The organism is Leisingera sp. MMG026, assembly GCF_021654205.1.
Taxonomy (GTDB): domain Bacteria; phylum Pseudomonadota; class Alphaproteobacteria; order Rhodobacterales; family Rhodobacteraceae; genus Leisingera.
On record NZ_JAKFZM010000002.1, the window covers coordinates 55,624 to 111,692 of the forward strand.

Below are 56,069 nucleotides of genomic sequence, written 5' to 3' on the forward strand. Positions count from 1 at the left end.
GGGATCGGTACCCTGATGCTGCAGCACCAGTCGGCTGGTGTCCACCAAGCGGCTGCGCAGTTTTTCGTGGTTCAGATAGGCGATGGCCTCGGCCTGGTCCTCGATCCCGTAAAGCTGCGCCATGTGGGATTGGCCTAGTTCGGCCAATTGGGGAAAGACGAACCACATCCAGTGGCTCGCCTTTTTTCCTGCAGAGAGTTCAGCCAGGACAGCCGCCCAAACGGTGTCCTGAGCTTCGACGAACATTTCCAGTTCTTCCGCGAAATCGTCCTCGAAATCGCCGTCTATGCCGCCGTAGTCACTCACTTTTTAATCCGTCGCTCGCGGGCGGCCAGCAGTTTGAGGCGCAGGGCATTCAGCTGAATGAAACCTGCAGCATCCGTCTGGTCATAGGCGCCGGCGTCTTCCTCAAAAGTCACATGCGCTTCGGAGTAGAGCGAGTGATCCGACCAGCGGCCCACGCAGGCTGCGGAGCCTTTGTAAAGCTTCAGGCGCACGGTTCCGGTGACATGTTCCTGGCTCTTGTCGATAGCAGCCTGCAGCATTTCGCGCTCGGGCGAATACCAGAAGCCATTGTAGATCAGCTCTGCGTATTTCGGCATCAGCTCATCTTTGAGATGCATTGCGCCGCGGTCCATGGTGATCGATTCAATGCCGCGGTGGGCTTCCAGCAGCAGGGTGCCGCCCGGGGTTTCATAAATGCCGCGGGATTTCATGCCGACAAAACGGCCTTCGACCAGATCAAGACGGCCGCAGCCATGCTTGCCGCCCAATTCGTTCAGTTTGGTCAGCAGGTCTGCCGGGCTCAGCGTCTCACCATTAATGCTGACAGCATCGCCCTTTTCAAAACCGACCTCGATGAACTCAGGTTCATTCGGCGCGTCCTCGGGGTGAACGGTGCGCTGGTAGACATAATCAGGCGCCATGACCGCCGGGTCTTCCAGAACCTTGCCCTCGGAGGACGTGTGCAGCAGGTTTGCGTCAACTGAGAAGGGAGCTTCGCCGCGTTTGTCCTTGGCCACCGGGATCTGGTTCGCTTCGGCAAATTCCAATAGACGGGTACGCGAAGTCAGATCCCATTCACGCCAGGGCGCGATTACCTTGATGTCCGGGTTCAATGCATAGGCTGCCAGCTCAAAGCGGACCTGATCGTTGCCCTTGCCGGTGGCGCCATGGGCAACCGCGTCGGCGCCGGTGGATTCGGCGATCTCGACCAGACGTTTGGAGATCAGCGGGCGGGCAATCGAGGTGCCCAGCAAATAGAGCCCCTCGTAAACTGCGTTGGCGCGGAACATCGGGAAGACGAAGTCGCGGACAAATTCCTCACGCACATCTTCGATGAAGATGTTTTCCGGCTTGATGCCCAGCATTTCTGCCTTTTTGCGGGCCGGCTCCAGTTCCTCACCCTGGCCGAGATCGGCGGTGAAGGTGACAACTTCGCAGCCGTATTCGGTCTGCAGCCATTTCAGGATGATCGAGGTGTCGAGGCCGCCGGAATAGGCGAGCACAACTTTCTTAGGCGCGGACATGGAATTCCCTCTCAGGTCAGAACGCCTGCGGCGTAGCGGGTTTTGCCCGGAAGGGCAAGGTTAACCGGGGTTTTCTAATCTGCCAGGCACGCATAACGTGCGCGGAGAAGCAGAACAATCTATTGGAGAATGCCCGCATGAAAGGCTGGTCGATTTTCACTCACTCGGTGAGCATGGTTCTTAGGAACTTCGAATGGGCGGTCAGAATTGCCCTTGTGCCCGTCTTGATCGGAATTGCTCTTATTTTCGTTGTACTCAGTGCAGGCGGGCAGCCGATCGCAATGTTTTGGGATGAGCAAGCTTTGTCAGATGCATTGCAATCCGGCAAGCTCGGCCTGTCATTTGTCACCGCCACACTGATATTTATAGCGGTTCAGTTTTGGGTCTTTGTAGCATGGCACCGACTCATTCTGTTGGAAGAGTATCCAACAAGCTGGCTTCCTGCTTTCAAGGGAGATCGGATATTATCCTATTTTGGGCACATGCTGCTCATAGGATTTCTTGTGTTTGTGCTTTTTATCCCGTTGATGCTCCTTGTGAATGGACTTATCGCGGCGATGGGATCGGGAGCATTGGTTCCTATGCTTCTAGTGATTGCTGGGTACTCTGTTTTTGTTTTGATCGCGATGTATCGTATGCTTCCTGTATTACCGGCAGTAGCCATTGGTCGACCGCTTTTGCTGCGCGAGTCATGGCAAGCGACTTCCGGTGCCTCTGGCACGGTCTTTCTCGTGCTTGTTCTGTTGGGCGTGCTGCAGCTTTTGATGCAGTTTGTTTCCGGCTTGTCTTTTGCAGTTTTTGCCCCTCTTGGTTTCGTCTTTTCTGCGTTTGCCATGCTGGCCATGTCTTTGGTGAGTGCCAGCGTTCTTACTACTTTCTATGGACACTATGTCGAAGGCCGCCCGATCTAACTTCCGGTATTCTTATGTATGCTTTGCACCTGCCCCTTGTCTTGGGGGCGGGCATGCGCCACTGAATGTTCCATGAGCGATTTCAAGTCCCAGGCCCGTGCCGCAGAACAGGCGATGCGCGATGTGTTTCCCGCAACTCCGTTGCAGCGCAATGTGCATCTGTCCGAGCGTTTCGGCGCGGATATTTATCTAAAGCGCGAGGATCTGAGCCCGGTCCGCTCCTACAAGATCCGCGGGGCGCTGAACGCGATGCGCAAGCAGCCGGATCAGGAGCTGTATGTTTGTGCCTCGGCCGGCAACCATGCGCAGGGCGTTGCTTTCATGTGCCGTCATCTAGGCAAGCGCGGCGTAATCTTCATGCCGGTGACAACGCCGCAGCAGAAAATCCAGAAGACCCGGATGTTCGGCGGTGACAATGTCGAAATACATCTGGTTGGCGACTATTTCGACATTTGCCTGGCTGCTGCGCAGGAGTGGTGTGCCAAGGAGGGCGGGCATTTCCTGTCGCCCTTTGATGATGCCGATGTGATTGAAGGTCAGGCCTCCATCGCCGTGGAGATCGAAGCGCAGCTGGGTGAAACACCGGATCACGTGCTGCTGCCGGTTGGCGGCGGCGGCATGTCGGCCGGTGTTTCCTCTTGGTTTGGTGACGGGGTGCATAGCCTGTTTGTTGAGCCTGAAGGCGGTGCGTGTCTGCGGGCAGCGCTTGCCGCAGGCAAGCCGGTTGCATTGGATCATGTCGACACTTTTGTCGATGGCGCTGCGGTGGGGCGGATCGGCGCGCTGCCGTTTGATATTCTAAAGGAGGTGCCGCTGCCGGATGTACTGGCCATCTCCGAGGACCGGATCTGCACCACCATTATCGAGATGCTGAACGTGGAAGGCATTGTGCTGGAGCCGGCAGGCGCGCTGTCGGTCGAGGCGCTGCAGGATGTGCGCTCCTGGATCCGCGGCAAGACGGTGGTTTGCGTCACATCCGGTGGCAACTTTGATTTTGAACGTCTGCCAGAGGTCAAAGAACGGGCGCAGCGCTATTCCGGAGTTAAGAAGTACTTCATCTTGCGCCTGCCGCAGCGTCCTGGAGCGCTGAAGGAGTTTCTTGGCATCTTAGGCCCGGAGGACGACATCGCCCGCTTTGAATACATGAAGAAGTCCGCCCGCAATTTCGGTTCGGTGCTGATCGGGATCGAAACCAAGCGGCCGGAAAATTTCGAGCAACTGTTTGCACGGCTTGATGCGGCCGGGATGACCTTTACGGACATCACCCAGGACGAGACTTTGGTGCAGTTTGTGATCTGACATCTGAAGCCTGGTCAGAATTTTTCGGACATCCCGGTCAGGAAAGCAGATCTGGACGCTTGGAAATTGGCGATGATGGCAGCGACATCGACATCTTCTGCGCCACCTTGTGCTGACTTTCGCTCGCCGTCCATGCACAGACCCGAAAATTCATCAAACCCGAGGTTCAGCGCGCTGCCTTTCAGGAAATGCAGGTCCTGCTCCAGCTGACTGCAATCACCGCCTTGCAGCCTGCCGATAACTTCCTCGACCTCTTCGAGAAAAATTTCAACAACTTCCTCGAAATCCTCGGCGCCAACTTCTTCGCGCAGCTCGGTCACTCGCGGCCAGTCAATCATGTCATATGTCCCTAAGATCAGTCGCCATGCGCAATTTCTTAAGTTGATTGCAGTAAAAATATAGTGAAATAAAGAGGGAAGCTCAAATTTTAGGTTTCACCGCCTGTTAAATTTCTGGACCGATAGTATCACAAGATCGTCTGATTTTGCCATTTGTGAGGTGCCTTCGGTGCTGCCAGAAAGTTCGATGGACAACGAGGACCACACAGTGGCCGGATCAATACGCCGTGTGCTGGTCGTTGATGACAGCCGCCTGCAAAGACGCATTCTAGTTGCTTCTCTCAAGAAATGGGGGTTTGAGGTCGTCGAGGCTGAGAGCGGCGAGGCCGCGATGGAAATTTGCCAGACAGAAACTCCTGACTTGATCCTCAGCGACTGGATGATGCCGGGCATGAACGGGCTGGAGTTTTGCCGCGCGTTCCGTACTCGCTCCAGCGAGGAGTATGCTTATTTCATCCTGCTGACCTCAAAGAGCGAAAAGAACGAGGTTGCAGAAGGGCTTGATGCAGGCGCCGACGATTTCCTGACCAAGCCGGTCAGCTCGGATGAACTGCGGGCGCGGATTTCTGCGGGTGAGCGGATCCTGAGAATGCAGCGGGAACTGTCCGAGAAGAACCGTATCGTGTCCGAAACTCTGGGGGAGTTGCAGCGGGTTTATGATGCGATCGACAAGGACCTGATCCAAGCCCGCAAGATTCAGGAATCACTGGTGCCGGAACTGTCCAAGGATTTCGGATCCTCCACCGTCAATCTGCTGCTGAAACCCTGCGGCCATATTGGCGGCGATCTGGTGGGAATGTTCTCTCCTGGCGTGAACCGAATCGGCTTTTATTCTATTGACGTGTCCGGTCACGGCATCACGTCGGCGATGATGACAGCGCGTCTCGGCGGCTATCTGTCCTCGAACTACTTCGATCAGAATGTCGGGATGGAAAAACGCTTCAACCGGTTTTACGCTCTGCGCCAGCCGGAGGAAGTCGCCAGTCTGCTGAATGCACGGCTGATCGCTGATACCGGGATCGAAGAGTACTTCACCATGGCTTATTGCATCGCCGATTTGCGCAGCGGTGTTGTTAAGATGGTGCAAGCAGGCCACCCGCATCCGCTGTTGCTGCGCAAAAACGGTGAACTGGAGTTCATCGGTAAGGGTGGTGTGCCGGTGGGACTGGTTCCCGATATCGGCTACAGCCAGGAAGAATTTGTCATGGAACGTGGCGACCGCCTGCTGCTGTTCTCTGACGGCTTTACAGAGGCGCGGCTGGAAGATGGGTCCATGCTGGAGCCGGAGGGTTTGCTGGAGCTGGTTGGAAAATGCGGGTCAGAGCAAAGCAGTAAGGAATTTCTGGATGATCTTTACTGGCATTTGACGCAAGTTATGAGCAAGGAACACGGGCTTGAGGATGACGTCTCGGCCACATTGTTTGAGTACCAGGGTCCGTAAACCAGTCAGGCTGGTTGTCTGATGTTGTCCTGGCTTCGGCTGGGATGTTGTCTTTTCGGTGGTTGGCGTCTCAAACCCTTACAACCGGGCTGCCAGTTGGGCTGCAAAATGCCGGTCGCCAGCATTGCCAAGCCGGAGGGCGGCTTCCTGCGGGGTGACCCACAGCGCTTCATGCCCTTCTTCTGCAGGCGGACCGATCCGGCGCAACGGGCGGGCAATGTAAATATGGCAAATTTTTTCGGCCCAAAGATCATACTCCGGCATATAGGCAAAGCGCCGGAACACACCCATCTTGTGCGGCGCGGCAATCTTCCAGCCGGTTTCCTCATAGACCTCTCTGTGCAGTGCGGGAATGGGTGACTCGCCTGGATCGATACCGCCTCCTGGCAGCTGCAGGTCCGGATGAGGCGCATATTGGCAGGTAATCAGCAGCTTGCCGCCCCGTGGCAGCAGAGCATAGGCGCCCGGACGCATCCGGTAACGCTGGCCGTTCTCCGGTGTTTTATCAAATCGCCTGATCACGGGCCGGCCCCTTCACTCCAGTATCAATTCTCCTATATAGCCCCGGTATGCCAATCCCCGGCGCGTAAGGAAACCCCATGACACTTGGTTCGAAAATCGCGTGGGACGACACCGTCCTGCCCTTCCAGCTTGATGCATCGGACATGCGCGGCCGCGTTGCGCGGCTGGACGGCGTGCTGGATGGCATCCTGAAACAGCATGATTACCCGCCGGTGGTTGAGGCGCTGGTCGCTGAGATGGCGCTGTTGACGGCACTGATCGGGCAGACGATTTCCCTGCGCTGGAAGCTGTCGTTGCAGGTGCAGTCCAAGGGCGCAGTGAGGATGATCGCGACCGACTATTACGCACCGCAAAAAGAAGGCGAAATCGGCCGGATCCGTGCCTACGCAAGCTTCGACCGCGACCGGATTACCGATAGCAACCCTTTTGATCAGGTCGGAGAAGGGTACTTTGCTATCATGATCGACCAAGGCCAAGGCACCAAGCCGTACCAGGGCATCACCCCATTGTCCGGCGGGTCGCTGCGTGCTTGTGCCGAGGCCTATTTCGCGCAATCCGAACAGCTGCCGACCATGTTCAAGATGAGCTTTGGAAAATCATCCGAGCCTGGAGTTGACGAGCATTGGCGCGCGGGCGGCATCATGCTGCAGAGCATGCCCAAAGCGTCGCCCTTTGCTGCGCAAAGCGAAGGATCGGGTGAAGTTCTGCAGGCCAGCGATCTGGTGTCCGGTGATCAGGAAGAAAATTGGAATCGGGCCACATTGCTGTTGGATACCGTGGAGGCATTGGAGCTGATCGGACCGTCAGTGTCCCCGGCTGATCTGTTGATCCGATTGTTTCACGAGGAACAACCGCGGGTCTTTGATGTTCAGGCCGTCCGTTTCGGCTGCACTTGCTCCGAAGAGCGGGTACGCCAAAGCCTGTCGATCTATTCGGCCAAGGACATTGGCACCATGACAAACGAAGATGGCCGGGTCACCGCGGATTGCCAGTTCTGCAGCGCGCATTACGATTTGGACCCGGCAAGCGTGGGGTTTGAAGCGGAAAACCCGTCCGGTGAGTGAGGCCGCGCAGAACCTCGCCAACAGAATTACCGCCGCGCTGAAACACCAGGGCGGCGGCTCTTCCGACTTTGATCTCAACCCCGGTACCGTGCTGCCAGAAGGGCGCAAGCTGCGGCCGGCCGGGGTGCTGGTGCCCATTTCCGTCGCCGGAAATACACCGCGGCTTATTTTGACCAAACGTTCTTCGGCGCTGAAGCATCATCCGGGCCAGATCGCTTTTCCCGGCGGCAAGGTGGATGCCGGCGACACGGACGCCTGCGCCGCGGCATTGCGCGAAGCCTGGGAGGAAATCGGCCTGCCGCAGGAGTTGCCGCAGATTGCCGGCTGCCTGCCGGAGCATGAGACGGTGACCGGATTTTCGGTGACGCCAGTTGTGGCACTGATCCAGGAGGAATTCACCGTGCGTCCGGAAACGGGGGAGGTGGCCGAGGTTTTTTCCGTCCCGCTGACCCATGTGCTGGACCCAAAAAACTACATCATTGAATCCCGCCGCTGGCGCGGCACCCGCCGCCGCTACTATACCGTTCCATACGGCTCCTATTACATATGGGGCGCCACAGCGCGGATGCTGCGCGGTTTTGCGGCACGGATGGAGATGTAATGCGGATTGACCAATCCTGGTTGAAGGATCCTGCGACGCAGGCTGTTTGCAAGGCGGTCAATGCAGATGGAGCGCAGGTATTGTTTGTCGGCGGCTGCGTTCGAAACGCGCTGCTGGGGGAGGCGGTCTCCGACATGGACATCGCCACCGATGCACTTCCGGACCAGGTGATGGCGCTGGCAGGCCGAGCCGGGATCAAGGTGGTTCCCACCGGTATTGATCATGGTACAGTGACGCTGATCAAGAACGGCATCCCGCATGAAATAACTACGTTCCGCAGGGATGTTGCGACTGATGGCCGCCGGGCAATTGTCGCATTTTCAACAGATATCACTGAGGATGCCCGCCGCCGCGATTTCACTATGAACGCGATTTATGCGCGACCAGATGGCGAGATTGTCGACCCTTTGGACGGCATGGCAGATTTGCAGAAACGCCGTATCCGGTTCATCGGCACAGCAGAGAACCGCATACGCGAAGACTACTTGCGGTCCTTGCGCTATTTTCGCTTTCACGCTTGGTACGGCGATCACGCGCTGGGCTTTGACCCGGATGCGCTGGCAGCGATTGCAGCCAGTCTGGAGGGTCTGGCCACGCTGTCCAAGGAACGTGTCGGGGCTGAGATGCTGAAACTGCTGGCGGCACCTGATCCTGCGCCCTCGGCCGCGGCTATGCGGCAGGCTGGTGTTCTGGCACAGATTTTGCCTGGCGCCGATGACCGCGCCCTGGCGCCGCTGATTCACCTCGAGGCCGGGCGAGCTGCATCCAGCATCCGGCGGCTTGCCGCGCTCGGGGGGGAGGACCTTCAGGAGGCCTTGCGGCTCAGCAAGGCGCAGACCACTCATCTGCAGGCGATCCGCGAAGCTGCGGCCGGCACGGCCGGGGCAGGGGAGTTGGGCTACCGATTGGGTGCGGAACAGGCGCTGGATGCGCTGCTGTTGCGGTCTGCATTGCTGGAACAACCGGTTTCACCCGATTTGGAGAGCAAAATCGCGCAGGGTGCAAAGGCTGTTTTTCCGGTGAAAGCCCGGGATCTGCTGCCGGACTGCAAAGGCCCGGAACTGGGAGCGCAGCTGCGGAAGCTGGAGGCGGACTGGATTGCTTCGGGCTTCTTGCTCAGCCGGGAACAGCTGCTGGACTCCTTCCACTGACATAGGGTGTCAGCAGCGTCAGAACCTTTGGGGGTGACAAGAAAATATATCTTGCGTACGCATAGGGCAGCCACCACATGACGGATGAATGCTGATGTATTCTGGGATCTGGTTTCCTTAACGCCTGAGACCTAGCCCCGTTTGACATGGGAGCCATGGGCGGCCCGCTGTCCTCATCTGTATTCCAAATCAATGCTCGAACACCTGGAGCACCCGCATGTTTCGCTTCTTTGAAAACCTCATTGACCCTTATTGCGCCCACCCTGAGACCAACACGCCGCCAACGCGGTTGTGGCCGTTCCTGCGCGACTACGCAACGCCGTTCAAAACAGTCTTTATCCTGACCGCGCTGATGTCGGTCATTGTTGCCGCGATCGAGGTCGGGCTGATCTACTACATGGGCAGGATTGTCGACCTGATGTCCGGCAGGCCCGAGCAGGTTTGGGAGGCGCATGGAACCGAGCTGATCCTGGTTGCATTGTTCATCCTGTTGCTGCGGCCATTGATCCAGCTATTGGATGTGGTGCTGCTGAACAATGCGATCCTGCCGAACTTTGGCACGCTGATCCGCTGGCGGGCGCATAAACATGTGCTGCGCCAATCGGTGGGCTGGTTCGAGAACGACTTTGCAGGCCGGATTGCCAACCGGATCATGCAAACCCCGCCGGCCGCGGGGGAGGTGGTATTTCAAGTCTTTGACGCAATTACCTTTTCGCTGGCCTATCTGGCAGGCGCTGCGGTGCTGCTGTGGGTAGCAGACGTGCGGCTGATGCTGCCGCTGGGGATCTGGTTTGCGCTTTACGCTCTGTTGGTGATGTGGACGGTCAAGCGGGTCGGCCCGGCCAGCCAGGCGTCATCTGATGCGCGCTCTACCGTGACGGGGCGGGTCGTTGACAGTTACTCCAACATTCACTCGGTCAAGATGTTCGCGCATCACGACAACGAGCTGAGATATGCCCGTGATGCGATCGAGAACACCCGCAAAACCTTCCAGGCAGAGATGCGTATCTTCACCGTTATGGATGCGGCACTGGTCACGCTGAACGGGCTGCTGATTGTTGGCGTGGTCGGTTGGGCGATTATGCTGTGGTCGCAGGGGACTGCCTCGGTGGGCCTTGTGGCGGCGGCCACGGCGCTGACCCTGCGGCTCAATGCGATGACCGGCTGGATCATGTGGGCACTGACCTCGTTCTTCCGTCAGCTGGGTGTTGTGGCTGAAGGGATGGAGACCATAGCCCACCCCATCGATCTGGTGGATGCGGCCAATGCGGATCCGTTGCAGCTGACCAAGGGTGAGATCGAACTGCGAAGCCTCTCGCACCATTACGGGCGCGAGGCCGGCGGGCTCGACAAGATCAGCCTGACAATCCAGCCGGGCGAGAAGATCGGCTTGATTGGTCGCTCTGGTGCCGGCAAGTCGACACTGGTGAAGCTGCTTTTGCGGTTTTATGATGCCGAAAGCGGCCAGATCCTGATCGACGGTCAGGACATCCGCGCGGTGACGCAGGCCTCGTTGCGCAGCCGCATCGGTATGGTGCAGCAGGACAGCGCGCTGATGCACCGTTCGGTGCGGGACAATCTGCTGTATGGCCGTCCGGACGCCACCGAAGAGCAGATGATCGCCGCCGCCAAACAGGCGCAGGCGCATGAGTTCATCCTGGATTTGGAAGACCCCCAGGGCCGCAAGGGGTATAACGCCCATGTGGGTGAGCGCGGGGTGAAATTGTCGGGCGGCCAGCGCCAGCGCGTGACACTGGCCCGGGTGATCCTGAAGGACGCGCCGATCCTGATCCTGGACGAGGCCACCTCGGCGCTGGATTCCGAAGTCGAGGCGGCGATTCAGGAAACGCTTTACGGCATGATGCAAGGCAAGACGGTGATCGCCATCGCACATAGGCTGTCCACCATCGCGCAGATGGACCGTATCCTTGTGATGGATCAGGGCCGTATTGTTGAAGAAGGTTCGCATGAGATGCTTTTGCAGGCACAGGGACTTTATGCACAGCTCTGGGCGCGCCAGTCCGGAGGTTTCTTGAACATCGAGGCAGCAGAATGAAGATTGGCAATCTGATCGACGCCTTTCGCCCAGCCGATGGCCCGCCGCCGCAGCGGCTGGGGGCTTTTCTGCACTGGTGCTTGACCGGGGCCTGGCCAATGCTGCTGCTGGCGGCGGCATTCTCGGCGCTGGCCGGCGCGATGGAGGCGGGAACGGCCTATATCCTGGGAATTGTGATCGACACCGCAATAACCAGCGGGCCTGAGCAGTTCTTCTCGGCGGGCAATGCGGCGGTGATCGCGCTGGCATTGGGATTTTTCCTGTTCGTGCGACCGGTGCTGTTCGGATTGTCTGCAGCCTCAAATGCAATAATTGTCCAGCCTAACGTGAACCCGCTGGTGCTGTCGCGGCTGAATCGCTGGACGCTGGGCCAGCCGGTGCGGTTCTTCGACGATGATTTTGCCGGGCGGATTGCTCAGAAACAGATGCAAACGGCGACGGCTGTCACCTCGGTCACCACCGAGATGATCAGTGTTGTTGCGTTTGCATTGGCGTCTCTCGCCGGGTCATTGGCCTTGTTAGGCTCTATTAATTGGCGCGTTACCGGTGTGTTTCTGGTCTGGCTGGTTGGCTACTTCGGGCTGATCCATTGGTTCCTGCCGCGTATCCGCAAGCGCTCTGGCACGCGGGCAGGGGCGCGGGCGATGGTGACCGGGCAGGTTGTGGATTCCATTACCAACATCAAGACGGTTAAGCTGTTCGCGCATGCTGATCACGAAGAGCGGACTGCCCAGGATGCTATGGTCAGCTACCGTGAAAAGTCGCTGCAATTCGGTTATCTCTCGGCCAGCTTCCGGTTCTGTTTGATGTGCCTGGCGGGTATCCTGCCAGTACTGCTGATTGGCGCGACGCTGTTTCTATGGCAGGCGGGCAGCGCAACCGAAGGGGACATCGTGGCCGCTGGTGCAGTCTCAATCCGGATTGCGCAGATGACAGGCTGGGTCAGCTTCACGCTGATGGCGATCTATTCCAACATTGGTGAGATCGAAAACGGAATGAAGACCCTCTCGGCCCGCGAAAGAGTTGAGGATACATCCGATGCCAAGCCTCTGGTTGTCAGCAAAGGCGGCATCGAATTTGATCAGGTGGAATTCGCCTATGGCCGCGACGTGGGCGGGGTGCAGGGCATAAGCCTGGCCATCACCCCAGGTGAGAAGCTGGGTATTGTCGGTGCTTCCGGGGCAGGGAAGTCGACGCTCGTTTCACTTCTTCTTCGGCTCTATGATGGGGAAAACGGGCGCATTCTGATTGACGGACAGGACATTTCCGGTGTCACCCAGAATTCGCTGCGCAGCCAGATCGGTATGGTCACCCAGGAAACCGCCATGTTCAACCGCTCTGCCAGGGACAATATCTTGTATGGGCGGCCGGATGCGCCGGAGGAAGAATTGATCGCCGCTGCGGAGAAAGCTGAGGCGCATGAATTCATCACTGAGCTGGAAGACGGGCAGGGCAACAAAGGCTATGACGCTTTTCTGGGTGAGCGCGGCGTGAAGCTTTCGGGCGGGCAGCGGCAGCGGATTGCTCTGGCCCGGGCTATCCTGAAGGACGCGCCCATTTTGGTTTTGGACGAGGCAACCTCGGCGCTGGATTCCGAGGTTGAAGCCGCCATTCAGGCCGCCTTGCACCGGGTAATGGAGGGCAAGACGGTATTGGCGATCGCGCACCGGCTGTCGACGCTTAGCGAGATGGACCGGATTATTGTGATGGAGAAAGGACAGATCGCTGAAAGCGGTAGCCATGAAGAGCTGCTGGCCAAGGCGGGGCTCTATGCTGCTTTCTGGGCGCGCCAGTCCGGTGGATTTATCTGCACGGATGAGAACAAGGCGGCGGCTGAATAAAAATTCCGGCGCATTTTGCTTTTGCTGACCGGCTTGCCGCTGTAATGAGCGGCCATGACTGACGCAGCCAGAACTACAGCAACGATCAGCCGGCTAGGCCATCAAGGCGATGGCGTGGCCGATGGACCCTTGTTTGCCCCGCGCACACTGCCGGGAGAAACCGTTTCAGGTTTCGCAGAGAACAGCCGCCTGACCAGTATCCGGATCGAGACCCCGTCGGAGCACCGGGTGCAGCCAATCTGCCGCCACTACAAATCCTGCGGCGGTTGCCAGCTGCAGCACGCCAGTGACGGATTTGTGGCTGAGTGGAAAACGGACGTCGTACGCACCGCGTTGACGGCACAAGGGCTGGAGACAGAGTTTCGCCCGATCCACACTTCGCCGCCCGGCGCCCGCCGCCGTGCGACGCTGGCAGTACGGCGTACCAAAAAGGGTGCGATGGCCGGGTTTCATGGTCAGGCGTCGGATGTGATCACTGAAATTCCCGACTGCCAGCTGGTGGAACCTGCCTTAAAGGCTGCCATTCCCGTTGCAGAGGCGCTGGCGATGGCCGGAGCAAGCCGGAAGACACCGTTGGCGGTGACGGTTACCACCTCAGACGCTGGATTGGACATATTGGTCAGGAACGGCAAGCCGCTGGACGGGCCATTGCGGATCAAACTAGCGCAGCTGGCAGACCAGAACCGGATTGCCCGGTTGACCTGGGACGATGAACCGGTTGCGATGGAACAGCCGCCGGTACAACCCTTTGGCGCGGCGCGCGTTTGCCCGCCGCCGGGGGCTTTCCTGCAAGCCACCCGGGATGGTGAGGCGGCGTTGCTGGCGGCGGTTCAGGAAATAACAGGCGGAGCCAAGCGGATCGTCGATTTGTTTGCAGGCTGCGGCACATTCACCCTGCCTTTGGCGCAGACGGCCGAAGTACATGCGGTGGAGGGCGAACATTCAATGCTGGAAGCGTTGGATGCAGGCTGGCGCCGGGCGGCAGGGCTGAAGAAAGTCACCACCGAGGTCCGCGACCTGTTTCGCAATCCGTTGCTGCCCGAGGATTTGAACCCGTTTGGTGCAGCTTTTGAAGCTGCTGTGATTGATCCGCCGCGCGCAGGCGCTGAGACACAGACTGCGCAGCTGGCCAAAGCCCGAACACCTGTGATTGCCTATGTCTCCTGCAATCCGGTGAGCTTTGCCCGCGATGCCAAGGTTCTGGTTACGGCGGGTTACAGCCTTGACTGGGTGCAGGTTGTTGATCAGTTCCGCTGGTCCGCCCATACCGAGCTGGTTGCGCGATTTACTATGAAAGACTGAGATGACTGATACCCAAGCGTCCACCCCGACCCGCCGCCTGGCAGCCATTCTGGACAGTGACCGGTTCGGCCGGTTTATTACCGCTGTCATCATGGTCAATGCAGTCACTCTGGGGTTGGAGACTGCCCCATCTGTCATGGCCAAAATTGGCGGTATGATTCACCTGATCGACAACATTTGCTTGTCCATTTTTGTGGTGGAGATACTGGCCAAACTCTTTGTGCGCAGGTTGCGGTTTTTCCTGAGCGGCTGGAATGTGTTCGATTTCGTGATCGTCGGCATTGCGCTGGCGCCGGGGACACAAGGGCTGTCAGTGCTGCGGGCGCTGCGTATCCTGCGGGTGCTGCGGGTCATTTCAGTAGCACCGCGTCTGCGCCGGGTGGTCGAGGGGTTCATCACCGCACTGCCGGGGATGGGCTCGGTTTTCCTGCTGATGGCGATTATCTTCTACATCGGGTCCGTGATCGCGACCAAGCTGTTCGGCCAGGACTTCCCGGAATGGTTCGGAGATCTGGGCCGCAGCGCCTATTCGCTGTTCCAGATCATGACGCTGGAAAGCTGGTCGATGGGGATCGTGCGGCCGGTGATGGAAGTGCATCCGCACGCCTGGGCGTTCTTTGTGCCGTTCATCATGGTGACGACCTTTGCCGTGGTGAACCTTCTGGTCGGTCTGATCGTGAACTCCATGCAGGATGCCCATGGCGAAGAAGAGGTGGAACGCACCGATGCCTATAGGGACGAAGTGCTGAGCCGCCTGGAGGCGATTGAACAGAGGCTAAGCAGCCAATCGGACCCGGACAGGAAATTGTGAATTTCCTTAACAGGCAATTCGCGGTAAAGGCTGAATAGAGGCAAAAAAAGAAATACAGGCATTGAGAATGGACAGACGGGCATTTGGTTTCGGTGCGGCCGCGAGCCTTGCGCTGGCTGGTTGCAGCACCTCCGGCAGCGCAGTGAGCCGGTTTCACTCATATGACGGACCGCAAGTGACTTCGATCGTGATCAACAAGGGTGCGCGTAAGCTGTACCTGATGCACAACGAAGATATCCTGCGCGAGTATGAGGTCGACCTGGGGTTCGCACCATTGGGACACAAGGCGTTTGAGGGTGACGGAAAGACACCTGAGGGCACGTATGTGATTGACCGGCGCAATCCCAACAGCCGCTATCATCTGTCAGTTGGGATCTCTTATCCAAACGGGCAGGACCGGGCAAATGCGTATGCTCAAGGCAAGCGCCCGGGCGGTGAGATTTTTATCCACGGAGAGCCGAACAACGGCAAGGAGCGCAAACGCGCAGCCCGGGTTGACGACTGGACCGCCGGTTGTATCGCGGTGTCAAATGAAGAAATCGAAGAAATCTATGCCATGGTTCAGGACGGCACGGCCATCGCTTTGCGGCCCTGAACATCTGCCAGGGCCGCCGCGTCTGCAGTTGCGCCGGCGCCGTGCATCAGCACAGCGTTGCGGCTCAGCTGCCCATAACCATCGTCCACCAGATCTTGCCGTTCGGCTCCTGGAACCAGGAGAATCCCATATTCGTGGCTTTTGGGTCGAGAATCACTGCGCGTGTGGCTGGGCGTTCCAGCCACGCAGACAGGGTTTGCTGCTCATTCTCGTAGGTTTCAGAGATGTTCTCCCCCAAAAGCGAGCCGGTGTAACCAGCACGCGACACCCGGTCCAGCGGCGAGGAGCCGTCGGATCCGAAATGCCAGGGCCGGTTTTGCACTGACATGTCCCGGGAATGGGTCGCTGCGGCCGCAGTCAGCTCGGCATTCAGCTGTACGGTTTGTGCACCAGCCGCCTGACGCAGCGCATTGACTGAATCAAGCATCCGGATCTGCACTTTGTCTGCATTTCTAATACGGTAGGTGCTGCCGGATTCTGTTGCGGGCGTACATGCTGCCGCCAAAGTTACAAAGGCAGCAGCTATCAGCAGAAAAACACGTTTCATATTGCTCTCTCGCTCCGTCGGTTGCTGATGCACTTATCCTTCCTGTTGCAGAGGTGCAAATGGACCGGCAGAAATATGCAGACCTGCCGGTCGGATTGATTTGCGACTGCGGCTTTCCGGTCATAAAATGGCGCAGCCATTGATCCTGATTGCGCAAGTTGGAAAGAGTGATGCCCCAAAACCCCTTTGATACCTTCAGCAGGCGGCATTTTCTTGCCGGCAGCGCTGCTTTGATCTCCTCGCCATCCTTTGCGCAAGAGACCGGCGACGAGGCGCAGCAGGCCTTTGACCCGTTGCGTCCGCCGCCAGAGCCGGAACCGGCTGTCCAGCGCAACATCTCCGCATTCCGGGCCAAATCCTGGAGACCATACTTTGATACCCTGCGGAACGGGGCGATTCTGGTCGATATCGACAGCCGGGCTCTGCATTATTGGTCCCAGGATGAAAGCGTTTACAAACTGTTCCCGTCTTCTGTGCCGCTGTCCGACGATCTGACCCGCCGCGGCCGGACAAAGATTGTTCGCAAAGTTGACGGCCCAGGCTGGGCTCCAACCCCGAATATGCGCAAGCGCAATCCGGAATGGCCTGCGTTCATTCCGCCGGGGCCGGATAACCCGCTTGGCACCCACGCGCTGTATCTTAGCTGGAAGTATTACCGCATCCATGGAACCCATGATACGCGGAAAATCGGCCGCAAATCATCGAATGGCTGCATCGGGCTTTACAATGAACATATCGCCGATTTGTTCAGCTTGACCAAAGTCGGCACCCAGGTGTTGCTTATTTGACGACACGTGGCGGGGCGCTAAGCTGTTAACTATAACAAGCAATTGCAATCCCGCGGTTTTGCTGGTTAGAAAAAAATACGAGATAAGTCTTGGGTGCGTGGTTCAGTTGTATGATCCGTGCGAATTCTGGAGGTTAACATGAAAAAACTCGTTATCGCTGCTGCGCTGACTGCTGCTGCTTCGACTGCCACTGCTGGCAACCTGTCCGAGCCGGTTGTAGAACCGCCGGTCATCGTGGAAGAAGCTCAGGGTTCTTCCAGCGGCATTCTGCTGCCGCTGCTGCTGCTGGTTCTGGTCGGCGCAGCTGTTGCATCGAACTAAGTTTCGGTACACGGTTACAGAAAAGGCGGTGGGTTTCCACCGCCTTTTTTGTTGCCTGATCTGCGGGTCAGGAGGGGCTGTCAGGCCGCCTCCACTTCGCGCAGGATACTATCCAAGACATAGATGATCATGTCTGCGTCTTCTGCACCTATGGTCAGCGGCGGTCGGATCTTCAGAATGTTGTCCTTGGGACCTTCGCTGCCGATCAGGATCCGGTGATCACGCATCCTGTTTTTGACGTAGGAGCAAATACCGGTGGCCTCCGAGCCATCCGGGGTGATCAGTTCCAGTCCCAGGAACAGCCCCATTCCACGCACATCGCCAACGCAGGCGTATTTCTGCTCCAATCCCTGCAGCCCTTCGATCAGCCGGGCGCCTATAACCCGGGCGTTGTCCTGCAGGCCTTCATCGTCAACGATATCCAGCACCTCCTTGCCGGTCCGGCAAGACAGGGTAGACCCGCCGAAGGTCGAGAAAAACTCGATCCCGTTGTCAAAGCTTTTGGCAATCGCCTTGGTCGTTACAAGCACGCCCAGCGGGTGGCCGTTGCCGATAGGTTTGCCCATCACCACGATGTCGGGAACTGCGCCCTGGTGTTCGAAGCCGAAGTAGTATTTGCCAAGGCGGCCCAGGCCGGTTTGCACTTCGTCGGCGATGCAGACACCTCCTGCCGCACGGATCTTTTCGTAAACTGCAGGCAGATATCCCTGCGGCGGGACAATCTGACCGCCAACAGAGGGAAAGGTTTCAGCGATGAAGCCGGCGATGCCGTGGCCCTTGCCTTGCAGGTTCTTGATTGCCGGATCGACCAGGTCCGCGAACTTTTGCGCGCGCTTTGGATCATCTCGGCGGAAGGAACCGCGGTAGTCGTCTGCAACTTCGACCAACTCCACCCAGTCCGCCTGGCCTGCACCGCCTGGCTTGTTGAACTTGTAAGCGGAGATGTCGATCGCGCCTGTTGTGTTGCCGTGATAGCCGTGATCGGGTGTCACCATGCCCTTTGCCCCGGTGTGGGCGCGGGCCAGGCGCAGGGCCAGCTCATTGGCTTCGGTGCCCGAGTTTACGAAAAAGCAGACCTCAAAAGGATCTGGCAGCTTGGACAGCACCTTGTCTGCAAAGGCGGTTTGTGCCGGATGCAGATAGCGGGTGTTCGAATTCATCCGCTTCAGCTGATCCGCCGCCACCGCCTGGATGCGCGGATGGGCGTGGCCCACATGCGGCACGTTGTTGTAAGCGTCCAGATAGGGCCGCCCCCATTCGTCAAACAAGTGGTGCTTCCAGCCGCGCACCAGCATCACCGGGTCATTGTAGGTGAGGCTGAGGTTGCCGCCGAAATGGGTGCGGCGTCGGGCCAGAACCTCACCTTTGTCGGTTGGGTGATAGCGGACTTTTTCATCCGGCAGGTTGAGCAGGGCCGCGGGGTTGGGGCAGATTGCGCGCCACAGGTACATCTCATCCGGGTCGCCTGCGCCGGGCCAGCCGGCCTCGATTCCTTCGGTGGTCAGGGCCAGCTGGAAATGCACATGCGGTGCCCAGCCGCCGTTCTGGCCAGGGTCACCCAGGCGGCAGAATTCCTCGCCCTTTTCCACCATATCACCCGGTTTCAGGCGGCTCAGGAATTCCGGGTCCAAATGACCGTAGAGGGTAAAGAACGGATCGCCCATAGGCGTTTCATGGCGCAGGATGATCACCCCGCCGTAGTCCAGATGCCCGTCCCGGTACTCTGCCGCAAAGACTTCACCACGCATGGGCGCAAACACCGGCGTGCCAGCGCCGGTAAAGGCATCCACCGCCAAATGCACAGTGCGGCGGCCGCTGGCTTTCCAAGGGCCTTTGCGGAAAGCGGGCTCTGTATAGATCAGCCGCGGCTCATGATAATAGCCAAGCCAGATGCGGCCCTGGTCCTCGAACTCCTCGCCAACTCTGGCCGCTTCTTCCAGCGGCATGTGGAATGGGTTCTGCGGCCAGGTGGAGTGTTCCACCGACAGCGATCCCATCGGTGCATCTGCCAGGTCCTGGCCCATCAGCGGGGCGAATTTGCCGTGTTCCTGCTCCAGCCAGGCCATAACCCGGTCTGCACCATCAACAACCTGCAGGCCGCACGCCGCGCGCAGCCGGGCAGTCAGCAACCCGCCGTGCAGTGTGTTTCCCTCCAGGAATCGCCAGGCCGGAGCCTGCGAGATGGTCACATAGGGATCATCCGGATTGTCCGCTGCCATCATGGTGGAATTGACAACACTCACCGCCAGCCGCGCGCGCAGCAGCGGCCAGACCATGTCTACCTCGGCAGGCGTCAAAGGATAAGCCTCGTGATACCCCGCAACCAGTGCTGCCATTGCTGCCTCCGGCGCCGGGTGGTCCAGCACGATATAGGCCGCAGCAATTGCCAGGTCGCAGATCCGCGGTGCGGCGCACATGTCGCCCAGGTCGATGAGGCCTGACACCCTGCGGGCTTCACCCAGTTCTCCCGCCACCATGATGTTGTAGTCATTGGCGTCATTGTGGACGGCCTGCTTGGGAAGCTTTGCTAAAACAGGCTCTAACTTTGCGAAATCCGCGGAAATCCCTTCAATGATTGCACGGCGTGCCGGAGCGGTGATGCAGAACAGCTGATCCTTGATCCAGCCCGTGCGCATCAGGTCCCATTTGAAATCACGCTCCAGCCCATCGTGCCGGAAATCGGCCAGCGCCTTGGCCGAGCCGCCGAGAACCTGACCAATCTCATGGATCAGCGCATCGCTTTTGGGTTCTGCCTTGGCATAGCACCGCCCGGGTAGCTGGTTCAGCAGCCAGACCAGCCGGTTTTGCCCTTTTTCATCCGGGAGTGTCAGCAGCGATCGGCCATCCGCAGCGGCGATCACCCGCGGGCAGGGCAGATCCGGCTGGCGCGCGGCGATATGCTCAAACGCCTTTACCTGCATGTCGACCAGCCAGGTTTCGCAGCCGGGGCGCATCGCCTTGAGGATATAGCCCTGGTTCTCGGCACCTTTAGCCAGAAAGTTCAGGTCATATTCTCCATCCAGGCGGCTCAATTCCGCCTGGATGCCCCAATGCTGTTTCAGGGCTGCTGCCCAATGCGCAAGCGTCATCCAAAACTCTCCCCGGTCTGCCGGTCTGCCCGGCGATCCAATTTTGGATCCTATTTGAACCGGGAGAGCGCTTTAGTCCAGCCAGCCTTGCAGATTCTGCTCAATCACACCGGCCAGTGCCGCAACGTGATCGTCATCATCGTTGAGGCAAGGGATATAAAGGAAGTCCTCGCCGCCCGCGTGCTCAAAACTCTCGCGGATCTCTTCGTTGATCTCTTCCAGCGTCTCGATGCAGTCGGCCGAGAAGGCCGGCGCGATCACCGCGATGTTCTTTTTGCCTTCCTTGGCAAGCGTTGCGACGTGATCCACCGTGTAAGGTTTCAGCCATTCCTCGGGTCCAAACACAGATTGGAAAGTGGTTGTGATCCGGGTGTCGTCCCAGCCCAGCCGCTCCTTCAGCAGGCGTGTCGTTTTCTGGCACTGGCAGTGATAGGGATCGCCCTGCATTAAGTAGCGTTTCGGCATCCCGTGGTAGGACACCACCAGAATATCCGGGCGCTTTGCTGCCTTGGCATAGGCTTCTTCTACCGATCGCGCCAAAGCGTCGATATAGGCGGGCTGGTCGAAATAGGGTTCGATCGTGCGGGCGGCGGGCTGCCAGGGCTCATCCATCAGGGCGCGGAAGAACTGGTCGTTGGCAGTGCCGGAGGTGGCGCCGGCGTATTGCGGATACAGCGGCACAAACAGGATTTTCCGGCAGCCGGCCGCAACCATTTCCCGCACCTTGGATTTGGTCGAGGGATTGCCATAGCGCATGCAGAAATCGACCATCACCTGATCGCCATAGCGTGCCTTCATCGCCGCCGCCATCTTGGTTGTCTGGTCCTTGGTTATGGTCATCAAAGGGCTTTCACCCTTGTCGTGGTTCCAGATCGATTTGTAAGCGGCGCCCGAAGAGAACGGACGTTTGGTCAGGATGATCAACTGCAAGAGCGGCTGCCACTTCCACGATGGGTAGTCGATCACCCGCTTGTCAGACAGGAATTCGTTCAAGTAGCGGCGCATCGGCCAGTACGAATAATCATCCGGCGTGCCGAGGTTGGCCAGCAGGATGCCGACTTTCTCTGCCGGGATCTTTGGGTGATCGGCAGGGGAGTGGGCAGGGCATTTGACGGTCCGGGCGGCGTCCAGCATGGGCAGGTCCTGTGGGGCTTGGAATTCAGTTGTCGGCGGGAAGTTACTGTCTTTGCGCGCAGAAGGCCAATTGGATCGCATTGGCCCAGCCATAACGGAAATTTATCAGGGCTTGAGCTTGGATTCCGGCACCTTCAACGCATCGGCCAGGCGCATCCGGGCAGAGCCGGGGCGCAAGGGTTTCTGCTGGCTGTCCGACGGCGACCAGCCGGTAAGGCAGACCAGCTCAAATGTCGCTGGCAGCCGGCCATCAGCAGTTGCGAAATGCTCGTGGTAGATGTGATCAGCCAGCTGGAACAGGGTTCGCGGAGCCGGGTGCTTCAGGCGCTGGGCGAGGGCGTTGGTCTCTCCCATGCCGCGCAGATCGTGGATCAGGTGGGTCAGATCACGGTATTCGGCAGTCAGCGGCACCAGGTCCGCCACAGGCAGGGCAAAACCCGCCCGCTGCAGCAAACCGCCCAGATCCCGGATCTCTCCCATCGGGGCAACGCGGGGGGACAGTCCGCCCATCACAACGGTTTCGGCTTCTGCTATGGCGGCGCGCAGTTCGTGCAGGGTTTGGCCGCCCAGCAGGATGACCAGCAGCAGCCCGTCTTCCTTCAGAGCACGTCGGCATTGGATCAGCTGGCCAACCGGATCGTTGGCCCAATGCAGGCACATGGCATGGATCACCACATCATGCGCGCCTTGTTCCAGAGCCAGGACATCCGTGTCGGCCACAATCTTCGCGTCCGGCTGAAACCCTTCCCAGACCTCCGGAAAGGGGCAGACAATAGCGGGCGCGGTAAAGGTTCTGTTAACCAGGCTCAGGCGATCCTCGGCCTCATCCCGCGCCATTTGGTGCAGGAACAACGCATCCGCGCGCCGGCGTGCGCGGCGGGCTGCCAGGGTGCGGCGGTCGAATAGCTGTGCTGGTGCTTGTGTCATGAGGGCTATTTAGATGCTGCTGACCAGGATTCAAACCGCTGTTTCGCTGATCTATCCCCCGCAATGCATGGGCTGCGGGGGTCTGGTTGGCAGCGACTTTGGCCTGTGCGGTTCTTGCTGGGCCGATATGCATTTCATCAGCGGCACGGTCTGCGAGGGCTGCGGCGCTCCGCTGCCGGGGGAGGCGGACGGCTTTCGGCTGGAATGCGACAGCTGCCTGCGCCATCCGCGGCCTTGGAGCCAAGGGCGATCTGCGCTGCTCTATGAGGGGCGGGGCCGCAAGCTGGTTCTGGCTTTGAAGCACGGGGACCGGACGGAAATTGCACATATGGCCGCTGGATGGCTGGAGCGGGCCGTGCAGCCGATGCTGGCGGAGAATCCCCTGATATGCCCGGTACCGCTGCATTGGACCCGGCTGCTGAAGCGTAAGTATAATCAATCCGCTTTGCTTGCTGAAGCAGTGGCGGCCCGGATTGGCCTGGAGCATTGCCCGGATCTGCTGCGCAGGTTCCGGCGGACCCCTACACTGGAAGGCAAGACACGCGACCAGCGATTTCAGCATTTGGGTGCAGCAATTGCACCCCACCCGGGCCGGGAGGGGCGGATCAAAGGGCGCACGGTTCTGATCGTGGATGACGTGATGACCTCCGGCGCCACTCTCAGCGCTTGCACTGATGCCTGCCTGCAGGCCGGTGCGGCGGAGGTACGGGTGGCGGTGCTGGCCCGGGTCACGCAAGCGTGAGGCTGCCCGCCGGCCTCTGGCAATTGTTGCATTGAATCCCCAATTCCTCCACAACCTTCGAAACCAGACTATGGGGTCCTGAATGAAAACCGTTGAAATCTACACCTCGCCTCTGTGCGGATACTGCCACGCCGCCAAGCGTCTGCTGAATCAGAAGGGTGTTACCTTTTCGGAAATCAACGTGCTGGCGCAGCCGGACCGCAAGGCAGAGATGATCCAGCGCGCCAATGGCGGCCGCACGGTACCGCAGATCTTTATCGGCGAAACCCATGTCGGCGGCTGTGACGATCTTTTTGCGCTGGAACAGGCGGGCAAACTGGACCCGCTGCTGGCAGCCTGAACCCGGAGAGAAAAAATGCGCACAGCTCTGCTTCAGATGACATCCACCGACATCCCGGCCGAAAACCTGGAGACCGTGAAGGCGATGATGGCGGAGGCTGTGCGCGGCGGGGCGGGCTTTGTGCTGACGCCCGAAGTTACCAATTGCCTCTCCGGCAGCCGGACCCATCAGACCGGTGTCCTGTGTCACGAAGAGGATGACCCGACGCTGGCCGCCCTGCGTGACGAGGCGGCAAAACATGGCATCTGGCTGCTGTTGGGGTCGCTGGGCATCAAGACCCACGACAATGACGGGCGCTTTGCCAACCGGCAATTCCTGATCAGCCCGCAGGGTGAAATCAAGGCGCGCTACGACAAGATCCACATGTTCGATGTCGAGGTCACACCCGAGGAAACCTACCGCGAGTCCGATGGCTACCGCCCGGGCACCCAGGCGGTTGTGGCAGAGACGCCATTTGCCAGTATCGGCATGACCATCTGTTATGACGTGCGCTTTCCGCATTTGCACCGGGCGCTGGCCAATGGCGGGGCGCAGATCATCACTGCGCCGGCGGCGTTTTCTTATGTCACCGGCGCCGCACATTGGCATTCGCTGCTGCGCGCCCGTGCAATTGAAACCGGCTGCTTTGTGCTGGCGCCTGCGCAGACTGGCAAACACCCGGCCTCCCGCGGGCCCAGCCGCAAAACCTTTGGCCATTCTCTGGCCGTATCCCCCTGGGGCGAGGTGCTGGCCGATGCCGGTCAGGAACCGGGCGTGACTTACGTTGATCTCGACCTCGAATCAGTGGCAGAAGCGCGCAAACGCGTGCCTTCCCTGACCCACGACCGGGAGTTTGACGGACCCTGATGGATGAGACACATTCCCTGGCGGTATCGCTGTTCAGCGAGATTCTGATGGCTGACCAGCTGGCCCGGTCACGTCTCAGCAAAGTGCTGCCCAAAGGGATGGAGCTGTCGCATTTCTCGGTGCTGAACCACCTGGCCCGGGCTGGACTGGAACGCTCGCCCGCGCAGCTGGCCAAGGCGTTTCACGTAACCCGCGGCGCTATGACCAACACGCTGGGCAAGCTGGAAGTTGCCGGATACATCCATGTCCGCCCGGATTGGGACGATGCGCGGCGCAAGATGGTGGCGATCAGCCCGGCCGGCAAACAGGCCCGGGATGCGGCATTGGCCGGGATCATTCCGGTGATTTCAGAAGTTGTGGGGGAATTGGGCAGCGATCGGGTCCGGGCGACCTTGCCTATTCTGCGCGAACTGCGCGGCAAACTGGAAGAGAGCGGCTGAGGGGCCGGACCCAAACAGTCACCTGCTCGGGTTACAAAGGGACGCCTGCAAGCAGGCGCCCCTCTTCCCCATCAGTCCCCATCATGCCGTGAACGGCGATCGTTTAACCATTGGGCAGACCCCCCAGTCACAATGGCAAGCGATACTTGGTTCTTAGCTTGCGCCCAATCGCGGCTTGAAAAAAATACTCCAACCCCGCTTGTTAAAGATAGCAAGCGGCACGCGGTGGCCAAAGAGTGCAAAAGGATTACGACCTATCCTTTAGGATAGGCGGCAGAAAAAACTGGTCGGCGAGGGCACTCTTAGCCAGGTTTTATGCTGGCGGTCACATAGTTTACCGACAGATCCCGTTCGGATATCGACCAGTTCCAGGTGATCGGGTTGAACACGAACCCCTTCCGGTCAACAGGCTTCAGACCGGCATTGCGCAGCAGTTCGTAGAGTTCATCCGGGGTTACGAACTTGGACCACTCATGAGTGCCGCGCGGCAGCCAGCGCATGATCACCTCAGCTCCGACAATCGCCATTGCAAAGCTCTTTGGGTTGCGGTTGATGGTTGAGCATATTTCCAGACCGCCGGGCTTCAGCAGTGTACGGGTAGCGGTAAGGTAGCTCAGCGGATCGGCCACATGCTCGACCACTTCCATGTTCAGCACGACGTCGAATTGTTCACCGGCAGCAGCCAGTGCCTCGGCGGTGGTGTAGCGGTAGTCGATCTCCAGGTCCGATTGTTCGGCATGAATGCGGGCAACCGGCAGGTTGCCTTCTGCCGCATCGGCGCCCACAACTGTTGCACCCAACCGCGCCATCGGCTCGCTCAGCAGTCCGCCGCCGCAGCCGATATCCAGCAGCCGCAGCCCTTTGAAAGGGCACTGTGACGTCAGGTCGCGGCCAAATTCCCCGGCGATCTGACGGGTAATATAGTCCAGCCGGCACGGGTTCAGCATGTGTAAAGGCTTGAACTTGCCGTTCGGATCCCACCACTCCGCCGCCATCGCTTCGAATTTAGCAATTTCCGCAGGGTCGACCGTGGATTGAGGCGCTTGCATTCCTGTCTCCGTGTGCTCTTTTGTAGTCTGACGTTTCACTAAGGTCAGTAATGGATAGATACCCGGACCAAAAGCGCGCTGTGCATTATCTTTATCCGCCGGTCGAGCCTTTTGACCAGCGCATGATCGACGCAGGCCAGGGCCACAATATATATGCAGAACAAAGCGGCAATCCCAATGGCATTCCCGTGATTGTGTGCCATGGCGGCCCCGGCGGCGGCAGCAGCCCGGCGATGCGGCGGTATTTCGATCCGCATGTGTATCGAATCATCCTGTTCGATCAACGCGGCTGCGGCCGCTCGCGCCCCTATGCGTCATGCGAGAGCAACACCACCTGGCATCTGGTTGCCGATATGGAGCTGATCCGCCGCCAGCTGGGCATTGAGTCCTGGATCCTGTTCGGCGGCAGCTGGGGAGCGACACTGGCGTTGATTTACGCCCAGACCCACCCCGGCCGGGTCCAGCAGATTATCCTGCGCGGCGTGTTCCTGATGACCAAGGCTGAGCTGGATTGGTTCTATGGCGGCGGTGCCGGCAAGTTCTGGCCCGAAACCTGGGTCAAATTCGTCTCGCTGATCCCCGATGCAGAGCGCAGCGACATGATCGCCGCTTATCACAAGCGGCTGTTTTCCGGCGATCTGGATGAAGAAGTGCGTTATGGCCGGGCCTGGTCAGCCTGGGAAAACGCGTTGGCGTCGGTGCATTCCAACGGCCAGAGCGGCGAAAGCCCCGGCGATTATGCACGTGCCTTTGCCCGGTTGGAGAATCACTATTTCATCAATAGCGGTTTCCTCGATTACGACGGCCAGATCCTCGCCAATATGGACCGGATCTCTCATATCCCCGGCGTTATTGTGCAGGGGCGTTATGATATGATCTGCCCGCCGTCTTCGGCTTGGCGCTTGAATGAGCTGTGGCCAAATGCGGAGTTGAAGATGGTGCGCAATGCCGGCCATGCTTTGTCGGAGCCGGGAATCAGCGCTGAGCTGGTTCGGGCGATGGACCGGATTGCAGGAGAGCTTGTGCCATGACGCGCATTGACCGCCGCGCGCTGTTCACCTCGGGTGCTGCCGCAGCCCTGCTGGCGGCGGCTGGCGGGGCCGTAAATGCATCGCCCAAGGCCGGTGGCGCGCTGCGTCTTGCGGTTCCCCGCGACGGCGGGCTTTTGGAACAGGCCGCACGTTACGCGGTCTATGACACGCTGACAGAAATTGCCCCTGATGGTTTGCTGCGCGGAGAATTGGCTGCAGGCTGGCATTCGACGCCGGACGCCAAAACCTGGACCTTTGATTTGCGTGCGGGCGTGGATTTTCATGACGGCTCACTGCTCACAGCAGAGGATGCAGCCGCGTCGCTTTTGGCACAAGGCATTACCGGGGCTGAAGTGCGCGCGGTCACTGCTTTGGGAAACCTGCAATTGCTGGTGGAATTGTCGCAGCCCAATCCGCATTTGCCCTACCTTTTGGCTGGTGCTGATCTGATGATTGCACCCGCTGGTGAACTGCCGGCACCGCTGTCCGCTGCGATTGGCACGGGGTGCTACAAGGTGGAACGAGCCCGGGAAGGCCGCCATTTCCGCGCGTCCCGAGTTGCAAATCACTACAAATCCGGCATCGCGGGCTGGGTAGAGACGATAGAGATTATTGTGATTCCTGATGCCGCAGTCCGTGCCGAAGCGCTGCGTGACGGGTACGTTGATGTCGCGGCATTGCCGGAACCGCGCGGCCTGCTGAAGCGCGGGGAATTCCTGTATCATCCGTCTTCCAGCAATATGGCTTTGGCCGCCCGGCACAATGTCGGCATTCCGCGGAAAGTAGGTCAGCGCACACCGCTTGACGATGGCCGCATTGCCGAGCGCTGGTGGATGGCCTGAACGGCCATCCCCGGTTTTGACGCTTCAGCTTTCCTGACGGATGTAGGCAATAACGTTCTGGATATCGTCATCTTTCTTCAAACCTTTGAATCCCATGCGGTTGCCGGGCACCACACTCTTGGGATCTGAAAGAAAGGCCGCTAGCTGTGTCTCGCTCCAGGTCAGGTTGGCATCCTGAAAGGCGCCTGAGTATTTAAAGCCATCGGCCGCGGCGGAATCAGCACCGATGATACCGTGCAGGCTGGGGCCGGTGCCGTTTTTGCCTTCTTCAAAGCTGTGGCAGGCCTGGCACTTGCGGAATACTTTCTTGCCCTTGGCCGGATCGCCTGACAGCGCCACCTCAGTCTCCTGTGCTGCAGGGGACGCCTGGGCGGTGTCGCTTCCAGCTTCAAACACAAACCGGGCGGTAACCGGGACGGTGCGGGTAATGCCGGAGAGTTTCGCAAGCTCTTGCAGGATATCAACGCCTTTGGTCAGACCCGCGTCCTCGACACCCAGAAACAGCAGATCATTGGTGGTGACCATGACCTTCCGGTCTGACAGGCGGGCCACAAACATTTCCGTTTCCACAGGAATATCGCGCCCCAGCAGGCTCAGCTTTCCTTCCACATCCGAAACTATTGTGCCGCCTGCTGGCAACGCCTCCAGCGCGGCGATGTCGACCTTGGCCGTCAGCGTCGCCAGAGCCTCGCCATTGAACACATGATCAATCATCCGTTCATTGCGGATATCAATAAAGGTCTCCACCGATGGCAGCGAAATTGCCACAGTGACAGTGCCGTCATTGCTTACGCTGCCGGTCAGCTCTTCAAAGCTGTGCACCTCGCCCACTGTGTCTTTTTTAACTGAGCCAAAGACGAGCTTGGAGCTTGCGCCGTCCAGCACCCAGTCTGCCGACAGCGCGGCTTGACCCGCAAAAACCAGCGCTGCAACAGAAACGCCACGAAACAGTGAGTTGAGCATCCTATGTCCTTCCTATTATCAATGTTCTTGCGGCACGGTGTCTTGACCGGCCTTGAGATTAAAACACGGCAGGAGCGCGGATTATTCGCTGGTTTGGCAAAAAGACGGCTGAGGAAGAAGTCCGGGAGGGGATAATCCCCCTCTATCCCCGGTTGTGGCGCTTTTGCTTGATGCAGACCGGGCGGCGTGACCGGGCGGACGATCTGGCGCAAATGACTTGTCTGCGGGCGTTGGAAAAACACGCAGGATATCAGCCCGGCACGCATCTGGACCGCTGGATGTTCCGGATCGCGCACCGGCTGTGGCTGAACGAGCTGCGGGCAACGGCCGTGCGCACCGGCGGCGGGTTGGTGGCGCTGGAAGAAACCGAGATTCCGGATCAGCGCGTAAACACGGAAACGAATATTTTTGCCCGTCAGGTGTTTTCAAAGGTAGGGGAGCTGCCTGAAAGCCAAAGGGTCACGGTTCTGCTCGTCTATGTCGAAGGCTTTGCCTACAAGGAGGCAGCGGAAATCCTGAATATCCCCATCGGCACGGTGATGAGCAGACTGGCGGCCGCCCGCAAGAAGATTGCGGGAGAGTTGGCGGAAACGGAGACGGGAACATGAATGAAGCGCAAGCGGCATTCACCGATGAAGAGCTGACATCCTACCTGGATGGCGAGGCGGACGCAGACCTGCGCAGCCGGGTCGAGCTTGCGCTGAGCACGGATGCGGCTTTGGCGCAGCGTCTGCAGACATTGGATATGCCGGTGGCTGCATTGCGGGATGTCTTTTCTGCCGCGGCGCTGGGCGCCCCGCAGATGCCGGAGGGGCTGATTCCCGCATCCCGCCCCGCCCGTGCGCCGCTGCGGCTGGTTGCCGGAATGGCGATGGCTTTTGGACTAGGTGTTCTTTCCACCTACATGCTGCAGCCCGGGCCCCAGCCGCAAACTGCGCCGGGATGGAAGGCGGTGGTGGCATCTTATCAGTCGCTCTATATCACCGACACTGTGGCGAACGGTAGTCAGCCGACCAAAGTGACAGCCGAAGTGCTGGACGGTTTCAGCAGCCGCCAGGGCGTGGACTTGTCTCCTGCGCAAACTGTCGAAGGGCTGGAATTCAAACGCGCCCAGTTGCTGGGTTTCAAAGGCAAGCCTCTATTGCAAATGGCTTATCTTGGCCCGGACGGCGTGCCGGTGGCCTTCTGTATCATTCGGTCCTCTGGGGCCGATAAGGCGATCCAAAGCGAGGTTTTGGCTGGCATGGCCGCTGCCTCATGGGTCAGTGATGGCATCGGTTATCTGGTGATTGGCGGTCAGGATCAGGGCCTCGTGGATGGCGTTGCTGCGGATCTTCAAGGCAAGCTGGGGTAGCGGTCCGGCGGTCAGAAACTCCGCGCGCTGCACGACCCTCTTGCAGTTTCGCCAGAACCGTCCTATATGCCTTTGACAACAGCGGCGCGTTGAACCTCTGGTTTAAGGCTCCACCGGGAATTTCAACGGGCCGCGCGCCCGTTTTTTTGTGCCCGCAGGCTAGTGCCTGCAAGCCCCAAGTGGAGGTCTGATGACCAACGACCTGATTGCCAAAGCTGCCATCGACCGGCGTCTGGCCGAGATCATCATCCCGGTGATTGAGGATCTGGGTTATGAACTGGTGCGGATCCGGCTGATGTCTGGTAAGGCGACCACATTGCAAATCATGGCTGACAAGCCGGATGGCGGCATCGAGGTGGATGATTGCGCCGTGATCTCGAATGCGGTCAGCGCGGCACTGGACGTCGAGGATCCGATCCTTGACGCCTATGCGCTGGAAGTGTCGAGCCCCGGCATCGACCGGCCGCTGACGCGGCTGAAGGATTTTGATATGTTCGAGGGCTATGAGGCTAAGCTCGAAACCGACGAGCTGGTCGGCGGCCGCCGCCGCTTTAAGGGCGAGCTGGCGGGCACCGAGGAAGACGAAGTCCTGATCAACATCGAAGATCAGGGCGAAACCATGACCATTGGTTTGAAATTTGACTGGCTGAGCGACGCCAAGCTGGTCCTGACCGATGATCTGATCAAGGAAATGCTGCGCCAGCGCAAAGAGGCCGGCACGCTCAACGAAGACGCATTCGACGAAATCGAGACCGAAGAGTCCGAAGAGGAGAACAAGTAATGGCTATCACCTCTGCAAACCAGCTGGAGCTGTTGCAAACCGCCGAGGCCGTGGCGCGCGAAAAGATGATCGACCCCGGTCTGGTCATCGAGGCGATGGAAGAGAGCCTCGCCCGTGCGGCCAAAAGCCGCTACGGCGCCGAAATGGACATTCGCGTATCGATTGACCGCAAGACCGGCCGGGCGAAATTCACCCGCGTGCGCACTGTCGTGGCGGATGAAGAGCTGGAAAACTATCAGGCTGAGCTGACCGTCGAACAGGCCCGCCAGTACATGGCGAATCCTGAAGTAGGCCAGACCTATGTCGAGGAAGTGCCGCCGGTTGAAATGGGCCGGATCGCCGCCCAGTCGGCCAAGCAGGTGATTCTGCAGAAGGTCCGCGAAGCAGAGCGTGACCGCCAGTTCGAAGAATTCAAAGACCGCGCCGGCACCATCATCAATGGTCTGGTCAAGCGCGAGGAATACGGCAACGTCATCGTCGATGTGGGCGCTGGCGAGGCCATCTTGCGCCGCAATGAAAAAATCGGCCGCGAAAGCTATCGCCCGAACGACCGTGTGCGCTGCTACATCAAGGACGTGCGCCGCGAGCCGCGCGGCCCGCAGATTTTCCTGTCGCGCACCGCGCCGGAATTCATGGCCGAACTGTTCAAGATGGAAGTGCCGGAAATCTATGACGGCATCATTGATATCAAGGCCGTTGCCCGTGATCCCGGTTCGCGCGCCAAGATTGCTGTTATATCCTATGACGGCTCGATCGACCCGGTTGGTGCCTGTGTTGGTATGCGCGGCTCCCGCGTGCAGGCTGTGGTGAACGAGCTGCAGGGCGAAAAGATCGACATCATCCCGTGGAACGAAGACCAGCCGACCTTCCTGGTGAACGCGCTTCAGCCTGCCGAAGTAACCAAGGTTGTGCTGGATGAAGAAGCCGGCAAGATCGAAGTTGTGGTGCCTGAAGAGCAGCTGAGCCTGGCCATTGGCCGCCGCGGCCAGAACGTCCGCCTGGCATCGCAGCTGACCAACCTCGACATCGATATCATGACCGAGGAAGAAGAATCGGCCCGCCGCCAGAAGGAATTCGAGGCGCGCACCAAACTGTTCATGGAAACCCTGGATCTGGACGAGTTCTTTGCCCAGCTGCTGGTTTCCGAAGGCTTTACCAATCTCGAAGAAGTCGCCTATGTCGAGCTGGACGAGCTGCTGGTCATCGACGGTGTTGACGAAGGCACCGCCGGGGAATTGCAGGCCCGTGCCCGCGATTACCTGGAGGCCAAGGCCAAGGCGGCCTTGGATGCGGCTCGCGAATTGGGCGCCGAAGACAGCCTGATTCAGTTCGAGGGCCTGACCCCGCAGATGGTAGAGGCACTGGCCAAGGACGACGTAAAGTCGCTGGAAGATTTCGCCACTTGTGCGGACTGGGAACTGGCCGGCGGCTGGACCAACGATGGCGGCGAACGGGTCAAGGACGATGGTATCCTGGAACCTTTCGGTATGACGCTGGAACAGGCGCAGGACATGGTGATGACTGCCCGCATCATGCTGGGCTGGGTTGATCCGGCTGAACTGGAAGAAGACGCGGCAGAAGACGAAGACACTGGCGAAGAGGAAGGCGAAGCCTGAATTCAGGCTTTGCAGAGGAGAACTGCATGACACGCGGCGGCGCCACAAAAGACCGGACCGACGACAGCGAGCGTAAATGCATCGCAACCGGCGAGATCCAGCCCAAACAGGGCCTCATCCGTTTTGTGATGGGTCCTGACGGGCAAGTTGTGCCTGATGTGATGGGCAAGCTGCCCGGCCGTGGTGTCTATGTGGCCTCCAGCCGGGCCGCATTGGATACCGCGGTCAAGAAGAAGCTGTTTGCCCGCGGCTTCAAGGCCCAGGTCCAGGTGCCGGAGGAATTGGTTCAGGAAGTTGAGCGGCAGGTTGTCCGCCGGCTTATTGAACTGATCAGCCTGGCGCGTAAATCGGGTGATGCGGTGTCCGGTTTTGAGCGGGTGAAAGACTGGCTTTACAAAGAGGATGCCCGGGTGCTGATCCAGGCGTCCGACGGGTCTGGCCGCGGAAAGTCGAAGCTGAGCACCCCCTACAAGGGCAAATTCATCGGCTGCCTCACGGCGGACGAGCTGGGAATGGCATTTGGGCGCCAAACTGCAATACATGCCGCCCTCGCCTCTGGCGGACTCAGCAAACGTGTTGTAGATGAGGCGCAACGACTGCAAGGTTTGCGCGAAATGGTGGGCGGCGACGGCCGCACGGAAGGATAAGAAGCTTTATGAGCGATAGTGACGGCAAAAAGACACTGGGTCTGCGTGGGGGTTCCCGTCCGGGGAACGTGAAACAGAGTTTCAGCCATGGACGGACCAAGAATGTCGTAGTGGAAACCAAGCGCAAGCGCGTTGTGGTTCCCAAGCCGGGTGCGGCCAAGGGCGGCGGCGGCGCTGCGCCTTCCACATCCGGATCGCGCCGGCCTGCCGGCATCAGTGACGCTGAGATGGAGCGCCGCCTGAAGGCGCTGCAGGCTGCCAAAGCGCGCGAGGTCGAAGAAGCGGCCGCCCGGGCCGCGGACGAAAAAGCGCGCGAAGAAGAGCGCAACCGCCGCCGCGCCGAAGCGGAAGCCAAAGAGCGCGAGCAGCGGGAAGCCGAAGAACGCGCCAAGGCCAAGCAAGAAGAAGAAGAGCGCAAGAAGCGTGAAGCTGAAGTGGCAAAAGAACGCGCCGCTGCTGCTGCCGCTGCTCCTGCTCCTGCCGCGGATACGCCCAGAGCGGCCCGCCCGGCGCCGAACAAACCCGCGCCTGCTGCCGCGCCGCGTAAAGCAGACCGTGAACGCGAACAGCGTCAGAACCGCGGCAAGGGCCAGGATGATGGCCGCCGTTCGGGTAAGCTGACATTGGGGCAGGCCACTGGCGGCGGCGGCAATCGCCACCGGTCGATGGCGTCGATGAAGCGCAAGCAAGAGCGTGCCCGGCAAAAAGCCATGGGCGGCCAGGTCGAGCGTGAAAAGGTCATCCGCGACGTTCAGCTGCCAGAGGCGATTGTGGTTTCGGAACTGGCCAACCGGATGGCGGAGCGCGTTGGCGAAGTTGTCAAATCGCTGATGAACATGGGCATGATGGTCACGCAGAACCAGACCATCGACGCCGATACCGCGGAACTGATCATCGAGGAATTCGGCCATAAAGTGGTCCGGGTGTCCGCCTCTGACGTCGAAGACGTGATCAAAGAGATTGAGGACAAGGACGACGATCTGAAACCGCGTCCGCCGGTCATCACAATCATGGGCCACGTTGACCACGGCAAAACTTCGCTGCTTGATGCGATCCGGGATGCCCGTGTTGTGGCTGGCGAAGCCGGCGGCATCACCCAGCACATCGGCGCGTATCAGGTGAAAACCGAAAGCGGCACCGTGCTGAGCTTCCTGGATACGCCTGGCCATGCGGCCTTTACCTCGATGCGCTCGCGCGGTGCTCAGGTGACGGATATCGTGGTTCTGGTGGTTGCCGCGGATGACGCGGTGATGCCGCAGACCATCGAAGCCATCAACCACGCCAAAGCGGCGCAGGTTCCGATGATCGTGGCGATCAACAAGATCGACAAACCGGCGGCAGACCCGACAAAGGTCCGCACCGACTTGCTGCAGCACGAAGTGGTTGTGGAAGCGATGTCCGGCGACGTGCAGGACGTTGAAGTTTCCGCGGTTACCGGCCAGGGCTTGGACGAGCTGCTGGAAGCCATTGCACTGCAATCGGAAATTCTGGAACTGAAGGCCAACCCCGACCGTGCCGCCCAAGGCGCCGTGATCGAGGCACAGCTGGATGTGGGCCGCGGCCCTGTGGCAACCGTTCTGGTTCAGACCGGGACTCTGCGCCAGGGCGACATCTTTGTTGTGGGTGAGCAATACGGCAAGGTCCGTGCGTTGATCAACGACAAGGGCGAGCGCGTCCAGGAAGCCGGTCCTTCGGTTCCTGTCGAGGTTCTTGGCCTCAACGGCACCCCGGAAGCAGGCGACGTGCTGAACGTGACAGACACCGAAGCACAGGCGCGCGAGATCGCTGAATACCGTGAGCAGGCCGCCAAGGATAAACGCGCCGCTGCCGGTGCTGCGACCACGCTGGAACAGCTTATGCAGAAGGCCAAGGACGACGAAAATGTCTCCGAGCTGCCGATCCTGGTCAAAGCTGACGTGCAAGGCTCTGCCGAAGCCATCGTTCAGGCGATGGAAAAGATCGGCAACGACGAGGTGCGCGTGCGCGTGCTGCATTCGGGCGTCGGTGCGATCACCGAAACTGATGTCGGCCTCGCCGAAGCCTCCGGTGCGCCGATCATGGGCTTCAACGTCCGTGCCAATGCTTCGGCCCGCAACACCGCCAACCAGAAGAGCGTTGAGATCCGCTACTACTCGGTGATCTACGACTTGGTGGATGACGTGAAAGCGGCGGCCTCGGGCCTGCTGTCTGCCGAGATCCGCGAGAACTTCATCGGTTATGCGCAGATCAAGGAAGTCTTCAAGGTTACCGGTGTTGGCAAGGTTGCCGGCTGTCTGGTCACCGAAGGCATTGCCCGCCGTTCGGCAGGTGTCCGCCTGCTGCGCGACAACGTGGTAATCCACGAAGGCACGCTGAAGACACTGAAGCGTTTCAAAGACGAAGTGTCCGAAGTTCAGTCCGGTCAGGAATGCGGTATGGCGTTTGAAAACTACGATGATGTCCGTCCGAACGACGTGATTGAAATCTTCGAACGCGAAGAAGTCACCCGGACCCTTGACTGATCGTTGCTAAATCCAAATTGAAGAGCAGGCCCTGGCACCATTGCCGGGGCCTGTTTCTTTAGGCGGTTCCATTGTCATGTGCCGCAGGGGCCGAAGCGCACTTGAAGGCTACCCTATCGTTGATGCTGAATGCGCCGTCCACGCAGGTCCATTCTGCATGTGCGGAGGGTGCAAAGACAGTTGACGAATTGGCGGAACGACAGAGTGGAAATGAGACAGACCAGTCCGCAAAGAAAAATTTTGTCAATTTGCTTTGGCCTTGCGGGCCCAAAAACGGGGCAGCACTGTCTGCAATCCCATTTTTTGCCTGACATGCGTGATGAGTGATAGCTCAGGCAACAGGCGGCACCGGGCGGCCTTCATATGTTCTATTACCAACTCGCACCGCGATTTTCCCGTCAGGGAGTGTCCTTATGAAAATGCCCTGAATCAGCGAAAAACTGCCAACTGCGATTGTCCTTAGCATGGTCTTCTCCTGCCCAATTGAAACTTCGGGTAGTCAAATTCTTCGTACCTGATGCTTATGGAGAATGATTAATAAAGGGTTCACGGGCGCCAGGCCAGGGAGCTAAAGCCCCGATAAAACGCCAAAATTCACCCTTGGGAAACATGAAACCGCTGCGTTGCGGCTCCATGTATTTTAGAGCCAGTCGCGCAGAATCGGGATCAGCGGGATATCGGCCGGCGGCATCGGATAGTCCCGCAAATCCTGCGGCCGCACCCATTTCAGGGTTTGGCCTTCATTGGCCTGCGGGACGCCGTCCCACTTACGGCAGGCAAAAAGCGGCATCAGCAGGTGGAAATCCTCGTAGGAGTGGCTGGCGAAGGTCAGCGGCGCCAGGCAGGACGCCCAGGTGTCGATGCCTAGTTCCTCTTGTAACTCACGGATCAATGCTGCCTCGGGTGTTTCGCCTGGTTCGATCTTGCCGCCAGGAAACTCCCACAGGCCGGCCATGGATTTACCTTCGGGGCGCTGCGCCAGCAGCACGCGCCCGTCCACGTCGATAAGCGCAACAGCGGAAACAAGGATCACCTTCATGACCGGTAATCCGCGTTGATCGAGATATACTGATGGGTCAGATCGCAGGTCCAAACCGTGGCTTTGCCGGCACCCAGTCCCAAGCCAACTTTGATGGTGATCTCTTGTTTTTTCATCTCTGCTGCGCCCAGATCTTCCTTGTAGTCTGGTGCGACCCAGCCTTTTTCGGCCACCAGCACATTGCCAAATGAGATTGACAGCAGGTCCCGGTCGGCAGCCGCGCCGGATTTGCCGACCGCCATTACCACGCGGCCCCAGTTCGGGTCCTCGCCCGCAATCGCGGTTTTCACCAGCGGCGAGTTGGCGATAGCTAGGCCATGCACCTTTGCATCCGCATCCGAAGCTGCGCCGGTCACCTGGATTTCCACAAATTTGGTCGCGCCCTCGCCATCGCGCACCACCTGGTGTGACAGGTTTAGCATGACCCGCTCCAGGCCTGCTGCAAACTCCGCGCTTCCAGTCGCGTCGACGCCCGAAGCGCCGGTGGCGCACAGCATCAGGCTGTCGGACGTCGAGGTGTCGCTGTCCACGGTGATGCAATTGAAAGTCCGGTTGCAGATCTCAGCGAGCTGTTCCTGCAGGTCGGCTTGCCCGACCTTCGCATCGGTGAAGATGTAGACCAGCATGGTTGCCATATCCGGCGCAATCATGCCTGAACCCTTGGCGATGCCGGCGATCTTGACTGTTTGGCCGCCGATCCCCACCGTGGCGCTGGCGCCTTTGGCAAAGGTGTCGGTGGTCATGATCGCCTGGGCGGCGCCTTCCAGCGTGCCTTCATCCAAGGCATCGTTCAGTTCGCTGACCTTCGCGACAATCCGGTCATGCGGCAGCGGCTCGCCGATGACACCGGTGGAGGCAGTAAAAACACGCCTGGAAGGCAGGCCGGTTGCCTGTGCAACTGCAGTGGTGATCTCCGCAACCGAGCTTTGCCCGAAATGACCGGTGAAGGCATTGGAATTGCCGGAGTTCACCAGGATTGCCGCACCGGCATCAGCATTGCCGCCCAGCTTGGCTTGGCAGTCCAGAACCGGGGCAGAACGGGTCTTGGAGCGGGTGAAAACCCCTGCAACCGCAGTGCCCGGGTCCATCACTGCCAGCATCACATCGGTCCGGCCCTGATACTTGACCCCGGCCGCGGCTGATGCAAAACGCACGCCCTTGATCACCGGAAGATCGGGGAAGCTGGCAGGTGCCAGCGGCGAGACGGGCATGGGGGCGGCCATGATCAGTTCCTAACCAGGCTAAGATCTTTGAGAATTGCCGGATTCAGATCCTCAATCTCAGACCGTTCGATTTCGGCGGACGCGGTCAGTTCATTCACGCTCTCTTCCACTGCCTTTTGGCGCAATTCCTCGGCCAGCTGTGCCCGCACTTCTTCAAACTCGGGGGCTTCGGTCTTGCGGCGCTCACGCAGCAGAATCACATGCCAGCCGAACTGGGTTTTCACGGGTCCTGAAATTTCGCCCGAATGAAGCTTCAGAACGGCATCTTCGAACTCCGGCACCATTCGGCCTGTGGTGAACCAGCCCAGATCGCCGCCGCTGGGACCGGAGGGGCCGGTGGATTTTTCCTTGGCAAGCGTGGCGAAATCGGCGCCGGCGTCCAGCTCCTTTTTGACGTCCTGTGCGTCTTCTTCACTTTCGACGAGGATATGGGCGGCATGAAACTCGTCTCCACCGTCACCGGAAGAGTATTTTCCGTCATAGGCGGCGCGCAGCGCATCCTCGCTGCTGGCCTTTTCCATGATCATATCGATCACGTTGGCGGCCAGCATGGCGCGCTCTTCGTTTTCAACGGACAATTGTACGTAACGAGGCACTTCGCCGTGCAGCTGCTGTTTCAGCGCGGTTTGCTGAACCAGCTGATCCAGGATGGCATTGTAGAGCACGTCATCAGGCAGCTGTTTGTACTGGTCGGGCAGGTTTTCGCGGGCCATGACCATATGGCCGATGGTGATATCTTCGCCATTGACCGAGGCAACAACCGTGTTGGCATGTGGCGCAGCAACTGCGGCCAGCGGCAACGCAGAACAGGCTGCCACCGCCATGCCGCGCAGAAAAGTGAGACCTTTACGCATTGAAACCTTCCTATTCCTAGGCCGCATAGGGGCCTGCCGTTGACACTCTATACCCTGCCGCTTACATCGCCTTGAGGCCATTGGCAGGACCGTCTTTCCACCATTGTTTATGGGTTGCGGACACGGCGGGCAAGCCTGCCCGATGCAAAGGCCGGACATAGGATCGCTGGAGAAAACATGCTGGGTTTCGGAACACTCGCCAAAAAGGTTTTCGGCACGCCGAATGACCGTAAGATCAAGGCGACACGGCCGCTGATTGCACAGATCAACGCGCTGGAGGATATGTTCGCGAAGCTCAGCGATGACGGGCTGAAGGACAAGACTGAGGAGCTGCGCAAGCGCGCATTGGGCGGTGAAAGCCTGGACGCGCTGCTGCCCGAAGCCTTTGCCAACGTGCGTGAAGCGGCCAAACGGGCTCTGGGTCTGCGGGCTTTTGATACCCAGCTGATGGGCGGTATTTTTCTGCATCAGGGTAACATTTCCGAGATGAAGACCGGCGAGGGCAAGACCCTGGTGGCGACCTTCCCGGCCTATCTGAATGCGCTGACCGGCAAGGGCGTGCATGTGGTAACGGTGAACGAATACCTGGCCACGCGGGATAGTGAATGGATGGGCAAGGTGTTTGCGCAGCTGGGCATGACCACCGGCGTGATCTGGTCGGGGCAAGCCGACGCCGAGAAGATGGCCGCCTATGACAGCGACGTCACCTATACCACCAACAACGAACTGGGTTTCGACTATCTGCGCGACAACATGAAACCGTCGCTGGACCAGGTGTTTCAGAAGCAGCACAACTTTGCCATCGTCGATGAGGTCGACTCGATCCTGATCGACGAGGCCCGTACTCCGCTGATCATCTCCGGCCCGGCCGAGGACAGGTCCGAACTCTATTCGACTATCGACAAAGTGATCCCGCTGTTGTCGGAAGAACATTTTGAGATCGACGAGAAAACCCGTGGTGTGACCTTTACTGAGGATGGCAATGAATACCTGGAGCAGACGCTGCGCGAGCACGGATTGCTGGAAGAGGATGCCTCGCTCTACGATCCGGAAAGCACCACGGTTGTCCACCACGTGAACCAGGCCCTGCGTGCGCACAAGCTGTTCCAGCGGGACAAGGATTATATCGTCCGCAACGGTGAAGTTGTTCTGATCGATGAGTTCACTGGCCGTATGATGCCGGGCCGCCGCCTGTCCGAAGGATTGCACCAGGCCATCGAGGCCAAGGAAGAGGTCAATATCGAGCCGGAGAATACCACCCTGGCCTCGGTTACCTTCCAAAATTACTTCCGGCTTTATGACAAGCTCTCGGGCATGACCGGCACTGCGATGACCGAGGCTGATGAGTTCGCCGAGATCTACAGCCTGGGTGTGGTTGAAGTGCCGACCAACCGCCCGATTGCGCGGGTGGATGAGGACGATCAGGTGTACCGCACCGCCCGTGAGAAATATGAGGCGATGATCAAGGAAGCCAAGGTAGCGCATGCAAAGGGCCAGCCGGTTCTGCTTGGCACGACCTCGATCGAGAAATCCGAACTGCTGAGCCAGATGCTGCAGCAGGACGGCATCCCGCACAACGTTTTGAACGCCCGCCACCATGAGCAGGAAGCGCAGATCGTTGCAGATGCCGGCCGCTATGGCGCGGTGACCATTGCCACCAACATGGCCGGCCGCGGCACCGATATTCAGCTCGGCGGCAACGTCGAGATGAAAGTGCTGGAAGTGCTGGAGCAGAACCCCGAGGCTGATCCAGCAGAACTGCGCGCGGCCGAAGAAGCCAAACACGCCGAGGAAAAGCAAAAGGTGCTGGACGCAGGCGGGTTGTTTGTGATGGCTTCCGAACGCCACGAAAGCCGCCGCATCGACAATCAGCTGCGCGGCCGTTCGGGCCGTCAGGGCGATCCGGGCCGGACCCGGTTTTATCTCAGCCTTGAAGACGATCTGATGCGCATTTTCGGCTCGGAACGGTTGGACAAACTGCTGTCATCGCTGGGCATGAAGGAAGGCGAGGCGATCATTCACCCCTGGGTGAATAAATCGCTGGAACGCGCGCAGGCCAAGGTCGAAGGCCGCAACTTCGATATGCGCAAAAACGTTCTGAAGTTTGACGATGTGATGAACGATCAGCGGAAAGTGATCTTCAATCAACGCCGCGAAATTATGGCCGCCGAGGATCTGTCCGAGATTGTCGATGATATGCGTCACGAGGTGATCGACGATCTGCTCGACACCCACATGCCGCCCAAAACCTACGCCGATCAGTGGGACACAGCAGGCCTGCAGGAGCAGGTCCGCGAGATGCTGAGCATTGACGCACCGGTGGCGGAATGGGCCGCCGAAGAAGGCGTCGATGACGAGCAGATCCGGGAACGTCTGGTCCAGGCTTCTGACAAGATGATGGCGGAAAAAGCCGCGGCCTTTGGTCCTGAAAACATGCGTAACATCGAAAAGCAGGTTCTGCTGCAGACCATAGACAAGAACTGGCGTGAGCATCTGCTGACACTGGAGCATCTGCGCTCGGTGGTGGGTTTCCGCGGCTATGCGCAACGTGATCCGCTCAATGAATACAAGAACGAAAGCTTTCAGCTGTTCGAAAACATGCTCGATTCCTTGCGTGAAGAAGTGTCCCAGCAACTTGGCCGCGTGCGTCCGATGACTGAGGAAGAGCAGCAGCAGATGCTGAAGGAAATGGCTGCCCGCCAGGCCGCAATGCAGCAAATGGCAGTTCCGCAGCCAAGCGCAGCCGAAGCTCCGGCAGAAGACCCGGCACCGGGTTTCGTGGAGGATGATCCGGCGACCTGGGGCAACCCCTCACGCAATGACAGATGCCCTTGCGGGTCGGGTAAGAAGTTCAAGCACTGCCACGGCAGCCTGGCCTGAAACCTGAAGAAGACATGTAGGTTCCATTTTGAACCTGCGTCCGGCGACGGGCGGGTGATCTCCCGCCCGTCGCTTGTCTTTTGGCAAAGACCGCTTCCGTTGGGCTTGGCGCCGCGCTGTGCGCAGCGTACTTGGCTGCTAAGGGCTTTTGGAGCTGCCAAGGCACGGGGCGTATAATCGGATTTGTTTCCGGACAGGCAACAAAGATGGCGTGATTGCCGTATTTGCCGGAATCTCTCCTGCTGGCGGCCACAAACTGGCCGGTATTTGCAGACATGCTTCCTTAACCAAACTGGTTCTGGAGGATCTAATGCTAAGCAAACAGGTGATGCTGACAAGCGCGACGACGCTGGCTTGTGCTTTGGGCATCGGATTCTACATGCAGGCGTCTGGCCCGGGCTTGGTAGTCAACGCCGCTATCCGGACTGCTGCGGCTGATCCTGAAATTCCAGCGGAACCCGAAGCTGCTCAGCTGCAGATCGAAAAGATCACCCTGACATCGGCGCCGCATGCTGCAATTGCATTGAAAGCGGGCAGCGAGCCAGCAGAACCGGATTACAGAGCGTCCTGCCAGTTGACGGCCATGGCTGAAGCTGCCCCGAGGGCGATGGTTAATCTCATTGTTGAGGCATCCTGCAGGCCAAACGAGCGCTTAACTGTGCATCACAGCGGCATGACCTTTACTGCTGCGCTGGATCACTCAGGCCGGCTCAGCACACTGGTGCCGGCTTTGACCCGAACCGCGGTCTTCATCGCAGAGACTTCAGGTGGCAGCGGAGCTGTCGCCGTTGCAGAGGTCGACGGCCTTGAAACTGTTGAGCGGATTGTTCTTCAATGGACAGGTAACAGCGGTTTCGAAATCCATGCCCGCGAGTTTGGCGCCGCCTATGGCAGCGCTGGCCATGTCTGGCACGGCGCGGCCGGGGCCGGGCAGGTCGTGCGCTTGGGCGATGACAGCCAATTGGCACCGCGTATTGCCGATGTTTACAGCCTGCCAAGTGACACAAGCGAGTCCGGTACCGTGTCCCTGACCGCTGAGGCCGAAGTGACGGCCGCCAATTGCGGCAGGGATGTTTCCGCCCAGGCACTGCAATTGCGCGGTGGACAGCTCACCAGCCGGGATTTGGTGATGGCAATGCCGGATTGCGATGCAATGGGCAGCTTTCTGGTGTTGAATAATCTGGTAGAAGACTTGAAAATCGCATCCAACTGATTTGCGGTAACTTCAGGTATCCATATGACCTTCTTTCGTGCGGCCATTTGCGCCGCACTTTTTCTGGCAGTCTTTGCGCGCGGTCTTGCTGCTCAGGACGTCACCCTGTCTTCCCCGGATGGCGCAGTTGAAATCACTGGCACGCTGCTGGGATTCGACGGCGAGTTTTATCGGGTGCAGACCCAGTTCGGCGAACTCACCGTCGATGGTTCAGGCGTTGCGTGCGATGGGCCTGGCTGCCCCAGTCTGTCCGGATTTGTTTCGGAAATCACTTTGGCTGGTTCTTCCGCCATGTCAGAAGTTCTGATGCCTGCGCTGATTGAAGGCTTCGCCCTGCGAAATGGCTATCAGACTCACTTGGAGGCATTGCCCGACGGGAATTTCAGTCATGTCCTGCTGCGCGGGCAAAAGCCGGCCGCACGTTTCACTTTCCTGGCCAGTAATACCGATGGAGGATTTGCGGCTCTTATCGCGGATGAGGCGGATGTGGCGATGGCATTGCGGGAAATCCGGCCGCTTGAACAAAAGGCCGCCCGTGCCGCAGGACTGGGTGATCTGACCGGCCCGGGCCGCAGCCGTGTTCTTGCGTTGGACGCCTTTGTGCCGGTCGTGGCGCCCAGCAACCCGGTGCGCGAGATTTCCTTGCTTCAACTGGCAGGGATATATTCCGGTCAGATCACTAACTGGCAAACGGTTGGCGGTCCTGATGCCCCGATTTCGCTGCATATGCCGGTTTCCGGCTCCGGCCTCGCCCAGGCGGTGGAGGATCGGCTGATGGTACCTTTTGGAGCTGGGTTTACAACACGAATCCGCCGCCATGACCGCAGCAGCACACTTGCCCGCCGGGTTCTCGTCGATCCCTTTGCCATAGGCATCGCCAGCTTTGCCGAGAAAGGCGCGGCGCGGATGCTGACTTTGACCGGCCCTTGCGGGTTCTCTCTGCAGGCCAGCCGCCGGGCAGTAAAGACTGAAGACTATCCGCTGACGGTTCCCATGTTCCTTTACCTGCCGGCCCGCCGCCTGCCCAAGATTGCGCGGGATTTCCTGGCTTATGTGCGGGGACCTGCGGCGCAGGCAGTCATTCGCCGGGCAGGATTTGTCGATCAGGCGCCAGAACGGATCCCGGTCAGCCGCCAGGGCCGCCGCCTGGCAAATGCGATTCTGGCTTCAAAGGAAAAATCCGGACTGGAGGAACTTCAGCGGCTGGTGACCCTGCTGGGCGACATGCGGCGGTTGACCATCTCGTTCCGGTTCGAACCTGGATCAGCGCGCCCTGATGCGCAGTCCCGCAGCAACGTCGAGCAGCTGGCCCGCGCGCTGGAGGCAGGAGAGTTTGACGGAAAAGAAATTGTTTTTGCTGGGTTTTCTGATGGTGTCGGGCCATCTGAAGGCAATCGGCGGATTGCTCTGAAGCGGGCTGGTGCGGTTCGGGATGCGGTGATCAAAGCAGCAGAGACGGCAGATGCAACCCGGGTGCAGATCAGCACACATGGCTTTGGCGAGGCCCTGCCGATGGCCTGTGACGACAGCGAATGGGGGCGGCAGATCAACCGCCGGGTTGAGGTCTGGGTGCGCTGAGTACCGGGGTGGCGGGCGGGCTCCCGCGCATTTGACACGGCATCAGCGATGCCTTGTAAATCCTTGGGCCGGGCACCGCGCTGGCGCGCGCTGCGGCAGCGCTAGAGAAGCCCGCGGGCGCGAAAGCTTAACTCGGTGGATTTACCGATGATCAGGTGGTCGTGCAGGGTGATGCCAAGGGCGGTCAGCGCGGCCTGAACCTGATTGGTCATACTGAGGTCGCTGTCCGAAGGTGTGGGGTCGCCGGAAGGGTGATTATGTACTAAAATCAAAGCACTAGCGTTGATCTCAAGAGCCCGCTTGGCGACCTCCCGGGGGTAAACCGGGACATGGTCGACGGTGCCTCGCGCCTGTTCTTCGTCGGCGATCAGCACGTTCTTGCGATCAAGGAACAGGATACGGAATTGTTCAGTTTCGCGGTGCGCCATGGTGGTATGGCAGTAGTCCAGCAATGCGTCCCAACTGGAAATCACCTGCCGCTGCATCACGCGGGCGCGGGCCATGCGGTGGGCTGCGGCCTCCAGTACCTTAAGGTCGGTGATCACCGCATCGCCGATGCCCCTGATCTGGGCCAGCCGTTCCGGAGAGGCCGTTACAACCCGGTTGAAATCTCCGAAACTATCAAGAAGCAGCCGGGCCAGAGGCTTTACGTCGCGGCGCGGAATGGAGCGGAACAGGACCAGTTCAAGAAGCTCGTAGTCCGGCATTGCGGCGGCACCGCCCTGCAGGAAACGCTCGCGCAGGCGGGCGCGGTGGTCCTTGATGTAGGAGGGCAGGCGGCCTTGGGGCAGGGGGGCCGCAGGGATTTCGTCGCCGCCGGGAAACAGCGGCAGCGAAACTTCCTCGAATGCGGGATCCTTGGCCATGGCGCCATGGTGGTGCCATCTTGGTTGAGGAAGTGTTAATGTGGGCCGTGTTGCGGCAGCCGGGGGATGACAGGCGTGCACCCCCTGTACACCCCCTTATGCACCACCGCGGTGCGGCATGGGCTGTGAGAGAAGAAGGGACGGGGCAAAAAGAAAAGCGCCCCGAGTGGGGGGCGCTTTTGATTGAGCCGGTTTAGGCAAATGCCCGGGGCTCCGCCCGTTCGGCCCTGAAACGCTCCCCCGGAGCGTTTCCAGGACGGGCCTCACCCCTTCATGCCGTCCCAGAAGCTTTTCACCGAAGAGAAGAAGCTGCGGGACTCGGGGTTGGTGTTGTCCTCGGACATTTCCTCGAACTCGCGCAGAAGTTCTTTCTGGCGGGCAGTGAGGTTGACCGGAGTTTCCACCGCCAGTTCAATGAACATGTCGCCGGTGGCACCGCCGCGCAGGGCTGGCATACCTTTGCTGCGCAGACGCATCTGACGGCCGGACTGGCTGCCTTCGGGGATCTGGACCCGGCCGCGGCCGCCGTCGATGGTCGGCACCTCGATGGAACCGCCAAGGGCTGCCTTGGCCATGCTGACCGGCACCCGGCAGTACAGGTTGTTGCCGTCGCGCTCGAACAGGGCGTGCGGAGCAACCTCGACAAAGATGTAGAGATCACCGGGAGGGCCGCCGCGCAGGCCTGCTTCGCCTTCGCCTGCCAGGCGGATGCGGGTGCCTGTTTCAACTCCCGCCGGGATGTTCACCGACAGCGAGCGGTCCTTTTCCACCCGGCCGTGGCCGTGGCAGGATTTGCACGGGTTTTTGATGATCTGACCCAGGCCCGAACAGGTCGGGCAGGTGCGTTCAACGGTGAAGAAGCCCTGCTGCGCGCGGACTTTTCCCATGCCAGAACAGGTCGGGCAGGTTGTGGGTTCCACGCCGCCTTCGGCGCCGGTGCCCTCGCAGGAGGTACAGGAGACCGAGGTCGGAACCTTGATGGTCTTGTGCAAGCCGCCAAAAGCGTCTTCCAGCGAGACCCGCAGATTATAACGCAGGTCAGCACCGCGGGAAGCCCGCTGCCGTCCGCCGCCGCCACCGCGCTGGCCGCCCATGAAATCGCCGAACAGGTCGTCGAAGACGTCGGAAAAGGCGGAGGAGAAGTCGCCGCCGCCAAAGCCTTGGCCCTGACCGCCGCGCTGGCCGCCGCCCATGCCGTTTTCAAACGCAGCATGGCCAAAGCGGTCATAGGCGGCCTTTTTTTCGGCGTCCTTCAGGACGTCATAAGCCTCGTTGGCTTCCTTGAACTGCGATTCGGCGTCCGGATTGTCGGAATTCCGGTCGGGGTGCAGTTCTTTGGCCTTCTTGCGAAAGCCCTTTTTGATTTCGTCTGCGGTGGCGCCCTTGGCCACGCCCAGAACGTCGTAATAGTCGCGTTTTGACATCGGATAACCCCATCTGCCTCAACGAAAATGGGCCGGTCCGGGGTCCGGACCGGCCCGCTATGGCCTGCGTATCAGGCGTTAGCGTTTGTCGTTGTCCAGGTCTTCGAATTCCGCGTCAACGATGTCGTCATCCGCAGGGCTTGCGGTCTCATCCGCGGCGGCCGGCTCGTCTTCGCTGTCCGCTTCGGCCTGTGCTTTGTAGATCGCTTCACCCAGCTTCATAGCGGACTCGGTGACGTTCTGAATGCCCGCTTTGATTTTCTCGGCAGTCGATTTCTCGTTCTCCAGATCATCCTTCAGCGCGGCGATGGCCAGTTCGATCACCTCGACGGTCGACGGATCGACCTTATCAGTGTGCTCTTCCACGGCTTTTTCTGTCGAGTGGATCAGGCTTTCGGCCTGGTTCCGGGCTTCGATCAGCTCGCGGCGTTCCTTGTCCGCTTCGGCGTTCTCTTCGGCGTCCTTAACCATTTTTTCGATATCATCGTCCGAGAGGCCGCCCGATGCCTGGATGGTGATCTGCTGTTCCTTGCCGGTCGCCTTGTCCTTGGCGCCAACCGACACGATGCCGTTGGCGTCGATGTCAAAGGTCACTTCGATCTGCGGCAGGCCGCGGGGCGCCGGCGGGATTTCCTCGAGGTTGAACTGGCCGAGCATCTTGTTGTCGGCGGCCATTTCACGCTCACCCTGGAAGCAGCGGATAGTCACGGCGTTCTGGTTGTCTTCCGCGGTCGAGAACACCTGGGACTTCTTGGTCGGGATGGTGGTATTACGGTCGATCAGTCGGGTGAAGACGCCGCCCAGGGTTTCAATACCCAGGGACAGCGGGGTCACGTCGAGCAGCACCACGTCCTTGACGTCGCCCTGAAGAACGCCGGCCTGGATGGCGGCGCCCATGGCAACCACTTCATCCGGGTTCACACCCTTGTGCGGCTCTTTGCCGAAGAATTTGGTGACTTCTTCAATGACGCGCGGCATGCGGGTCATGCCGCCAACCAGAACCACTTCGTCAATGTCGGAAGCGGACAGGCCAGCGTCCTTGAGGGCCGCCTTGCAGGGATCCATCGAACGCTTGATCAGGTCGGAGACCAGGCTTTCCAGCTTGGCACGGGTCAGTTTCATCACCATGTGCAGCGGCTGGCCCGAAGACGGGTCCATCGAGATGAACGGCTGGTTGATCTCGGTCTGCGAGGTGGAGGAGAGTTCGATCTTGGCTTTCTCTGCGGCCTCTTTCAGGCGCTGAAGGGCCATTTTGTCCTTGGACAGATCGACACCGTTTTCCTTTTTGAACTGGTCCGCCAGGTAGTTGACGATACGCATGTCAAAGTCTTCGCCGCCCAGGAAGGTGTCGCCGTTGGTCGACTTCACTTCGAACAGGCCGTCGTCGATTTCCAGGATAGTCACGTCGAAGGTGCCGCCGCCGAGGTCATAAACCGCGATGGTCTGGGTTTCTTCCTTGTCGAGGCCGTAGGCCAGCGCAGCCGCGGTCGGCTCGTTGATGATGCGCAGCACCTCGAGGCCAGCAATCTTACCGGCGTCTTTAGTGGCCTGACGCTGTGCGTCGTTGAAATAGGCCGGGACAGTGATGACTGCCTGGGTGACTTCCTCGCCCAGGTAGGATTCCGCGGTCTCTTTCATCTTACCCAGGGTAAAGGCAGAGATCTGCGACGGGGAGTATTTCTCACCCTTGGCTTCGACCCATGCGTCGCCGTTGCCGCCGTTGACGATGGAAAACGGCACCATCTTTTTGTCTTTGGCGACTGCGGCGTCGTCGAACCGGCGGCCGATCAGACGCTTGACGCCAAACACGGTGTTGTCGGGGTTAGTGACGGCCTGGCGTTTGGCCGGCTGGCCGACCAGGCGTTCGTTGTCGGTAAAGGCAACAATAGACGGGGTTGTGCGTGCGCCCTCGGCGTTTTCAATCACGCGGGGCTGGGAGCCATCCATGATGGCCACGCAGGAGTTGGTGGTACCCAGGTCAATGCCGATAACTTTGCTCATTTGCGATCCCTTTTTACTACTCAAGGCGATTACCCGAGGCCTGAACCCGTTGCGGCATCCTGGCCCCGATGGAAGTTGCGGTTTGGTCTGCACCTTGCCGCGTCCCGGCGTATATAGGGAGCAGAAAACGCCCCTGCAAGCGCTCAGGCACGCTGAGATGCGTGAATCAATGCGCTTTTTTGCAAGGGTCATGGTTAAGGATGGATGAACGGCAATGACCTTGCTGCGTGTGCGCGGATTTGATGTCTACAAGGGGTTTCTTGAACCGGCCAGGCAAGCAGCGTTGATAGACGCGTTGCGGCCGGTGCTGAAGGCGGCGCCGCTGTTCTCACCCAAGGTGCCGGGGGGCGGGCAGATGTCGGTGCGGATGACATCGGCGGGGCAATTCGGCTGGTATTCTGACGCCTCCGGCTACCGCTATGCTGAGCAGCACCCCTCAGGGCGGAACTGGCCGGAAATCCCGGAGGCAATATTGGAGATTTGGCGGCAATTGACCGGGCAGGAGCGGGCACCGGAATGCTGCTTGCTGAATTACTATGGAGAGGGTGCGCGGATGGGGCTGCATCAGGACAAGGATGAGGCGGATTTCTCTTACCCCGTGGTATCCATCAGCTTGGGCGATGACGCGCTGTTCCGGATTGGCAACCTCAGCCGTGGCGGCAAGACGGAATCGGTCTGGCTCAACTCAGGCGATGCGGTGGTGATGGGCGGTGATGCGCGGCTGACATATCACGGGGTAGACCGGATCCGGTTCAAGTCCTCGCGGCTGCTGCCCAAGGGCGGCCGGATCAATCTGACGCTCAGAGTGGTTGCGTGACGCCGGCAGGGCGCAAAAGTTTTAAGGAAAACTTTTGCCAAGACTTTTTGAAAAGTCTTGGTCCGGGTTTTGCGGCTACCGCCGTGCGCTCCAACTGATGGAAACCTGGCGCCGGGTGTAGAATTCGCCCATCAGGCCGATCACGATCAGCACCAGCGCTACCCAAGCAGCATACTGCCAGGAACTGAAATGCGGGTTATAGTTGATAAAGACAAAGCCGCGGGCCTGGTCGATACAGTGAAACAGGGGGTTCCAGTCGAACATGGCAAGCATGAAACTGGGCAGCGTGTTGGCCAGGAACATCTTGCCCGACGCGATCATATTAGCGCGTTGGTAGATCATCGTCAGAATACTCACCAGCCCAGGTGCCCAGGGTTTCAGCACCAGGAACACCAGCCCGACGGCGGCGCCGGTGGTCCAGGCCAGCAAAATCATGCCAAAGGCGGGTATTGGCTCTTCGATATGCACGGGCGTGAATGCGACGTGGTAGACAAACAGGATGATGAACAGTGACAGCACTTGGATGTACAGCGCGCCGATTGCGGCAGATAGAATGGCCACCATCGTGTTCATCGGCGCATGCTGCATCATCGGGCTGCTGGGCCCCTCAGCACCGGCAACGGCACCGACTGTCTTGGTGTGAACCATGAACAGAAACACACCGGACATAACATAAAGCAGAAAGTCGCCGCGAATTGCTGAGCCGCGCAGGCCCAGCAGCGCGAACATGGCAAAAAACGCCCCGACGAAGAGGACGGCCTGCATGATGTTCAGCGCAAGTGCCGCAAAGGCATTATTGTGTTTGGAACGGACGCTGCGCACGACCGAATGGAATACCACCTCGCTAAGCGTGAGGAGCCCGGACAACGAGGATTGCTGCGTGCGCTGCTGAAACATGAGGCCTGTATTCTCTGCTCGAATTTGATGCGGCTGCTTGCCGTTCCGCTATCTGCGCATCATAAGGGGCAAGAGGCAAATTTTCAATTAAACCCATGTTAGGGAGATCTGCGTGACGTATGAAGACCTAGTGCCCGTGATCCGCCGCCTGGCAATTGAGGCCGGCGCAAAGATCATGGAAATCTACAATTCCGACGATTTCAACGTGAAGGTTAAATCCGACGAAAGCCCGGTAACAGCTGCGGATGAGGCTGCTGATGCGTTGATCTCGGCCGGGCTGCGGGCGGCCTTCCCGGATATGATGCTGGTCACCGAAGAACAGTCTGACTCGCACAAAGAGCGCGGCGATACCTTTCTGATCGTCGATCCGCTGGACGGCACCAAGGAATTCATCCACCGCCGCGGCGATTTCACTGTGAACATTGCGCTGGTGGAAAAAGGCGTGCCGACCCGCGGCGTGGTCTATGCGCCGGCCAAAGAACGGATGTTCTTTACCCTGGCGGATGGCAGCGCGGTTGAGGAAACCGGTGTGTTTGATCCGCACACCATCGGTGAAACCCGAGCGATCCGGGTCGCCGGCAGCGATAATGCTGCGCTGATGGTGGTGGCGTCGAAATCGCACCGCGATCAGGCAACCGACGATTACATCGGCAAGTACAAAGTGAAGGATAGCAAAAGCGCCGGCTCATCGCTGAAGTTCTGCTTGGTGGCCACTGGTGAGGCGGATCTGTATCCGCGTGTGGGCCGCACTATGGAATGGGACACAGCTGCCGGTCACGCGGTGCTTGCCGGCGCTGGCGGCAAAGTGGTGCGTTTTGACGATCACTCCCCGCTTGTTTACGGCAAGGAAGGTTATGCGAACCCGTTCTTCATTGCCTATGCACCGGCTGTGGAGCTGAAGAAAGCCTGATGTCTGTCCTGATCGTCATCCCCGCCCGCTACGCCTCGACCCGCTACCCCGGCAAGCCGCTGGTGCCGCTGACCGGTGCCACCGGTGAGGCCCGCACGCTGGTGGAACGCTCCTGGCGGGCGGCCTGTTCGGTGCAAGGCGTGGACAGGGTGGTGGTGGCGACCGATGATGATCGCATCAGGCAGGCAGCCGAAGCCTTTGGTGCCGAAGTGGTGATGACTTCGGAGACCTGCGGCAATGGCACTGAACGCTGCGCCGAGGCGCATGCAGCGCTGGGCAGCGGTTATGAGATTGTTGTGAACCTGCAGGGCGACGCTCCGCTGACGCCGCACTGGTTTGTCGAAGATCTGGTGGCGGGGCTGCGCGCAGCGCCCGGCATGGGGCTGGCTACACCGGTGCTGCGCTGCAATGGCGAGACGCTGAACAGTCTTCTGGCCGATCGCAAGGCCGGCCGGGTTGGCGGCACCACCGCAGTATTTGCCGAAGACCGCAGTGCGCTCTATTTCACTAAAGAAGTGGTTCCGTACTGCGCGCAGACCTTTGGTGATGGCGAAAACACGCCGGTCTTTCACCATGTCGGCGTCTATGCCTACCGCCCGGACGCCTTGGCGGCGTATTCTGGCTGGACGGCGGGGCCGCTGGAGAAACTGGAAGGGCTGGAACAGCTGCGCTTCCTGGAGAACGGCCGCAAAGTTCTGTGTGTCGAAGTCGAAGCCCGAGGGCGCGAGTTTTGGGAGCTGAATAACCCGGAAGATGTGCCGCGGCTGGAGACGATGATGAAGAAGATGGGTCACGAGTAGGCGAAGAATGGTAAAAGGTACTGACACAGGCAGAAGCACACTGATGGGATGCAGCCCGGGGCCGCTGGCAGCCGCATCGCGAATTGTTGGGGACAGCCAGGTCTAGCGGAGCTTTATCTCTCCTCACTTGCGGGGAGGGCGGTATCCGGCCTGGAATTTTAGTATTGAGAGAGCGCCATGCGTAAAAAGGTAACTAAGGCAATTTTTCCCGTTGCAGGTATGGGAACACGTTTCCTTCCCGCAACCAAATCCGTTCCGAAAGAAATCATGACACTGGTCGACCGGCCACTGGTGCAATACGCCATTGACGAGGCGCGCGCGGCCGGGATCAAGGAGTTCATCTTTGTCACGTCGCGCGGCAAAGGTGCACTGGAAGATTATTTTGACCATTCACCCGTTCTGGAGCAGGAACTGCGTAAAAAGGGCAAACAGGATCTGCTGGATTTGCTGCAAGGCACCAATATGGAATCCGGTGCCATCGCCTATATCCGCCAGCACAAGGCGCTGGGCCTGGGCCATGCGGTCTGGTGCGCCCGCCGGCTGATCGCCAATGAACCCTTTGCGGTGATCCTGCCGGATGATGTGATCGCGGCGGAAAAACCCTGCTTGCAGCAGATGGTCGAAGCCTACGAGGAAACCGGCGGCAATATGGTGGCTGCGATGGAGGTTCCGCCTGAAAAGACGTCCTCTTACGGTGTGCTTGACGTGAAGGACGACATGGGCCAGGTGGTTGCGGCCAATGGGATGGTAGAAAAGCCAAGTGCAGGCGAGGCGCCTTCAAACCTGGCTGTGATCGGCCGCTATATCCTGTCGCCTTCTGTATTGAAAAACCTCAACAAGATGAAGTCGGGTGCGGGCGGCGAGATCCAGCTGACCGATGCCATTGCCGAGGACATAGCGCAGGACGTGCCGGTTTACGGCTACCGGTTCCGCGGCCAGCGGTTTGATTGCGGTTCCAAGGCAGGCTTTTTGCAGGCCACAGTGGCCTTTGCGCTGGCGCGTGAAGAGTTGCGGGATGATCTGATGAACTACATTTCCGAAATCGCGCAGGTTGGCAAAGCCGCGCAATAACGACTCTGGCCGCCTCCCGGGGCGGCCCTGCATGGGGCAAAGACAGTGACACATATCCTGGTGACCGGCGGTGCCGGCTATATTGGTTCGCATGCTTGCAAGGCACTGAAAGCGGCGGGTTACACCCCGGTAACCTACGACAACCTGGTGACCGGCTGGCAGAACGCGGTGAAGTTCGGCCCGTTTGAGCAGGGCGACTTGAATGACCGGGCGCGGCTGGATGAGGTCTTTGCCAAGTACCGACCGGCTGCTGTGATGCATTTTGCGGCGCTCAGCCAGGTTGGCGAAGCGATGAGCGAGCCGGGCCGCTATTGGGCGAACAACACCGGCGGGTCGCTGAACCTGATCGAGGCCGCAGTGGCTGCGGGCTGTCTGGACTTCGTGTTCTCCTCGACCTGTGCGACCTATGGCGAGCATGACAATGTGGTGCTGGACGAGAACACGCCGCAGCTGCCACTGAATGCCTATGGCGCCTCCAAGCGTGCGGTGGAGGATATCCTCAAAGATTTTGGAGCTTCGAACGGGTTGCGTTCGGTGGTTTTCCGCTATTTTAACGTAGCGGGTGCTGATCCAGAGGCTGAAGTGGGCGAGTTCCACCGTCCCGAAACCCATCTGGTGCCGCTGGTGCTGGATGCTGTTGCAGGCAAGCGCGATGCGCTGACCATTTTCGGCACTGATTACGATACCCCGGACGGCACCTGCATCCGCGACTATGTGCATGTCTGCGATCTGGTGGATGCGCATGTGCTGGGGCTGAAGTGGCTGGAAGAAGGCAAGGGAAGCCAGGTGTTCAACCTTGGCACCGGTTCTGGCTTTTCTGTGCGCGAAGTGATGGACAAGGCCGAGGCGGTGACCGGTCAAAAGGTGCCGTGCAACACGGGTGAGCGCCGGGCGGGAGACTGCACCAAGCTGGTGTCGGGCTCGACACGGGCGGTCACCGATCTGGGTTGGGAGCCGCGCCGCTCAACCCTGGAGATGATGATCGCCGATGCCTGGGAGTGGCATAAGACAGGTTATTACGAGGCCTAAGTATAACATGATGCGCTCCGCTGCTGCTGACATGCCGCCCCTGGGCCTTGCTGGGGCCTACAGGATGCGGTGGAAACGGCGGCGGATGCTGTGGCGGGCATTGCGTGCCCGGCGTCAGATGCGCAAAATGGCTGACCGTACAGACCAGATCCCCGCAAACGGGGTTCTGGTCTTTATCGTTTTACGTAACGAGATCAGCCGTCTGCCTTTTTTCCTGGAGTCTTACCGGCGGCTGGGTGCCGCGCATTTCCTGGTTGTCGACAATGGCAGCGATGACGGCAGCGCCGAACTGCTGGCAGATCAGCCGGATGTCTCTGTGTGGCAGACTGCTGCCAGCTACCGGGAAGCGCGCTTTGGCCTGGACTGGCTGGGCTGGCTGCTGATCCGCTACGGCCATGGCCGCTGGTGCCTGACAGTCGATGCGGATGAGCTGTTGGTCTATTCCGGTATGGAAGAACACGGGCTGGACGACCTGACGCAAAACCTGGAACAGCAAGGGCGTCAGGGCTTTGGCGCACTGATGCTTGATCTCTACCCCAAGGGACCGCTGGGCGGGCAAAGCTATGCACCGGAACAGGATCCGTGTGAAATTCTGCAATGGTTTGATGCGGGGCCGTACCGGGCCGTTCGGCAGCAGCCGATGGGCAACCTCTGGGTACAGGGCGGCGCCCGCGAGAGAGTGTTTTTCCAAGAGCAGCCGGAACGGTCCCCGACGCTGAACAAGCTGCCGCTGATCCGTTGGAACCGCCGCTATGCCTATATGAACTCAACCCATTCGCTGCTGCCGCCGCAAATGAACGCGCTCTATAACGGGCCAGGAGGGACGGAGCCCTCAGGGATACTGCTGCATACCAAGTTCCTGCCCGAGATTGTTTCCAAGTCAGCAACAGAAAAGCAGCGGCAGCAGCACTTTCACACTCCGCTGCAGTTTGACGGCTACTACGATGGGATCTCGGGAACTCCGGATTTGTGGTATTCTGGATCGGTTCGGTACCAAGATCCGGAACAACTGGCAGCGCTTGGGTTGATGACACCGATCAACTGGTGAATTACCGAACGGCCACTGAACTGTTGCAGTCAGGCCGTGCGGATGCGTAACTGTTTCTAAATTCGTTGTTAATACAATACTCCCGTGACATATTGCGCGGAAACTTGAGGCAGGTCCTGTTAGGCCTGAACGGGTGAGCGCGCTCCCTGGATATTGGTTTGGAGTGAACGTGGGGCTTTGGGATTCTTACCGGATGCGGTTGCGGCGCAAGCGGCGTCTGGTCCGTGCGGTGCGCAAATCCAGTGAGCTGACCGCTGTGCAGGACAACACCAAAGCTATCCGGCCGGGGGATATCCTGCTGGTCTGCACCATGCGCAACGAGCAGATCCGGCTGCCCTATTTCTTGCAGTATTACCGCGGCATGGGGATCAACCATTTCCTGTTTGTCGACAATGGTTCCACCGACGGCAGTGCCGACTATCTGCGCGGCATGGGCGATGTTTCGCTGTGGCACACCACGGCGAGCTACAAGCGTTCAGGTTTCGGCATCGATTGGATGAACGGCCTGAAACGCAAATATGCGCATGGGCATTGGGTTCTGGTGGTCGATCCGGATGAGTTTTTTATCTACCCGTTTTGCGACACCCGGCCGATCCGCGCTTTGACTGACTGGTTGGACAATTCCGCGATCCGCAGTTTTTCGGCTATGCTGATTGATGTCTATCCCAAGGGCAGGATTGGCGAGGTGCCGTATCAGCCGGGGCAGAATCCTTTGGAGATTGCCCATTGGTTTGACAGCGGCAACTATACAATCAGACGCAACCCGGAATACGGCAATTTGTGGATTCAGGGCGGGCCGCGGTCGCGGGTGTTTTTTGCAGACCAGCCCCAACGGGCGCCGGCGCTGAACAAGATACCTCTCGTCAAATGGCACCGCCGCTATGCCTATGCCAGCTCTACCCACGCGCTGCTGCCGCGGGGATTGAACCAGGTCTATGAGGCTGATGGCGGTGAAAAGGCCAGCGGCGCGCTGCTGCATACCAAATTCCTCGATATCTTT

General features: G+C 59.4%; 52 protein-coding genes (2 of these 52 only partly in view). 35 read left to right on the plus strand and 17 right to left on the minus strand.

Going from position 1 to position 56,069, the window contains the following annotated elements; genetic code table 11:
- Together L1069_RS01675 and L1069_RS01680 are read right to left on the minus strand one after the other, a co-directional pair.
- On the minus strand, positions 1-306 hold the 5' portion of the coding sequence (locus L1069_RS01675) for a DUF1810 family protein (protein WP_237454568.1). It extends 159 nt beyond the left edge of the window; 306 of the gene's 465 nt are visible here — the first part of the coding sequence; the start codon lies at positions 304-306; its stop codon lies beyond the left edge, outside the window.
- Positions 303-1,529 carry an argininosuccinate synthase gene (locus L1069_RS01680; RefSeq protein ID WP_237454569.1) on the minus strand — a complete coding sequence of 409 codons (1,227 nt, stop codon included), beginning with the start codon at positions 1,527-1,529 and terminating at the stop codon, positions 303-305. Before L1069_RS01680 ends, L1069_RS01675 begins: the two co-directional genes overlap by 4 nt.
- Before the next feature lie 137 nt (positions 1,530-1,666).
- On the opposite strand from L1069_RS01680, the gene L1069_RS01685 reads away from it, so the two are divergent.
- Together L1069_RS01685 and ilvA are read left to right on the plus strand one after the other, a co-directional pair.
- The gene (locus tag L1069_RS01685) at positions 1,667-2,440 is read left to right on the plus strand and encodes a hypothetical protein (RefSeq protein ID WP_129372643.1); all 774 of its coding nucleotides are present in this window, start codon (positions 1,667-1,669) and stop codon (positions 2,438-2,440) included.
- 72 nt (positions 2,441-2,512) lie between these two features.
- Positions 2,513-3,739, plus strand: coding sequence for a threonine ammonia-lyase IlvA (ilvA, locus tag L1069_RS01690; protein WP_237454570.1), 1,227 nt, complete (start codon positions 2,513-2,515; stop codon positions 3,737-3,739).
- 14 nt (positions 3,740-3,753) lie between these two features.
- On the opposite strand, the gene L1069_RS01695 is transcribed toward ilvA, so the two are convergent.
- Entirely contained in the window at positions 3,754-4,077 is a 324-nt protein-coding gene (locus L1069_RS01695; RefSeq protein WP_134831077.1) for an Hpt domain-containing protein, read from the minus strand.
- Positions 4,078-4,264: 187 nt separating this feature from the next.
- Here L1069_RS01695 and L1069_RS01700 point away from each other — a divergent pair, with 187 nt between their 5' ends.
- Complete coding sequence (locus L1069_RS01700; RefSeq protein WP_237454631.1) at positions 4,265-5,518, plus strand: fused response regulator/phosphatase; 1,254 nt, start codon at positions 4,265-4,267, stop codon at positions 5,516-5,518.
- Between the two features lie 78 nt (positions 5,519-5,596).
- On the opposite strand, the gene L1069_RS01705 is transcribed toward L1069_RS01700, so the two are convergent.
- A complete protein-coding gene (locus tag L1069_RS01705) occupies positions 5,597-6,040 on the minus strand; it encodes an NUDIX domain-containing protein (protein WP_237454571.1) in 444 nt (147 codons plus the stop codon).
- Between the two features lie 77 nt (positions 6,041-6,117).
- Here L1069_RS01705 and L1069_RS01710 point away from each other — a divergent pair, with 77 nt between their 5' ends.
- The 8 genes from L1069_RS01710 (at position 6,118) to L1069_RS01745 (ending at position 15,461) form a co-directional block, all read left to right on the plus strand.
- Complete coding sequence (locus tag L1069_RS01710; RefSeq protein WP_134831079.1) at positions 6,118-7,104, plus strand: Hsp33 family molecular chaperone HslO; 987 nt, start codon at positions 6,118-6,120, stop codon at positions 7,102-7,104.
- Complete coding sequence (locus tag L1069_RS01715; RefSeq protein ID WP_237454572.1) at positions 7,097-7,705, plus strand: CoA pyrophosphatase; 609 nt, start codon at positions 7,097-7,099, stop codon at positions 7,703-7,705. The genes L1069_RS01710 and L1069_RS01715 overlap by 8 nt, the downstream gene beginning before the upstream one ends.
- Positions 7,705-8,856, plus strand: coding sequence for a CCA tRNA nucleotidyltransferase (locus tag L1069_RS01720; RefSeq protein ID WP_237454573.1), 1,152 nt, complete (start codon positions 7,705-7,707; stop codon positions 8,854-8,856). Before L1069_RS01715 ends, L1069_RS01720 begins: the two co-directional genes overlap by 1 nt.
- 217 nt (positions 8,857-9,073) lie before the next feature.
- Complete coding sequence (locus L1069_RS01725) at positions 9,074-10,912, plus strand: ABC transporter ATP-binding protein (protein WP_134831081.1); 1,839 nt, start codon at positions 9,074-9,076, stop codon at positions 10,910-10,912.
- Complete coding sequence (locus L1069_RS01730; RefSeq protein WP_237454574.1) at positions 10,909-12,753, plus strand: ABC transporter ATP-binding protein; 1,845 nt, start codon at positions 10,909-10,911, stop codon at positions 12,751-12,753. The genes L1069_RS01725 and L1069_RS01730 overlap by 4 nt, the downstream gene beginning before the upstream one ends.
- 54 nt (positions 12,754-12,807) lie before the next feature.
- Positions 12,808-14,055, plus strand: a complete 1,248-nt coding sequence (locus L1069_RS01735; RefSeq protein WP_237454575.1) for a class I SAM-dependent RNA methyltransferase — start codon at positions 12,808-12,810, stop codon at positions 14,053-14,055.
- A gap of 1 nt (position 14,056) precedes the next feature.
- A complete protein-coding gene (locus L1069_RS01740) occupies positions 14,057-14,866 on the plus strand; it encodes an ion transporter (RefSeq protein ID WP_237454576.1) in 810 nt (269 codons plus the stop codon).
- 67 nt (positions 14,867-14,933) lie between these two features.
- Positions 14,934-15,461, plus strand: coding sequence for a L,D-transpeptidase family protein (locus L1069_RS01745; protein ID WP_237454577.1), 528 nt, complete (start codon positions 14,934-14,936; stop codon positions 15,459-15,461).
- A gap of 64 nt (positions 15,462-15,525) precedes the next feature.
- Here the strand turns inward: L1069_RS01745 and L1069_RS01750 are convergent, their stop codons facing one another.
- Entirely contained in the window at positions 15,526-16,008 is a 483-nt protein-coding gene (locus tag L1069_RS01750) for a CAP domain-containing protein (RefSeq protein ID WP_129372631.1), read from the minus strand.
- A 170-nt stretch (positions 16,009-16,178) separates the two neighbouring features.
- Between L1069_RS01750 and L1069_RS01755 the strand changes: the two genes are divergently transcribed.
- Entirely contained in the window at positions 16,179-16,796 is a 618-nt protein-coding gene (locus L1069_RS01755) for a L,D-transpeptidase family protein (RefSeq protein ID WP_129372630.1), read from the plus strand.
- 138 nt (positions 16,797-16,934) lie between these two features.
- Positions 16,935-17,117, plus strand: a complete 183-nt coding sequence (locus tag L1069_RS01760) for a hypothetical protein (RefSeq protein ID WP_024092111.1) — start codon at positions 16,935-16,937, stop codon at positions 17,115-17,117.
- Positions 17,118-17,197: 80 nt separating this feature from the next.
- Here L1069_RS01760 and L1069_RS01765 read toward each other — a convergent pair whose 3' ends face one another.
- From L1069_RS01765 to L1069_RS01775, 3 genes are all read right to left on the minus strand, one after another.
- Entirely contained in the window at positions 17,198-20,206 is a 3,009-nt protein-coding gene (locus tag L1069_RS01765; RefSeq protein ID WP_237454578.1) for an aminotransferase class III-fold pyridoxal phosphate-dependent enzyme, read from the minus strand.
- A 72-nt stretch (positions 20,207-20,278) separates the two neighbouring features.
- Complete coding sequence (hemH, locus tag L1069_RS01770) at positions 20,279-21,340, minus strand: ferrochelatase (protein WP_237454579.1); 1,062 nt, start codon at positions 21,338-21,340, stop codon at positions 20,279-20,281.
- A 105-nt stretch (positions 21,341-21,445) separates the two neighbouring features.
- The gene (locus L1069_RS01775) at positions 21,446-22,267 is read right to left on the minus strand and encodes a methyltransferase domain-containing protein (protein ID WP_237454580.1); all 822 of its coding nucleotides are present in this window, start codon (positions 22,265-22,267) and stop codon (positions 21,446-21,448) included.
- Positions 22,268-22,280: 13 nt separating this feature from the next.
- Here L1069_RS01775 and L1069_RS01780 point away from each other — a divergent pair, with 13 nt between their 5' ends.
- From L1069_RS01780 to L1069_RS01795, 4 genes are all read left to right on the plus strand, one after another.
- Entirely contained in the window at positions 22,281-23,009 is a 729-nt protein-coding gene (locus L1069_RS01780) for a ComF family protein (protein WP_237454581.1), read from the plus strand.
- A gap of 82 nt (positions 23,010-23,091) precedes the next feature.
- Entirely contained in the window at positions 23,092-23,349 is a 258-nt protein-coding gene (gene grxC, locus L1069_RS01785; RefSeq protein WP_129372625.1) for a glutaredoxin 3, read from the plus strand.
- Positions 23,350-23,364: 15 nt separating this feature from the next.
- Complete coding sequence (locus tag L1069_RS01790; protein WP_237454582.1) at positions 23,365-24,195, plus strand: carbon-nitrogen hydrolase family protein; 831 nt, start codon at positions 23,365-23,367, stop codon at positions 24,193-24,195.
- Entirely contained in the window at positions 24,195-24,635 is a 441-nt protein-coding gene (locus L1069_RS01795; protein ID WP_129372623.1) for a MarR family transcriptional regulator, read from the plus strand. Before L1069_RS01790 ends, L1069_RS01795 begins: the two co-directional genes overlap by 1 nt.
- A gap of 302 nt (positions 24,636-24,937) precedes the next feature.
- Here L1069_RS01795 and ubiG read toward each other — a convergent pair whose 3' ends face one another.
- Entirely contained in the window at positions 24,938-25,684 is a 747-nt protein-coding gene (ubiG, locus tag L1069_RS01800; protein WP_237454583.1) for a bifunctional 2-polyprenyl-6-hydroxyphenol methylase/3-demethylubiquinol 3-O-methyltransferase UbiG, read from the minus strand.
- A 50-nt stretch (positions 25,685-25,734) separates the two neighbouring features.
- Between ubiG and pip the strand changes: the two genes are divergently transcribed.
- Both pip and L1069_RS01810 read left to right on the plus strand, forming a co-directional pair.
- Positions 25,735-26,715 carry a prolyl aminopeptidase gene (gene pip, locus L1069_RS01805; protein WP_237454584.1) on the plus strand — a complete coding sequence of 327 codons (981 nt, stop codon included), beginning with the start codon at positions 25,735-25,737 and terminating at the stop codon, positions 26,713-26,715.
- Complete coding sequence (locus tag L1069_RS01810; RefSeq protein ID WP_237454585.1) at positions 26,712-27,557, plus strand: ABC transporter substrate-binding protein; 846 nt, start codon at positions 26,712-26,714, stop codon at positions 27,555-27,557. The genes pip and L1069_RS01810 overlap by 4 nt, the downstream gene beginning before the upstream one ends.
- A gap of 24 nt (positions 27,558-27,581) precedes the next feature.
- Here the strand turns inward: L1069_RS01810 and L1069_RS01815 are convergent, their stop codons facing one another.
- Entirely contained in the window at positions 27,582-28,520 is a 939-nt protein-coding gene (locus L1069_RS01815) for a c-type cytochrome (RefSeq protein WP_237454586.1), read from the minus strand.
- 152 nt (positions 28,521-28,672) lie between these two features.
- Between L1069_RS01815 and L1069_RS01820 the strand changes: the two genes are divergently transcribed.
- The 6 genes from L1069_RS01820 (at position 28,673) to infB (ending at position 35,419) form a co-directional block, all read left to right on the plus strand.
- Positions 28,673-29,128, plus strand: coding sequence for an RNA polymerase sigma factor (locus tag L1069_RS01820; protein ID WP_275423042.1), 456 nt, complete (start codon positions 28,673-28,675; stop codon positions 29,126-29,128).
- Entirely contained in the window at positions 29,125-29,874 is a 750-nt protein-coding gene (locus L1069_RS01825; protein WP_237454588.1) for a hypothetical protein, read from the plus strand. Before L1069_RS01820 ends, L1069_RS01825 begins: the two co-directional genes overlap by 4 nt.
- Before the next feature lie 190 nt (positions 29,875-30,064).
- Positions 30,065-30,655, plus strand: a complete 591-nt coding sequence (gene rimP / locus L1069_RS01830; RefSeq protein WP_134831092.1) for a ribosome maturation factor RimP — start codon at positions 30,065-30,067, stop codon at positions 30,653-30,655.
- On the plus strand, positions 30,655-32,271 hold the full coding sequence (gene nusA / locus L1069_RS01835) for a transcription termination factor NusA (RefSeq protein ID WP_129372615.1): 1,617 nt from the start codon (positions 30,655-30,657) through the stop codon (positions 32,269-32,271). Before rimP ends, nusA begins: the two co-directional genes overlap by 1 nt.
- Positions 32,272-32,297: 26 nt before the next feature.
- Positions 32,298-32,918 (plus strand): RNA-binding protein, encoded by a 621-nt coding sequence (locus L1069_RS01840; RefSeq protein WP_129372614.1) that lies wholly within the window; start codon positions 32,298-32,300, stop codon positions 32,916-32,918.
- An 8-nt stretch (positions 32,919-32,926) separates the two neighbouring features.
- Positions 32,927-35,419, plus strand: coding sequence for a translation initiation factor IF-2 (infB, locus tag L1069_RS01845; protein WP_134831093.1), 2,493 nt, complete (start codon positions 32,927-32,929; stop codon positions 35,417-35,419).
- Positions 35,420-36,059: 640 nt separating this feature from the next.
- On the opposite strand, the gene mutT is transcribed toward infB, so the two are convergent.
- From mutT to L1069_RS01860, 3 genes are read right to left on the minus strand one after another with little or no spacing between them, the layout of a single operon-like run.
- Positions 36,060-36,458: an 8-oxo-dGTP diphosphatase MutT gene (gene mutT / locus L1069_RS01850; protein WP_129372612.1), complete on the minus strand. Its 399-nt coding sequence runs from the start codon at positions 36,456-36,458 to the stop codon at positions 36,060-36,062.
- Positions 36,455-37,681, minus strand: a complete 1,227-nt coding sequence (gene argJ / locus L1069_RS01855) for a bifunctional glutamate N-acetyltransferase/amino-acid acetyltransferase ArgJ (RefSeq protein WP_237454589.1) — start codon at positions 37,679-37,681, stop codon at positions 36,455-36,457. The genes mutT and argJ overlap by 4 nt, the downstream gene beginning before the upstream one ends.
- A 2-nt stretch (positions 37,682-37,683) precedes the next feature.
- A complete protein-coding gene (locus L1069_RS01860) occupies positions 37,684-38,535 on the minus strand; it encodes a peptidylprolyl isomerase (protein WP_237454590.1) in 852 nt (283 codons plus the stop codon).
- Positions 38,536-38,712: 177 nt separating this feature from the next.
- On the opposite strand from L1069_RS01860, the gene secA reads away from it, so the two are divergent.
- The 3 genes from secA to L1069_RS01875 all read left to right on the plus strand — a co-directional run bounded on the left by secA (position 38,713) and on the right by L1069_RS01875 (position 44,206).
- Positions 38,713-41,415 (plus strand): preprotein translocase subunit SecA, encoded by a 2,703-nt coding sequence (gene secA, locus L1069_RS01865; RefSeq protein WP_237454591.1) that lies wholly within the window; start codon positions 38,713-38,715, stop codon positions 41,413-41,415.
- A gap of 310 nt (positions 41,416-41,725) precedes the next feature.
- The gene (locus L1069_RS01870) at positions 41,726-42,628 is read left to right on the plus strand and encodes a hypothetical protein (RefSeq protein WP_237454592.1); all 903 of its coding nucleotides are present in this window, start codon (positions 41,726-41,728) and stop codon (positions 42,626-42,628) included.
- Positions 42,629-42,652: 24 nt separating this feature from the next.
- On the plus strand, positions 42,653-44,206 hold the full coding sequence (locus L1069_RS01875; protein ID WP_237454593.1) for a phosphate ABC transporter substrate-binding/OmpA family protein: 1,554 nt from the start codon (positions 42,653-42,655) through the stop codon (positions 44,204-44,206).
- A 101-nt stretch (positions 44,207-44,307) separates the two neighbouring features.
- Here the strand turns inward: L1069_RS01875 and radC are convergent, their stop codons facing one another.
- The 3 genes from radC to dnaK form a co-directional block, all read right to left on the minus strand.
- Complete coding sequence (radC, locus tag L1069_RS01880) at positions 44,308-45,072, minus strand: DNA repair protein RadC (RefSeq protein WP_129372606.1); 765 nt, start codon at positions 45,070-45,072, stop codon at positions 44,308-44,310.
- A 263-nt stretch (positions 45,073-45,335) separates the two neighbouring features.
- The gene (gene dnaJ / locus L1069_RS01885) at positions 45,336-46,496 is read right to left on the minus strand and encodes a molecular chaperone DnaJ (protein ID WP_027257040.1); all 1,161 of its coding nucleotides are present in this window, start codon (positions 46,494-46,496) and stop codon (positions 45,336-45,338) included.
- 78 nt (positions 46,497-46,574) lie between these two features.
- Entirely contained in the window at positions 46,575-48,689 is a 2,115-nt protein-coding gene (gene dnaK / locus L1069_RS01890; RefSeq protein ID WP_275423043.1) for a molecular chaperone DnaK, read from the minus strand.
- A 22-nt stretch (positions 48,690-48,711) separates the two neighbouring features.
- Between dnaK and L1069_RS01895 the strand changes: the two genes are divergently transcribed.
- The gene (locus L1069_RS01895) at positions 48,712-49,314 is read left to right on the plus strand and encodes an alpha-ketoglutarate-dependent dioxygenase AlkB (RefSeq protein WP_211037623.1); all 603 of its coding nucleotides are present in this window, start codon (positions 48,712-48,714) and stop codon (positions 49,312-49,314) included.
- A 75-nt stretch (positions 49,315-49,389) separates the two neighbouring features.
- Here the strand turns inward: L1069_RS01895 and L1069_RS01900 are convergent, their stop codons facing one another.
- Entirely contained in the window at positions 49,390-50,211 is an 822-nt protein-coding gene (locus L1069_RS01900) for an ABC transporter permease (protein ID WP_129372603.1), read from the minus strand.
- A gap of 112 nt (positions 50,212-50,323) precedes the next feature.
- On the opposite strand from L1069_RS01900, the gene cysQ reads away from it, so the two are divergent.
- The 6 genes from cysQ to L1069_RS01930 form a co-directional block, all read left to right on the plus strand.
- A complete protein-coding gene (cysQ, locus tag L1069_RS01905) occupies positions 50,324-51,121 on the plus strand; it encodes a 3'(2'),5'-bisphosphate nucleotidase CysQ (protein ID WP_129372602.1) in 798 nt (265 codons plus the stop codon).
- Positions 51,121-51,921 carry a manno-octulosonate cytidylyltransferase gene (locus L1069_RS01910; protein ID WP_237454594.1) on the plus strand — a complete coding sequence of 267 codons (801 nt, stop codon included), beginning with the start codon at positions 51,121-51,123 and terminating at the stop codon, positions 51,919-51,921. The genes cysQ and L1069_RS01910 overlap by 1 nt, the downstream gene beginning before the upstream one ends.
- Positions 51,922-52,098: 177 nt before the next feature.
- Positions 52,099-52,992 carry a UTP--glucose-1-phosphate uridylyltransferase GalU gene (gene galU, locus L1069_RS01915; protein WP_024092080.1) on the plus strand — a complete coding sequence of 298 codons (894 nt, stop codon included), beginning with the start codon at positions 52,099-52,101 and terminating at the stop codon, positions 52,990-52,992.
- Positions 52,993-53,037: 45 nt separating this feature from the next.
- A complete protein-coding gene (gene galE / locus L1069_RS01920) occupies positions 53,038-54,021 on the plus strand; it encodes a UDP-glucose 4-epimerase GalE (RefSeq protein WP_237454595.1) in 984 nt (327 codons plus the stop codon).
- Positions 54,022-54,028: 7 nt separating this feature from the next.
- Positions 54,029-55,069 (plus strand): glycosyltransferase family 2 protein, encoded by a 1,041-nt coding sequence (locus tag L1069_RS01925; RefSeq protein WP_129372599.1) that lies wholly within the window; start codon positions 54,029-54,031, stop codon positions 55,067-55,069.
- 193 nt (positions 55,070-55,262) lie between these two features.
- On the plus strand, positions 55,263-56,069 hold the 5' portion of the coding sequence (locus L1069_RS01930) for a glycosyltransferase family 2 protein (RefSeq protein ID WP_211037628.1). It continues 180 nt past the right edge of the window; the window shows 807 of its 987 coding nt (coding positions 1-807); its start codon is at positions 55,263-55,265; its stop codon lies beyond the right edge, outside the window.

What these genes read in the sequence shown, in the direction of transcription:
- L1069_RS01680 (WP_237454569.1), bottom strand. Translation starts at nt 1,529, where the DNA reads ATGTCCGCGCCTAAGAAAGTTGTGCTCGCCTATTCCGGCGGCCTCGAC.
- L1069_RS01685 (WP_129372643.1), top strand. Translation starts at nt 1,667, where the DNA reads ATGAAAGGCTGGTCGATTTTCACTCACTCGGTGAGCATGGTTCTTAGG.
- ilvA (WP_237454570.1), top strand. Translation starts at nt 2,513, where the DNA reads ATGAGCGATTTCAAGTCCCAGGCCCGTGCCGCAGAACAGGCGATGCGC.
- L1069_RS01695 (WP_134831077.1), bottom strand. Translation starts at nt 4,077, where the DNA reads ATGATTGACTGGCCGCGAGTGACCGAGCTGCGCGAAGAAGTTGGCGCC.
- L1069_RS01700 (WP_237454631.1), top strand. Translation starts at nt 4,265, where the DNA reads ATGGACAACGAGGACCACACAGTGGCCGGATCAATACGCCGTGTGCTG.
- L1069_RS01710 (WP_134831079.1), top strand. Translation starts at nt 6,118, where the DNA reads ATGACACTTGGTTCGAAAATCGCGTGGGACGACACCGTCCTGCCCTTC.
- L1069_RS01720 (WP_237454573.1), top strand. Translation starts at nt 7,705, where the DNA reads ATGCGGATTGACCAATCCTGGTTGAAGGATCCTGCGACGCAGGCTGTT.
- L1069_RS01725 (WP_134831081.1), top strand. Translation starts at nt 9,074, where the DNA reads ATGTTTCGCTTCTTTGAAAACCTCATTGACCCTTATTGCGCCCACCCT.
- L1069_RS01730 (WP_237454574.1), top strand. Translation starts at nt 10,909, where the DNA reads ATGAAGATTGGCAATCTGATCGACGCCTTTCGCCCAGCCGATGGCCCG.
- L1069_RS01735 (WP_237454575.1), top strand. Translation starts at nt 12,808, where the DNA reads ATGACTGACGCAGCCAGAACTACAGCAACGATCAGCCGGCTAGGCCAT.
- L1069_RS01740 (WP_237454576.1), top strand. Translation starts at nt 14,057, where the DNA reads ATGACTGATACCCAAGCGTCCACCCCGACCCGCCGCCTGGCAGCCATT.
- L1069_RS01745 (WP_237454577.1), top strand. Translation starts at nt 14,934, where the DNA reads ATGGACAGACGGGCATTTGGTTTCGGTGCGGCCGCGAGCCTTGCGCTG.
- L1069_RS01750 (WP_129372631.1), bottom strand. Translation starts at nt 16,008, where the DNA reads ATGAAACGTGTTTTTCTGCTGATAGCTGCTGCCTTTGTAACTTTGGCG.
- L1069_RS01755 (WP_129372630.1), top strand. Translation starts at nt 16,179, where the DNA reads ATGCCCCAAAACCCCTTTGATACCTTCAGCAGGCGGCATTTTCTTGCC.
- L1069_RS01760 (WP_024092111.1), top strand. Translation starts at nt 16,935, where the DNA reads ATGAAAAAACTCGTTATCGCTGCTGCGCTGACTGCTGCTGCTTCGACT.
- L1069_RS01765 (WP_237454578.1), bottom strand. Translation starts at nt 20,206, where the DNA reads ATGACGCTTGCGCATTGGGCAGCAGCCCTGAAACAGCATTGGGGCATC.
- hemH (WP_237454579.1), bottom strand. Translation starts at nt 21,340, where the DNA reads ATGCTGGACGCCGCCCGGACCGTCAAATGCCCTGCCCACTCCCCTGCC.
- L1069_RS01775 (WP_237454580.1), bottom strand. Translation starts at nt 22,267, where the DNA reads ATGACACAAGCACCAGCACAGCTATTCGACCGCCGCACCCTGGCAGCC.
- L1069_RS01780 (WP_237454581.1), top strand. Translation starts at nt 22,281, where the DNA reads ATGCTGCTGACCAGGATTCAAACCGCTGTTTCGCTGATCTATCCCCCG.
- grxC (WP_129372625.1), top strand. Translation starts at nt 23,092, where the DNA reads ATGAAAACCGTTGAAATCTACACCTCGCCTCTGTGCGGATACTGCCAC.
- L1069_RS01790 (WP_237454582.1), top strand. Translation starts at nt 23,365, where the DNA reads ATGCGCACAGCTCTGCTTCAGATGACATCCACCGACATCCCGGCCGAA.
- L1069_RS01795 (WP_129372623.1), top strand. Translation starts at nt 24,195, where the DNA reads ATGGATGAGACACATTCCCTGGCGGTATCGCTGTTCAGCGAGATTCTG.
- ubiG (WP_237454583.1), bottom strand. Translation starts at nt 25,684, where the DNA reads ATGCAAGCGCCTCAATCCACGGTCGACCCTGCGGAAATTGCTAAATTC.
- pip (WP_237454584.1), top strand. Translation starts at nt 25,735, where the DNA reads ATGGATAGATACCCGGACCAAAAGCGCGCTGTGCATTATCTTTATCCG.
- L1069_RS01810 (WP_237454585.1), top strand. Translation starts at nt 26,712, where the DNA reads ATGACGCGCATTGACCGCCGCGCGCTGTTCACCTCGGGTGCTGCCGCA.
- L1069_RS01815 (WP_237454586.1), bottom strand. Translation starts at nt 28,520, where the DNA reads ATGCTCAACTCACTGTTTCGTGGCGTTTCTGTTGCAGCGCTGGTTTTT.
- L1069_RS01825 (WP_237454588.1), top strand. Translation starts at nt 29,125, where the DNA reads ATGAATGAAGCGCAAGCGGCATTCACCGATGAAGAGCTGACATCCTAC.
- rimP (WP_134831092.1), top strand. Translation starts at nt 30,065, where the DNA reads ATGACCAACGACCTGATTGCCAAAGCTGCCATCGACCGGCGTCTGGCC.
- nusA (WP_129372615.1), top strand. Translation starts at nt 30,655, where the DNA reads ATGGCTATCACCTCTGCAAACCAGCTGGAGCTGTTGCAAACCGCCGAG.
- L1069_RS01840 (WP_129372614.1), top strand. Translation starts at nt 32,298, where the DNA reads ATGACACGCGGCGGCGCCACAAAAGACCGGACCGACGACAGCGAGCGT.
- infB (WP_134831093.1), top strand. Translation starts at nt 32,927, where the DNA reads ATGAGCGATAGTGACGGCAAAAAGACACTGGGTCTGCGTGGGGGTTCC.
- mutT (WP_129372612.1), bottom strand. Translation starts at nt 36,458, where the DNA reads ATGAAGGTGATCCTTGTTTCCGCTGTTGCGCTTATCGACGTGGACGGG.
- argJ (WP_237454589.1), bottom strand. Translation starts at nt 37,681, where the DNA reads ATGGCCGCCCCCATGCCCGTCTCGCCGCTGGCACCTGCCAGCTTCCCC.
- L1069_RS01860 (WP_237454590.1), bottom strand. Translation starts at nt 38,535, where the DNA reads ATGCGTAAAGGTCTCACTTTTCTGCGCGGCATGGCGGTGGCAGCCTGT.
- secA (WP_237454591.1), top strand. Translation starts at nt 38,713, where the DNA reads ATGCTGGGTTTCGGAACACTCGCCAAAAAGGTTTTCGGCACGCCGAAT.
- L1069_RS01870 (WP_237454592.1), top strand. Translation starts at nt 41,726, where the DNA reads ATGCTAAGCAAACAGGTGATGCTGACAAGCGCGACGACGCTGGCTTGT.
- L1069_RS01875 (WP_237454593.1), top strand. Translation starts at nt 42,653, where the DNA reads ATGACCTTCTTTCGTGCGGCCATTTGCGCCGCACTTTTTCTGGCAGTC.
- radC (WP_129372606.1), bottom strand. Translation starts at nt 45,072, where the DNA reads ATGGCCAAGGATCCCGCATTCGAGGAAGTTTCGCTGCCGCTGTTTCCC.
- dnaJ (WP_027257040.1), bottom strand. Translation starts at nt 46,496, where the DNA reads ATGTCAAAACGCGACTATTACGACGTTCTGGGCGTGGCCAAGGGCGCC.
- dnaK (WP_275423043.1), bottom strand. Translation starts at nt 48,689, where the DNA reads ATGACCCTTGCAAAAAAGCGCATTGATTCACGCATCTCAGCGTGCCTG.
- L1069_RS01895 (WP_211037623.1), top strand. Translation starts at nt 48,712, where the DNA reads ATGACCTTGCTGCGTGTGCGCGGATTTGATGTCTACAAGGGGTTTCTT.
- L1069_RS01900 (WP_129372603.1), bottom strand. Translation starts at nt 50,211, where the DNA reads ATGTTTCAGCAGCGCACGCAGCAATCCTCGTTGTCCGGGCTCCTCACG.
- L1069_RS01910 (WP_237454594.1), top strand. Translation starts at nt 51,121, where the DNA reads ATGTCTGTCCTGATCGTCATCCCCGCCCGCTACGCCTCGACCCGCTAC.
- galU (WP_024092080.1), top strand. Translation starts at nt 52,099, where the DNA reads ATGCGTAAAAAGGTAACTAAGGCAATTTTTCCCGTTGCAGGTATGGGA.
- L1069_RS01925 (WP_129372599.1), top strand. Translation starts at nt 54,029, where the DNA reads ATGATGCGCTCCGCTGCTGCTGACATGCCGCCCCTGGGCCTTGCTGGG.